This is a genomic window from Citrobacter sp. Cpo221 (assembly GCF_030332345.1).
Taxonomy (GTDB): domain Bacteria; phylum Pseudomonadota; class Gammaproteobacteria; order Enterobacterales; family Enterobacteriaceae; genus Citrobacter; species Citrobacter portucalensis.
Genome location: NZ_JAOWIA010000054.1, coordinates 1 through 54,251, shown reverse-complemented (window position 1 = coordinate 54,251; position 54,251 = coordinate 1). Strand labels below are relative to the sequence as shown.

The 54,251-nt window shown below is 54.1% G+C and carries 58 protein-coding genes and 1 pseudogene; 9 read left to right on the top strand and 50 right to left on the bottom strand.

Going from position 1 to position 54,251, the window contains the following annotated elements; all coding sequences use genetic code 11:
* Together OGY72_RS13975 and OGY72_RS13970 are read right to left on the bottom strand one after the other, a co-directional pair.
* Positions 1–223 (bottom strand): hypothetical protein (locus OGY72_RS13975; protein ID WP_286547793.1); only part of this gene is annotated, 223 nt, incomplete at its 3' end.
* A 22-nt stretch (positions 224–245) separates the two neighbouring features.
* Positions 246–719: a putative periplasmic lipoprotein gene (locus OGY72_RS13970; RefSeq protein ID WP_191027949.1), complete on the bottom strand. Its 474-nt coding sequence runs from the start codon at positions 717–719 to the stop codon at positions 246–248.
* A 397-nt stretch (positions 720–1,116) separates the two neighbouring features.
* On the opposite strand from OGY72_RS13970, the gene OGY72_RS13965 reads away from it, so the two are divergent.
* Together OGY72_RS13965 and OGY72_RS13960 are read left to right on the top strand one after the other, a co-directional pair.
* Positions 1,117–1,275 carry a hypothetical protein gene (locus tag OGY72_RS13965; RefSeq protein ID WP_159137290.1) on the top strand — a complete coding sequence of 53 codons (159 nt, stop codon included), beginning with the start codon at positions 1,117–1,119 and terminating at the stop codon, positions 1,273–1,275.
* Positions 1,276–1,295: 20 nt separating this feature from the next.
* Positions 1,296–1,535 (top strand): hypothetical protein, encoded by a 240-nt coding sequence (locus OGY72_RS13960; RefSeq protein WP_223870243.1) that lies wholly within the window; start codon positions 1,296–1,298, stop codon positions 1,533–1,535.
* 42 nt (positions 1,536–1,577) lie between these two features.
* Here OGY72_RS13960 and OGY72_RS13955 read toward each other — a convergent pair whose 3' ends face one another.
* The 4 genes from OGY72_RS13955 to OGY72_RS13940 all read right to left on the bottom strand — a co-directional run bounded on the left by OGY72_RS13955 (position 1,578) and on the right by OGY72_RS13940 (position 7,044).
* Entirely contained in the window at positions 1,578–3,755 is a 2,178-nt protein-coding gene (locus OGY72_RS13955; RefSeq protein ID WP_086504903.1) for a peptidase domain-containing ABC transporter, read from the bottom strand.
* Positions 3,755–5,008, bottom strand: a complete 1,254-nt coding sequence (locus OGY72_RS13950) for an HlyD family secretion protein (RefSeq protein WP_001567323.1) — start codon at positions 5,006–5,008, stop codon at positions 3,755–3,757. The genes OGY72_RS13955 and OGY72_RS13950 overlap by 1 nt, the downstream gene beginning before the upstream one ends.
* 2 nt (positions 5,009–5,010) lie before the next feature.
* The gene (locus OGY72_RS13945) at positions 5,011–5,661 is read right to left on the bottom strand and encodes a CPBP family intramembrane glutamic endopeptidase (protein WP_001567322.1); all 651 of its coding nucleotides are present in this window, start codon (positions 5,659–5,661) and stop codon (positions 5,011–5,013) included.
* Positions 5,662–6,384: 723 nt separating this feature from the next.
* Positions 6,385–7,044, bottom strand: coding sequence for a recombinase family protein (locus tag OGY72_RS13940; protein WP_286547973.1), 660 nt, complete (start codon positions 7,042–7,044; stop codon positions 6,385–6,387).
* Positions 7,045–7,211: 167 nt separating this feature from the next.
* On the opposite strand from OGY72_RS13940, the gene OGY72_RS13935 reads away from it, so the two are divergent.
* Together OGY72_RS13935 and OGY72_RS13930 are read left to right on the top strand one after the other, a co-directional pair.
* Positions 7,212–10,199, top strand: a complete 2,988-nt coding sequence (locus tag OGY72_RS13935; RefSeq protein ID WP_016236529.1) for a Tn3 family transposase — start codon at positions 7,212–7,214, stop codon at positions 10,197–10,199.
* A gap of 343 nt (positions 10,200–10,542) precedes the next feature.
* Entirely contained in the window at positions 10,543–11,310 is a 768-nt protein-coding gene (locus tag OGY72_RS13930; protein WP_159137291.1) for a TraX family protein, read from the top strand.
* A 22-nt stretch (positions 11,311–11,332) separates the two neighbouring features.
* On the opposite strand, the gene OGY72_RS13925 is transcribed toward OGY72_RS13930, so the two are convergent.
* The 9 genes from OGY72_RS13925 to OGY72_RS13890 all read right to left on the bottom strand — a co-directional run bounded on the left by OGY72_RS13925 (position 11,333) and on the right by OGY72_RS13890 (position 24,212).
* Complete coding sequence (locus OGY72_RS13925) at positions 11,333–11,524, bottom strand: DUF2767 family protein (protein ID WP_159137292.1); 192 nt, start codon at positions 11,522–11,524, stop codon at positions 11,333–11,335.
* 232 nt (positions 11,525–11,756) lie between these two features.
* Complete coding sequence (locus tag OGY72_RS24950; RefSeq protein ID WP_502872877.1) at positions 11,757–11,891, bottom strand: replication-associated protein RepA4; 135 nt, start codon at positions 11,889–11,891, stop codon at positions 11,757–11,759.
* Between the two features lie 507 nt (positions 11,892–12,398).
* Positions 12,399–13,307: a plasmid replication initiator RepA gene (gene repA / locus OGY72_RS13920; RefSeq protein WP_191226011.1), complete on the bottom strand. Its 909-nt coding sequence runs from the start codon at positions 13,305–13,307 to the stop codon at positions 12,399–12,401.
* A 626-nt stretch (positions 13,308–13,933) separates the two neighbouring features.
* Positions 13,934–14,482 (bottom strand): DUF2726 domain-containing protein, encoded by a 549-nt coding sequence (locus tag OGY72_RS13915; protein ID WP_170975984.1) that lies wholly within the window; start codon positions 14,480–14,482, stop codon positions 13,934–13,936.
* Between the two features lie 32 nt (positions 14,483–14,514).
* Positions 14,515–14,838, bottom strand: coding sequence for a hypothetical protein (locus OGY72_RS13910; RefSeq protein ID WP_137366872.1), 324 nt, complete (start codon positions 14,836–14,838; stop codon positions 14,515–14,517).
* 88 nt (positions 14,839–14,926) lie between these two features.
* Positions 14,927–15,730, bottom strand: coding sequence for a DsbA family protein (locus tag OGY72_RS13905; RefSeq protein WP_286547968.1), 804 nt, complete (start codon positions 15,728–15,730; stop codon positions 14,927–14,929).
* Between the two features lie 36 nt (positions 15,731–15,766).
* On the bottom strand, positions 15,767–21,262 hold the full coding sequence (gene traI, locus OGY72_RS13900) for a conjugative transfer relaxase/helicase TraI (RefSeq protein WP_279276037.1): 5,496 nt from the start codon (positions 21,260–21,262) through the stop codon (positions 15,767–15,769).
* Positions 21,259–23,784, bottom strand: a complete 2,526-nt coding sequence (gene traD, locus OGY72_RS13895) for a type IV conjugative transfer system coupling protein TraD (RefSeq protein WP_008324886.1) — start codon at positions 23,782–23,784, stop codon at positions 21,259–21,261. Before traD ends, traI begins: the two co-directional genes overlap by 4 nt.
* 119 nt (positions 23,785–23,903) lie before the next feature.
* The gene (locus tag OGY72_RS13890) at positions 23,904–24,212 is read right to left on the bottom strand and encodes a hypothetical protein (RefSeq protein ID WP_008324887.1); all 309 of its coding nucleotides are present in this window, start codon (positions 24,210–24,212) and stop codon (positions 23,904–23,906) included.
* Between the two features lie 528 nt (positions 24,213–24,740).
* On the opposite strand from OGY72_RS13890, the gene OGY72_RS13885 reads away from it, so the two are divergent.
* Positions 24,741–24,989, top strand: coding sequence for a type II toxin-antitoxin system CcdA family antitoxin (locus OGY72_RS13885; RefSeq protein ID WP_191608550.1), 249 nt, complete (start codon positions 24,741–24,743; stop codon positions 24,987–24,989).
* The gene (locus tag OGY72_RS13880) at positions 24,986–25,297 is read left to right on the top strand and encodes a CcdB family protein (protein ID WP_159137298.1); all 312 of its coding nucleotides are present in this window, start codon (positions 24,986–24,988) and stop codon (positions 25,295–25,297) included. Before OGY72_RS13885 ends, OGY72_RS13880 begins: the two co-directional genes overlap by 4 nt.
* Before the next feature lie 6 nt (positions 25,298–25,303).
* Here the strand turns inward: OGY72_RS13880 and traT are convergent, their stop codons facing one another.
* The 27 genes from traT to OGY72_RS13745 form a co-directional block, all read right to left on the bottom strand.
* On the bottom strand, positions 25,304–26,035 hold the full coding sequence (gene traT / locus OGY72_RS13875) for a conjugal transfer complement resistance protein TraT (RefSeq protein ID WP_008324891.1): 732 nt from the start codon (positions 26,033–26,035) through the stop codon (positions 25,304–25,306).
* Between the two features lie 146 nt (positions 26,036–26,181).
* A complete protein-coding gene (locus OGY72_RS13870) occupies positions 26,182–26,892 on the bottom strand; it encodes a hypothetical protein (protein WP_117343958.1) in 711 nt (236 codons plus the stop codon).
* 8 nt (positions 26,893–26,900) lie between these two features.
* Positions 26,901–30,134: a conjugal transfer mating-pair stabilization protein TraG gene (traG, locus tag OGY72_RS13865; RefSeq protein WP_191219939.1), complete on the bottom strand. Its 3,234-nt coding sequence runs from the start codon at positions 30,132–30,134 to the stop codon at positions 26,901–26,903.
* Positions 30,134–31,498 carry a conjugal transfer pilus assembly protein TraH gene (traH, locus tag OGY72_RS13860; RefSeq protein WP_117343957.1) on the bottom strand — a complete coding sequence of 455 codons (1,365 nt, stop codon included), beginning with the start codon at positions 31,496–31,498 and terminating at the stop codon, positions 30,134–30,136. Before traH ends, traG begins: the two co-directional genes overlap by 1 nt.
* A 186-nt stretch (positions 31,499–31,684) precedes the next feature.
* Complete coding sequence (trbB, locus tag OGY72_RS13855) at positions 31,685–32,284, bottom strand: F-type conjugal transfer protein TrbB (RefSeq protein WP_008324897.1); 600 nt, start codon at positions 32,282–32,284, stop codon at positions 31,685–31,687.
* Entirely contained in the window at positions 32,274–32,501 is a 228-nt protein-coding gene (locus tag OGY72_RS13850) for a hypothetical protein (protein WP_008324899.1), read from the bottom strand. The genes trbB and OGY72_RS13850 overlap by 11 nt, the downstream gene beginning before the upstream one ends.
* Positions 32,498–32,704, bottom strand: coding sequence for a hypothetical protein (locus tag OGY72_RS13845; protein ID WP_286547958.1), 207 nt, complete (start codon positions 32,702–32,704; stop codon positions 32,498–32,500). Before OGY72_RS13845 ends, OGY72_RS13850 begins: the two co-directional genes overlap by 4 nt.
* Positions 32,701–32,946: a hypothetical protein gene (locus OGY72_RS13840; protein ID WP_286547956.1), complete on the bottom strand. Its 246-nt coding sequence runs from the start codon at positions 32,944–32,946 to the stop codon at positions 32,701–32,703. Before OGY72_RS13840 ends, OGY72_RS13845 begins: the two co-directional genes overlap by 4 nt.
* Before the next feature lie 10 nt (positions 32,947–32,956).
* On the bottom strand, positions 32,957–33,739 hold the full coding sequence (traF, locus tag OGY72_RS13835) for a type-F conjugative transfer system pilin assembly protein TraF (protein ID WP_008325103.1): 783 nt from the start codon (positions 33,737–33,739) through the stop codon (positions 32,957–32,959).
* Positions 33,736–35,616, bottom strand: coding sequence for a type-F conjugative transfer system mating-pair stabilization protein TraN (traN, locus tag OGY72_RS13830; protein ID WP_008325102.1), 1,881 nt, complete (start codon positions 35,614–35,616; stop codon positions 33,736–33,738). Before traN ends, traF begins: the two co-directional genes overlap by 4 nt.
* Entirely contained in the window at positions 35,613–36,233 is a 621-nt protein-coding gene (trbC, locus tag OGY72_RS13825; RefSeq protein ID WP_159137304.1) for a type-F conjugative transfer system pilin assembly protein TrbC, read from the bottom strand. The genes traN and trbC overlap by 4 nt, the downstream gene beginning before the upstream one ends.
* Before the next feature lie 10 nt (positions 36,234–36,243).
* Positions 36,244–37,242, bottom strand: coding sequence for a conjugal transfer pilus assembly protein TraU (gene traU / locus OGY72_RS13820; protein ID WP_008325100.1), 999 nt, complete (start codon positions 37,240–37,242; stop codon positions 36,244–36,246).
* A complete protein-coding gene (locus OGY72_RS13815; protein ID WP_286547952.1) occupies positions 37,239–37,562 on the bottom strand; it encodes a hypothetical protein in 324 nt (107 codons plus the stop codon). Before OGY72_RS13815 ends, traU begins: the two co-directional genes overlap by 4 nt.
* Positions 37,563–37,617: 55 nt before the next feature.
* Positions 37,618–37,839 carry a hypothetical protein gene (locus OGY72_RS13810; protein ID WP_234610376.1) on the bottom strand — a complete coding sequence of 74 codons (222 nt, stop codon included), beginning with the start codon at positions 37,837–37,839 and terminating at the stop codon, positions 37,618–37,620.
* 107 nt (positions 37,840–37,946) lie between these two features.
* Positions 37,947–38,492: a hypothetical protein gene (locus tag OGY72_RS13805; RefSeq protein ID WP_234610377.1), complete on the bottom strand. Its 546-nt coding sequence runs from the start codon at positions 38,490–38,492 to the stop codon at positions 37,947–37,949.
* Between the two features lie 74 nt (positions 38,493–38,566).
* Positions 38,567–38,887: a hypothetical protein gene (locus tag OGY72_RS13800; protein ID WP_008325090.1), complete on the bottom strand. Its 321-nt coding sequence runs from the start codon at positions 38,885–38,887 to the stop codon at positions 38,567–38,569.
* Positions 38,884–39,519: a type-F conjugative transfer system protein TraW gene (gene traW, locus OGY72_RS13795; protein WP_104652357.1), complete on the bottom strand. Its 636-nt coding sequence runs from the start codon at positions 39,517–39,519 to the stop codon at positions 38,884–38,886. Before traW ends, OGY72_RS13800 begins: the two co-directional genes overlap by 4 nt.
* The gene (gene trbI / locus OGY72_RS13790; protein ID WP_008325088.1) at positions 39,516–39,932 is read right to left on the bottom strand and encodes a type-F conjugative transfer system protein TrbI; all 417 of its coding nucleotides are present in this window, start codon (positions 39,930–39,932) and stop codon (positions 39,516–39,518) included. The genes traW and trbI overlap by 4 nt, the downstream gene beginning before the upstream one ends.
* Positions 39,929–42,532: a type IV secretion system protein TraC gene (gene traC / locus OGY72_RS13785; protein WP_191608554.1), complete on the bottom strand. Its 2,604-nt coding sequence runs from the start codon at positions 42,530–42,532 to the stop codon at positions 39,929–39,931. The genes trbI and traC overlap by 4 nt, the downstream gene beginning before the upstream one ends.
* On the bottom strand, positions 42,529–43,086 hold the full coding sequence (gene traV / locus OGY72_RS13780; protein WP_008325086.1) for a type IV conjugative transfer system lipoprotein TraV: 558 nt from the start codon (positions 43,084–43,086) through the stop codon (positions 42,529–42,531). Before traV ends, traC begins: the two co-directional genes overlap by 4 nt.
* A 60-nt stretch (positions 43,087–43,146) precedes the next feature.
* The gene (locus OGY72_RS13775) at positions 43,147–43,551 is read right to left on the bottom strand and encodes a hypothetical protein (protein WP_191608555.1); all 405 of its coding nucleotides are present in this window, start codon (positions 43,549–43,551) and stop codon (positions 43,147–43,149) included.
* Positions 43,548–44,030 carry a hypothetical protein gene (locus tag OGY72_RS13770; RefSeq protein ID WP_117343947.1) on the bottom strand — a complete coding sequence of 161 codons (483 nt, stop codon included), beginning with the start codon at positions 44,028–44,030 and terminating at the stop codon, positions 43,548–43,550. The genes OGY72_RS13775 and OGY72_RS13770 overlap by 4 nt, the downstream gene beginning before the upstream one ends.
* Before the next feature lie 8 nt (positions 44,031–44,038).
* On the bottom strand, positions 44,039–45,436 hold the full coding sequence (gene traB, locus OGY72_RS13765) for an F-type conjugal transfer pilus assembly protein TraB (RefSeq protein WP_191608557.1): 1,398 nt from the start codon (positions 45,434–45,436) through the stop codon (positions 44,039–44,041).
* The gene (gene traK / locus OGY72_RS13760; protein ID WP_117343945.1) at positions 45,433–46,173 is read right to left on the bottom strand and encodes a type-F conjugative transfer system secretin TraK; all 741 of its coding nucleotides are present in this window, start codon (positions 46,171–46,173) and stop codon (positions 45,433–45,435) included. The genes traB and traK overlap by 4 nt, the downstream gene beginning before the upstream one ends.
* Positions 46,174–46,184: 11 nt before the next feature.
* Complete coding sequence (locus tag OGY72_RS13755; protein WP_117343944.1) at positions 46,185–46,769, bottom strand: TraE/TraK family type IV conjugative transfer system protein; 585 nt, start codon at positions 46,767–46,769, stop codon at positions 46,185–46,187.
* 5 nt (positions 46,770–46,774) lie between these two features.
* Entirely contained in the window at positions 46,775–47,077 is a 303-nt protein-coding gene (traL, locus tag OGY72_RS13750; RefSeq protein ID WP_008324958.1) for a type IV conjugative transfer system protein TraL, read from the bottom strand.
* A 2-nt stretch (positions 47,078–47,079) separates the two neighbouring features.
* On the bottom strand, positions 47,080–47,433 hold the full coding sequence (locus OGY72_RS13745; protein WP_104652443.1) for a type IV conjugative transfer system pilin TraA: 354 nt from the start codon (positions 47,431–47,433) through the stop codon (positions 47,080–47,082).
* Between the two features lie 196 nt (positions 47,434–47,629).
* On the opposite strand from OGY72_RS13745, the gene OGY72_RS13740 reads away from it, so the two are divergent.
* Complete coding sequence (locus OGY72_RS13740) at positions 47,630–48,271, top strand: Arc family DNA-binding protein (RefSeq protein ID WP_191608558.1); 642 nt, start codon at positions 47,630–47,632, stop codon at positions 48,269–48,271.
* A 32-nt stretch (positions 48,272–48,303) separates the two neighbouring features.
* Here OGY72_RS13740 and OGY72_RS13735 read toward each other — a convergent pair whose 3' ends face one another.
* Positions 48,304–48,696 carry a relaxosome protein TraM gene (locus OGY72_RS13735; RefSeq protein ID WP_286547933.1) on the bottom strand — a complete coding sequence of 131 codons (393 nt, stop codon included), beginning with the start codon at positions 48,694–48,696 and terminating at the stop codon, positions 48,304–48,306.
* 665 nt (positions 48,697–49,361) lie between these two features.
* Here OGY72_RS13735 and OGY72_RS13730 point away from each other — a divergent pair.
* A complete protein-coding gene (locus OGY72_RS13730) occupies positions 49,362–49,901 on the top strand; it encodes a lytic transglycosylase domain-containing protein (RefSeq protein WP_104652324.1) in 540 nt (179 codons plus the stop codon).
* Between the two features lie 27 nt (positions 49,902–49,928).
* Here OGY72_RS13730 and OGY72_RS13725 read toward each other — a convergent pair whose 3' ends face one another.
* Together OGY72_RS13725 and OGY72_RS13720 are read right to left on the bottom strand one after the other, a co-directional pair.
* The gene (locus OGY72_RS13725) at positions 49,929–50,750 is read right to left on the bottom strand and encodes a DUF932 domain-containing protein (protein WP_413592988.1); all 822 of its coding nucleotides are present in this window, start codon (positions 50,748–50,750) and stop codon (positions 49,929–49,931) included.
* Between the two features lie 11 nt (positions 50,751–50,761).
* The gene (locus tag OGY72_RS13720; protein WP_159137418.1) at positions 50,762–51,055 is read right to left on the bottom strand and encodes a hypothetical protein; all 294 of its coding nucleotides are present in this window, start codon (positions 51,053–51,055) and stop codon (positions 50,762–50,764) included.
* Between the two features lie 595 nt (positions 51,056–51,650).
* On the opposite strand from OGY72_RS13720, the gene OGY72_RS13715 reads away from it, so the two are divergent.
* Entirely contained in the window at positions 51,651–51,815 is a 165-nt protein-coding gene (locus tag OGY72_RS13715) for a hypothetical protein (protein ID WP_172452836.1), read from the top strand.
* Between the two features lie 7 nt (positions 51,816–51,822).
* Here OGY72_RS13715 and OGY72_RS13710 read toward each other — a convergent pair whose 3' ends face one another.
* The 5 genes and pseudogenes from OGY72_RS13710 to OGY72_RS13690 form a co-directional block, all read right to left on the bottom strand.
* On the bottom strand, positions 51,823–52,161 hold the full coding sequence (locus OGY72_RS13710) for a hypothetical protein (protein ID WP_104652327.1): 339 nt from the start codon (positions 52,159–52,161) through the stop codon (positions 51,823–51,825).
* Between the two features lie 42 nt (positions 52,162–52,203).
* The gene (locus OGY72_RS13705) at positions 52,204–52,998 is read right to left on the bottom strand and encodes an N-6 DNA methylase (protein ID WP_104652328.1); all 795 of its coding nucleotides are present in this window, start codon (positions 52,996–52,998) and stop codon (positions 52,204–52,206) included.
* A gap of 39 nt (positions 52,999–53,037) precedes the next feature.
* Positions 53,038–53,184 carry a succinate dehydrogenase flavoprotein subunit gene (locus OGY72_RS13700; protein WP_104652329.1) on the bottom strand — a complete coding sequence of 49 codons (147 nt, stop codon included), beginning with the start codon at positions 53,182–53,184 and terminating at the stop codon, positions 53,038–53,040.
* An 87-nt stretch (positions 53,185–53,271) separates the two neighbouring features.
* Positions 53,272–53,733 (bottom strand): hypothetical protein, encoded by a 462-nt coding sequence (locus OGY72_RS13695; protein WP_191027955.1) that lies wholly within the window; start codon positions 53,731–53,733, stop codon positions 53,272–53,274.
* 83 nt (positions 53,734–53,816) lie between these two features.
* Positions 53,817–54,251 (bottom strand): annotated as a pseudogene (locus OGY72_RS13690) (hypothetical protein); the annotation flags it as partial.

The window sequence follows — 54,251 nt, the reverse complement described above, 5'->3', positions numbered from 1 at the left end:
TAAAATCGGTCGCTTTTTCAATAATCGCGACCAGGAAGGAAAACCGGCATAGTCCTGACTCAGCCATCATTGCCAGCTGTTGGATTCGCGTTTTCTTTCGTTCATCGCTGCCATAAAAAACAGATTCCCGCTCCTTCAGTACTCCAATGGTACAAATATCCATCTGCACTACCGGACGTAAGTCCAACGGTGGAACAAGAACATTTCCTTGGGTCTGGGTCATCATTAAATCCATTTTTGGAAAGTTACTGAAATTGGTCTGTCAACAGCAGGGAATACTGAATACCGCGTGGTAATTCGATAACAACGGGTTTCCCGTATGTCAGCTCCACGGTTCTTTTTGGTACATTGAAGGTCTTAATGGAATCACCGACCAGCTGGGCGTTGTTATATCGTTGGTGATCGTAATAATCAATCTGACCACTGATTTCGACTGTTCGGCTGTCGGCGTCCGGGGTTACGTTGATGTACATTTTCGCCGCAGCAAATTTCCGGTCCAGGTCATCTCTATATGCTTTGCCTGGCAACGGTTGCATTGGGTAAAGATTTAGATGACTTATGTTTTTCTGAGGGAGAAGACGGTCAGCCTCTAGGCTGATTGTCGTCGGGCCGGATACCAGAGATTGCATCTGCGTATTAAGATATAGCTTTTTAGCTTGCTGAGAGCTGCACCCCATCATCAACATACACGTTGCCGCAACCCCAATAATTTTTTTCATTACGTTTTCCTTTTAAAAGGGGAAGTAAATTTCTCCTGTACATCAATGTCTATCGGCATCGATATCGGGATGTTTAGGTGTTATGCCCGTAAGGCATGGAGGCGACAATTATTGTTGACCATATCTCGGTGGGTCAGGGGCGCCGTCGCCCGACATAGCCGGCTCCTGTACCGGCACACCAACCAGGTCCGCGCCGAAATGAAACGTCCTTCGGTGTTACCGGACACCGCGATCAGCGAGTCTGTCGAAAAAGTCATCGTGACCGTCTACAGTCCGCAGGACTACGCGGCTGAAGCCTAGAGAGTTCAAAGACGGTGTCCGCTCACCGAAGTCCAGGTTCGCTTTTCCAGGGCTGGAAAAGCGTCTGTTCATCCCGGATCAGCCTTATCGGAAAGTGATGATCTCCAACAGTGGTGAATGGGATATGGGATTCGTGTTCCAGGAGGGGGTCTGCGAGCTGCACCTGTACTCCAATGGCATCCCGGAAGATGAAAACTCGGTTCCGCTCAAAAAGGTGGTTTCAGAACTGATCTGCAGCATCGAGAGCTACCTGTAACCCTTCCGCTGCTGACCGCTATGCCACAAAGCTTCCAGGAACGTTTCCTAGCGCTGGCGAAAGCCGTGGCCGGGACTCCTGATGCCCTTCGCTCGGATCGGTATGAAGAAGATACCGGCCAGTTGCTGACTGAGATGCTGGCCGGATTCGGGTTCACGCCGGATCAGGCTTCTCGCCTCACCCGCCTTATCCACTGGCCGCTGTTGAGTCAGGAAGAATATGCCCTCAGTAACGGTAGCGGGGAGTTGCCAGGGGCATAATATGGGGTCAGTTTGGATATCGAAAATTATTGTACGTTAAGGTTAATTTTTGTTCAGCCCATCATCAATGGTGCGCTTGTGCCTCAGCTCCGTAAAGCAGCCGTCTGCCAGATACAGAACCCGGTCTGCAGAGGCTATGGTTTCCGGGCGATGGGCTATCAGCAGGACAGGAAGCCCCAGCTGACGTAGTGTCTGGCTTATCTGAATTTCACTTTCAACATCAAGATGGCTGGTCGCTTCATCCAGTAATAAAAATCCCGGTTTCTTGTACAAAGCCCTGGCCAGCAGAATGCGTTGTTTTTGCCCTCCGGAAAGCCCTCCACCGGTTTCACCAATCAGCGTCTGATACCCCATCGGCATAGACATGATATCGCTGTCGATAAGTGCCAGTCTGGCGCACTGGATCATTCGTTCATGATTGCGGTCTCCACTGAAAAAAATGATGTTATCTGCAATGGAGCCCCTGAAAAGATGGTCATCCTGCAGTACGGTACCGATTCGCTGACGTACCTGAAAATAATCCGGGTGGGTATGCGGTATGCCAAATGCCCTGATTGTTCCCTCATCCGGGATGTGGATCCCCAGGATAAGCTTCACCAGTGTCGATTTCCCGCATCCGGATTGACCGGTAATGGCCATCACCTCGCCAGGATGGAGTGTCAGCGACACCCCGCGGAGTATCGGTTTATTCCCTCCCTTGTGGCTGAAGGTTATATGCTCAAGGGATAAAGGAACACGGGCACCGTCGGCCACATCCCCCCGGAATACGGACGGGAAGACAGAAGTATCATTGTCTTCCTGAGCGGGTTGTTGCTGATAGTCTTCTGTCGGGGTCAGCACAATGTCAGCCAGGCGTTCGTTGTAGATATCAAGCATACGCCAGGAAAAATACTTATCGGTCAGGCTGCTGATACTGGATGAAAAACGCATCTGGTAGGACAAATAAGCAACCAGCATGCCGACGGTGAAGGTACCGTTCAGTACTTCCCCGGCACCTTTCCACAAAATAATCGCTGATACCACGCTGCCGGTCAGGGTGTGTGCAATGTCATAGCACATCAGCTGACGGCTCTGTCGCAGCTGCGTATTCCTGCGAACAATGTTGAGGTTCAGCCAGGCGGCCTCACGGTGCGCTGTCACGCCGTTAATTCTCAGGCTCAGAATACCGTTGAGGGTTTCAAGAAAATGCCCGGACTCCCTGGCACCTGCGTCCCAGGCATCTTCTGCCGACTGTCGAAGGGACGGATACCACAACGCCCTCAGCACACCGTAGATAATGGCTGCCAGTACGGCTATCAGCGTCATTTCCGGACTGTACAGCAGCATCATACAGAGCGCAGTTATCACGAGCAACACGTCCAGAATACCTTCCAGTACCTGCGTGGTCAGCGCCTCCTGGATGGTATCCACGGCCTCAAAACGGGCATTGATACTTCCCTTACTGCGCGCATCAAACCAGCCCAGCGGGAGACGCACCAGATGATGGAAAACCCGGGCTGTCCACTGCATGTTAAAATTGACGGACAGAGTTATACTGGCCCACTGGCGTGCCAGCGACAGCAGCATCTGGGTCATTGACAGCAGCAGCAGGGCAATGATTATAACGGTCAGGAGACTTCGATCGGCGGCAACCAGCACTTCATCAATTACCAGCTGGTTGAGAAGTGGACTACTCAGCGTCAGGATTTCCAGCGCCAGGGCAAAAATGATGATGCGCGACATCGCGGCCAGCAGCCCGGGTGTCCTGCCTGTCAGTTGGCGCAGGCGAATTTTTTTTCTTTCATCCCGGGCGGTAAAATCACTGGCCGGCGTCAACTCCAGCGCGACACCGGTGAAATGTTTTCCTGCATCCTGCAGGGAGAGCGTTATCTTCCCTTTGTCCGGGTCGTGGATAACCAGCCTGCTCCCGCGAACTTTATAAAGCACGACGAAATGGTTCATGTTCCAGTGGAGAATGCACGGGAGAGAAAGGGATTTCAGGTCTTCCGGCTCCAGCCGGACGGCCCGGGAGGACAACCGGATACCGGCTGCACACTCTATCAGCCTCTGCAGGGTCATCCCCTGTGTGCTGATACTGAAACGTTCGCGCAGGGTGGGTAAATCTGTCTGCAGACCATGCCAGCAGGCCATCATGACCAGACATGCCAGACCACATTCCGCAGACTCTGTCTGCCGGATGAGGGGGAGCTGTTTTCTCCCGGTCCATTTAAGGGTATCCATTACAGTTTTCCTTTCAGGCTCCAGAGTGGCTCGGTCAGCCACTCCCACAAATGGCGGGTATCCAGGCTGACATCCCCCTCAAGGGTCATGCCGGGGCGCAGGGGTTCCTGTTTTCCATAAGCCAGAATGAAGGTATTCTCAGGTTCGACGATGACGCGGTAGTGCCCTTCATTCTCTTTCCAGGTCACAGGGGATACGGAGAGTAAATCCGAAGGGGTCAGCGTTGTACGGCTTATCTCTCGGATAGTCCCGTACTGAACGCCAAACTTCTGATAGGGGAATGCGGCGAACCGAAGTGCAACACGCTGCCCCGGCTGAATAAAACCGGCATTCTGACTGGTGGCATAGAGTTCTATCTGCAGACGAGCATTGTCGGGAACCAGAGTCATGACCGGTTCAGATGCCCTGACAGACTGTCCCTGTCTGATCAGCACGGCAGCAACGGTTCCGGATACCGGTGACGTCAGCGTAAAGTTCTCCTGTCCGGCCAGTTCGTCCTGCTGTTGCCTGATCCCCTGCAACTGCCTGTCCAGCTCAGCTTTACGGCTTTCCCCCTGAACGATGAGATGGTTAAGATCTTCTTCAGCAGCCTCCATTGCAGTGTGTAGTTGCAGAAGCCCCTGACGCTGATCCTCAACGTTTTGCAGTGACGTAGAAACGTCAATTTGCTTCTGCTGGTATTCGATATCTGATACGTAATGCGTTCCAGCCAGTTTTTTATAGCGCTCCATGACGGACACGGCCAGCGTGGCCTGATGCCCGGCAAGCGACAGGCGCAGCTCTGCACTTTTAATCTGTGGTTTCAGGGAGGCAATTCGCTGTAGTATGGCCTGCTGCTGCTGACTGTTGTCACGCAATTCCAGAGTCTGCTGGGAAGACAGCATGGCATACTGAGTCTTCAGGGACATGCTCATGGCTGCCAGTGTACCTGTGCCCTGCCCGTTGTAATGCTCGCCGCTGATATGGTAAACAGGCTCACCGGCAGCTACGTGCTGACCTTCTGAAACAGTCTGTCGGGTGACGTATCCGGCATATTGCGGTGTGATTTTCACCAGTCCTGATGAAGGCATCACTATACCTGTAAGATGAGCCTTGCGGGTATAACTACCATAATAAACGAATAATGAGACGCTCAGAAATATAAGTAATGTAGCAACGGCGCATACTGACATGCCAAATGACGCGGGTAAGACAATATCTCCGTACTCTGTATCACTGTTATGTTCTAATGCTTCCTCCCTGAATATACTCATGGTTATAAAATATTTTGAATATTTAATAATATAACAAAGGTATTCATGCCTGAATGTATTAACATAGGATAAAAAAGGGATCTGCTTTTAATTCTGACCCCTAATAACAGCATAGATACAACAAAAAGGACTGATTGATCCAGAACATTATAATACTGAAAGTGCATCAGAGAGAAAAACAAAGATGTTATCACACAGGGAATGATAATGTTTTCCTTGAAAATTGAACGCAGAAATCCAAAGGCACAGGCTCTGTATACGATCTCCTCATAGTAGGGTACGACCAGTGTCATCACTAAAACTGTTATCCAGTTTATCTGTGATGGTTCGTAATGATATAAATAGTCTCTGTAGCAGTAAACAGCTAACTGTATCAGAATAATTATAAGGAATGACAGGGCTGAAAATTTAACTGTAGCTGAGTCTGTTCTTATTTTTATTCTACACTCAGGAAATTCCTTTAGGTAAAATAAGTAAACAAGAGTTGAAATTAGAATCTCTGTAATGAACACAATGAAAAATGCAATATCCAGTCCAACATAACGCAGTGTAAAGGTTGGCGATAATGTTACAATAGTTGATATAATAACCACTGCAAGAAAAATAATAGCGCTGTATTTACTATATCTAAACTGGCTCGAACGTTCATCCATTACAAAACATCACTTTATGAAGGTTATTATTTTTGCTAAAACTATATCTGTAAATTTAGCAGTGGAAAACAAGGTGATCAATGTAATTACTATTTTTGAAAATTCCTCAGGCAACGAAAACCATGACAAATCAATAATGGAGGAACCACTTAATAGCGCAAAACCCAGTAATAAACTTAATATAAAAGACAATAATTTAATAAACACTGCAGTATCCTCCGTTGATACTTACTTATCGACTACAGGTACCACCGACGTTACTTCCTGAACAATTACTGGAACCAGCTCTGTTTCCGCCTCCGTTACCATTTCCTCCACCGGAGAGACACTGGCCGATAACTGCCCCACCAATAGTTCCTCTGGTCATTCCTACAGGACCACCTTTAATGGCACCACCAACCATTCCACTAAAGACAGCATTAGCACATTTAACTGTGCTCGGGTCACTGTAAATGTGTGTCGGTGCATTTCGTCCCAGTGAGTTACGGGCTCCGGTGTTACGACTACGACTTCCGCCTCCTTCATAATTACTGTTTGCGTTGCCACCACTGACTAATGCAATTTCATCAAAACTCAATTCTCTGATATTTGACATAAAAATCCCTCTTATAAATTTTAACATAAAGTGCTGTTTCACTATTACATGACCAAAATGTATGCACAAAGTGAATTTATGTAAATAAATGTAAATTTATTATCATGTGTTATTGAATGGAACTTGCATTATTTATTACTTATTGATTTAAAATCTAACTTATCTCGATGATATGCCTGGATTCGGCAAACCTGTGAAGTGCTGTAGCCTGTTGCTTCTGCCGTTTCACGGATGCTCAGTTTCTTGACCTCCCGGTAGTACAGAACTTTCTGATGTCGTTCCTGATCAGCCTGTTTGCCTCGATATTTCCCCAGTATATGGGCCCGTTCAATTCCCTGTTTTTGCCGCTGGCGGCGGCTCAGCCAGTCCTTATGCGACATCGCAGCCATCAGGTCGATAAGCATATTATTGATAGCTGTTATCACTGCGCAGGTGATTGGGTCAGTCTGTGAAGGGGCTTTATCAGACAGCGCCTGCCATGACGTGGGGACATCCAGGCTGACAATCCGCAGCTCATGTTGTTCTATCTGCTTTTTCAGCGTCATCCAGTCGCTGTTACTCAGACGGGTCAGGCGGTCTATCTGCTCGACCAGCAAAATATCACTGTGGTGACTGTCCATCAGTAAGCGTCCCAGTTCCGGGCGGTCAAGTTTTGTTCCGCTGATGTTCTCCCGGTAGTAACTGGCTATTTTATAGCCTCGTTCCTGAACGAACTGCTCCAGCATCTCTTTTGCCCGATCGGCGAACTGATCTTCCGTCGATGCCCTTAAATAAGCTCTGATGAACATTTTTTCACCGTGTTATCGCATTTAGGTTATTGCATTTAATCTATCGCATATAGGTTATTTCATTCATGATGTGCCGTCACGTTTTAGTTATAGCGTCAGGGTGTACCCTTATGCGATAAGCATTTTTGTTAAAAATACCGCACAGAATAATTTATGAAGGAAACTATATGGCAAGGAGGCAGATTCTTTCTCTGTCGGAAAGAGAATCATTACTGGCATTACCGGACGATGAGTTAACGCTGACACGAATGGCCTATTTCAGTGAACATGATCTGGCGCTTATCAGTGCTCACCGTAAACCCGCCAGCCGTTTTGGTTTTGCTGTCCTTCTTTGCTATCTGAAAAATGTCGGCTTTGCACCGGATAAAAAAATCCCACCCTCTGATATGCTGCTGAAGCATATCGCCAGCAGGCTAAAACTTACCGGGGATCTCTGGCCTGCTTACCTTTCCGGCAGGGAAACCACGCGACGCGAACATTTAACCGAACTGTACCGCTACCTTGGCGTAAAATCGTTCACCGGCAAAATACAGCAGGACTGTATTACACACCTGCTGCCGATGGCGACGCGCACCGATAAAGGTATTCTTCTGGCCGAAGAACTGCTGGTCTGGCTCCGGAAGAACAACGTGATAATCCCCGCGATTGATGTCGTGGAGCGTACCTGTGCGGAGGCCATGGCTGGCGGCGATGAAATCGTATTTCAGACCCTGAATGCCCCGTTAACTCCGGCTCACAGGGATGCCCTGGATCGTTTACTTGAGTCCTCAGATAATAAGTCTTCCAGACTGACATGGCTTCTGCAACCGCCGGGTAAAATCAATGGTAAGAACGTGCTGCAACACCTTGATCGGCTCAGTAGCATTGAATTGCTGGCATTACCTGAAGGTATAGATCGTACCATTCACCAGAACCGGTTGCTGAAACTGGCGCGGGAAGGCCGAAAGATGAGCAGCCGGGATTTGACCCGATTTTCAGCAGCCCGGCGTCATGCGATCCTGGTGTGCGTGCTGGAAGAAGCCAGAGCCACACTGACAGATGAAGTGATTGAGCTGCATGAACGCATGCTGAACAGCCTGTTCAGCAAAGCCAAAAGAACACAGGCTGAGCGCCTTCAGCAGACCGGAAAGCTGATCCAGTCAAAACTGAGGCAGTACATAGATATCGGCCAGGCACTGTTTGAAGCTCGTGATTCCGGTGGCGATCCATGGCTCGCAATAGAAAACATACTGCCATGGCCTGAATTTGTCGCCAGTCTGGAAGAAACGCGCCATCTCGCCAGAAAAAATAATTTTGATCCGCTGCATATTATTACTGAGAAATACAGCACATTACGGAAATATGCCCCGCGCATGTTGTCTGCTTTACAGTTAGTCGCCACCCCGGCAGCGCAACCTCTGGCTGATGCGCTGGTTGTGATCCAGGATATGTACCGGAAGCAGTCACGTAAAGTTCCGGCGACAGCGCCGCTTGAGTTTGTCCCTGAAAGCTGGCGCAAGGTGGTGATTACACCTGCGGGTATTGACCGGCAGTACTATGAATTTTGTGCGCTCAGCGAGCTTAAGGGGGCATTGCGCTCCGGAGACATCTGGGTTAAAGGCTCACGCCGCTACAAAAACTTTGATGATTACCTCATTCCCGAAAAGGACTTTGACAAACTCACACCGGCGCTGCCCCTGCCCGTATCAGCTGATAATCATGAGTACATTACCAGCCGTATGACTCTGCTTCAGTCCAGACTTGAAGAGGTCAATGCCATGGCAGCCCTTGGTGAACTGCCCGATGTGGAAATATCTGACAGGGGAGTAAAAGTCTCTCCGCTGGATAACTGCGTCCCGGTGCAGGTTTCACCGCTGGCAGAGCTGGTTTACAGCATGCTACCGCGCCCTAAAATCACGGAAATTCTCGATGAGGTAAACAGCTGGACGACGTTTACCCGACATTTTTCGCATATAAAAAACGACATTACCCGTCCCGATACCCGCCTGCTCCTCACCACCATCCTTGCGGATGGCATCAATCTTGGTCTGACCAAAATGGCGGAAGCCTGTCCCGGAAGCACCAAATCATCACTGGAAGATATCCAGGCATGGTACATCCGCGACGAAACCTATTCAGCCGCCCTCGCAGAGCTGGTAAACGCGCAGGGGAAAAGACCACTGGCGGCATTCTGGGGAGACGGGACAACGTCATCATCAGACGGACAAAATTTCAGAACAGGCAGCTCTGGCCGCTACGCAGGGCAGGTTAACCCGAAATACGGGCAGGAGCCTGGACGTCAGTTTTACACCCATATTTCGGATCAATACAGCCCGTTTTACACCTGCATAATCAGTCGGGTCAGGGATTCAACCCATGTTCTCGATGGCCTGCTATACCACGAAAGCGACCTGGAAATCAGAGAGCATTACACCGATACCGCAGGTTTCACCGATCATGTCTTTGCCCTGATGCATCTGCTGGGGTTTGCGTTCTGTCCGCGAATCAGGGATCTCCACGACAAAAAGCTGTTTATCAAAGGGAAAGCGGACCAGTACCCGGCGCTTCAGTCACTGATATCAACGACCAGCCTGAATCTGAAAGAGATCGAAATTCACTGGCGTGAAGTACTGCGTCTGGCGACCTCGATAAAGCAGGGAACCGTGACAGCATCTCTGATGCTGAAAAAACTAGCGAGCTACCCCAAGCAAAACGGACTTGCCAAAGCACTGAGAGAAATTGGGCGCATTGAGCGAACGCTATTTATGCTTGACTGGTTCCGCGATCCTGCATTGCGTCGGCGAGTACAGGCGGGGCTGAATAAAGGTGAGGCACGTAACGCACTGGCGCGGGCGGTATTTATGCACCGGCTGGGAGAAATCAGGGACAGAAAGCCTGAAAATCAGAGCTATCGCGCCAGTGGACTGACGCTTCTGACGGCTGCGATCTCGCTGTGGAATACTGTGTATATGGAAAGGGCGATCGATGCCCTGAAGCGTAAAGGACTAAAGATCAACGAACAACTGCTGTCGCATTTGTCGCCGTTAGGCTGGGAGCACATCAATCTGACAGGTGATTATATCTGGAAAAGCAACCGGATACCGGCTTCCGGTAAGTTTCGTCGGTTGAGACCAGCTAAAGTCGGAAGGTCAAAAAACAGCCTTAACGTACAATAATTTTCGATATCCAAACTGACCCCAATATTGATACGGTAACCGATCACTGACATTCCTTGTAAAATACTGAATAATATAAATTTACGCTAAATGTATTCCTTCCTGTGCCGATAATTAAAGGGTCAGGAGGGAAGGGTTATGAACGATTTTCATATTTTAAGTCTTTGTGTTCAGAATAAGGATGTGGCAGGCGCCATGCGTGTGCTGCGGGATAAATCAGAGTTTGCGGCACGCATAATTCTGGAAAAATTAAAGGTTCGCGTGACGTCACAGACAGGCAGGGCTTTCTGGCATCATGTTCAGGACTGGCTGCTGATGGCGTGCCGTCAGGAGAATACACCGAATGAGTCACACGGTTCCCAGCCTTCTTCGACCCCTTCAGACACTAGGGCAGATCAGTCCTGCTGCCCTGGATATGGTCAAAGTGCTGGCACTGATCGCCATGCTGGCCGACCACATCAACACCCTGTTCCTGACGCCCGGCAACCTGCTTTTGTATGCGGCTGGCCGGATGGCCTTCCCCCTGTTCACGCTTATCTGGGCGATGAACGTGCAGCGCACACCGGAACGGCTCCAGGTGAGGGCAAACCGTCTGTGGAGATGGGCCGTCATAACCCAGCCTGTATTCAGCCTGGCTTTTGCGCATCACCATCCGTGGTGGGCACTGAACATTCTTTTCGTGTTCGCAGGTGTCACGCAACTGCTTGCCCTACAGTACAGGTACGGAAAAAAAGGGCTGATGGCTGGCGTACTGCTGCTGGTCGTCCTGGTCTGGCCGCTGAGCCCGGCCAGTTATGGCCTGGCGGGTATGGTTCTGGCCACCGGCATGGTCATAGCAACGGGCGGGCAGACGTCTGCCGTGCAGCGCACGGGGGTTATCGTGTCCGGGCTGTCACTGTGCTGTCTGAACGGGGTATCACACCTGCTGAGTCTGCCGGCAGACACGCTGCTGTTCGCCACCCTCCCCACACTGGTTTTCCCCATTATGGCCATTTACCTGAGCATTCAGTTGTGCCCGGAGGGCTGCCCGCGCTTTATGCCCCGGCATTTTTTCTACATCGCCTATGCCGGCCATCTGCTGGTTCTGCTCATCCTGATGCAACTCTGGTGAGAGAGCCACCGTTTACGGGGCGTCAGCGTGGCCCCGGAATTCTGCGTCCCTGCTCCAGCAAATCAATGGCCAGTTGCAGATAAAGCACCTGGTCCGGCGCCCATTTGCCGGTTTCGGCAATCTCATTTCGCAGCACAGTGACGATATTTCCACTGGTGGAATCGTGTCCTGTCTCCACAAGTGAAAAAACGATGCTGCCCACGACCTGGCACATTTCTTCATGCTGGCGCAGGAACGCTTCTGTGAATAGTCCATCCTGTTTTCTCCACTGCGAATCTGTTCAAAATTACGGCGCATGCTCTTTATGCCGCGTAGCGGCATGGAGACGCCAGCAGAAGTCACACTGAGAGCAGTCGGTGGGAGGCGTCGTGACCGGCGCAGCCGTTACGGATTGATAGTTTCTGCCTTGCCCACCCCATTCCCTGCAAAGCCAAATCCACTAAAAGCTACTCCGGTTGATGATTTGCGCCGTCGGAGTGGTCACGACAAGGCATGGCCGAAGTCGGGGCGTATCTCCGCGTTAGCGGGCCGTTAGGGCCGCTTACGGGCGTGTACGGAAAACTGTCAGCAGCACCACCCACAGCGACACTGAATTCTAGTTACAACATCCCTTACAAAGCGGGGGTGTTCCGGCCCTTTGGGCCGGGGCGGCGTCGGTTTGGCAGGGGTAAGGGGTGTGCACTGGGGTGGCTTTTTGCGCCACCGGGGCCCGGCGCTTGGCGACGGGAGGTACTTTTGTCTTTTTTCTGAGCGCGCGGCCGGGGGCCGCTGCATGCGAAGGCATTACCGGTTTTCCCCGTTATCCACAGAAGTCATGCAGTGAACAGGAGGTCTCTTTTATGAATATAAGTAAAGGGTGAAACCCTGAATATTTTGCAGGTATGTGGATGTCAGTTGCAGGTAACTGCTTTTCCCTGTTTGCGGGTATTTGTGGATAAACGGGACGGTATGACATCCCCGCCGGGATATCGTGCAGGCTGTCGCAGAAAAAGGGAGGCATTCACGGGGCAGGTGTTCATAAAACAGGCAGGGATAATGTCGGGACGTGAGAAGGCCTCCGCCGTCAGGCGGATAAACCAGAAAAGGGGTCAGTGCGGCGGGGAAGCGCCCGGAATGGCCAGGTCGACCAGTTCCAGCTGGTACAGCTGTGACCAGACCATTTTCTCAAACTGGCGGGGCGTCAGGTGCTGCGTCCGGCCCTTCAGACTGCGCCAGAGCTGCTCTGACACCTGGCGCTTGCGTTCATCAAAAGGCAGGTCAGACAGTTTCTGACGCATTTTACCTTCGATGGCCCGGGTCCGGCGGCTGAGAAGGGTCTGATGCCGGCAGCGTTCGTACCAGCGGCGACGGGCGGCTTTCAGGGACAGGGTTTCGCCGGGCTTCAGCTGGCCATCGTCGATGGCCTGAAGACGCATCTCCTGCTCCGCGCGCAGCCTGTCCATGTTCACCCCGGTCAGCTGCCAGCCTGCGTCAGTGATAATGACGTGTTTCGGAAAACGGCAGCCGTTCACGCAGTCCCATTCCGCCGGCGGGCATTCGACCACCCCAAAGCGCTCCAGTTCGTGGATCAGGCGCGAAACGCGTGACGTTGTCACAGCCTGCTCCGCAATGATGTGGTCATCCGCATCCCGCGGGCTGAGCGCGGCCGCCAGGGCGGAGACATTGATGGTCACCACACTGGTGGCCAGATCGACTTTGTTGATGAACAGGATGAACAGCGCATCCAGCAGCTGCCGGCGCTCCGGACGGAATGCCCGCCGGCGGCCGGCAGTATTACGCAGGAACACAAAGACGGGATCGGCAGAAACCCGGCGGCGCACCACCCACTGACCGGTGGTTTTATCCCGGCTCATCAGGTTACGCAGAGCACGACCGTGCTCCCGGCTTAAGGGTTTGTAGTGCGACGGCCGGATATAGACCGGGGCCGGGCATTTACAGGCCGTGGAATGAAGGCCACGGGCACGCCTGTCGGCGCGGGGGATCAGTATTTCATTCACGCCGGCCTGTTCTTATGGCGGCCGGGTGTTGTTTTCTATGGTGCATGCGTTATAATCCTTCACAGGCCACGCGCCTGCTTTTGGACCCCCTGATATCTGATGATTCCGCCAAGTTTCGTACAGATTTCGGGGGGTTTGTGCATTCAGGCTCCGGGAACTCCCCGTCACCTGCTCCTGAGCGTCTTTCCGGACACGCTCCCGTCCATGTTCCTGCTTCCGGAAGTCCGCATTTCTTCCGAAAAACGTTCTGCCACCTGCCAGCCTCACCACAAAGCCGCCCACATAAACTGGGGTCAGGTCACAAAACTAAACTGAATCAACAGACTGCCCCACCACAAGACACCTGAAGACGCTGACATTCTACCTTCTCACACCTGAATTTGCCATACGAAATGATCCCGGATCATGGTGGGATACCGCAGGATCGACAGCAAAGAAAAGGGACAGACGGGAAAGAGAAAACATCGCAGCGCCCGCCGCAGGGTCAGACCTCTGGTCTGACTGAGGAAGCGCCAGGGCGCAAAGGCCGGCCCGGGCAGGAACGCACCGGGGCCACCTGACAGCAATTTCTGGCGGGAAAAGGCTGTCAGTCCCATTACCGGTACGTGACCGGGGCGGTCACTGACTCAGCTGCGCGGGCAGCCGCCGGTACTCTGTAAGGCAAGAAATTCAGCGGTCATTGTCTGCAGCGCCTGACTGTCACGGTTTCTCAGCAGCGGAATACCGGCCTGGCGCATGACCTCATTCAGCAGGATATCGCGCCGGCGACGGCTTTTTTTCAGGTGCGAGGCATCATCCAGCTCCAGCGCGGCCACAATCCGGAATGACAGCCGGTCCACGATGACCACATCACAGTGCCACCTGGACACCAGGCTGAACAGTTTCCACCACGCCCGGCTGCGCGCCCTGACGCGGGGGGCTATCTGCACAATATCGGCCACCCGCACCTGCGGACACAGATACCAGCGATTCATGTCCACGGTGCGGAACAGTCCCTGCATAAAATTCACTTCCCGGTCCGTCATCAGGTGTGCCTGACGCGCCAGGAATACGCCGCCGGCGATGAGATGCTCTGTTTCTCCCGGCCGGATGCCCGCCTCCCTCAGTGTTCTGATGAACGGAGACTGAGGGCTGTTCGCTTTTATCACGCGGAAAAATAGCGCCAGCATGACCATCAGCGGGAGGATAAACCACAGAATGGTTGTATTCACGGGTGCTCTCCTTCGCCGGCGGATGTGGTGTTCCCGGGCACGGTCCGCAGCTCCGGGTGGTCAGCAGGGACGCTCAGGGAGAACCCGGCGGAGAACAGCCAGCCGTCCAGCGTGACCCGGTTTTCAGGTTCGTCAGGCGCACACAGCGTAATGCTTTGCGCTGTAACGTCTGTGATTTCAAAGTTTTCCTCCGAAAGAATGCGGATAAGGTCATCACGTGAACGGATAATGCCCTGCCCCACCAGGTTTCTTAGCGCTCTTTTTAAAATTGCGCAGGCTTCTTCGTTTTCTTTCTGACTGTCTCGGTTGTCTTCTGACATGCTCTTTCCTTATCTGACCGGACCGTTGTGCCCCCGGGCGACACGGTCCCTGGCCTGTGTCATGCGGCCGGCTGGCCGCGCCTGATGATTACGGTTTCGGATTACCCGCGGCGGTATTAATTGCCCTCTGCAGGGTATCTGCGCGGGTAAGTCCGGGGATGACGGTCACCCTGCCGGCACGGGCCCCGGCAGAAGGAAGTACCACCAGGGCAGGCGTCCCGCTGAAGCCCAGTTGCTGCGCCAGCGTCTGAATTCCGTCCAGCGTGCCCTGTACATCAGCCGCCTGCCCGGCGTCGAAATTCACGGCGGTTGCCGCCGCACGGATATCGTCATCCGTCAGCCGGCCCTCGTTATGGCCGGTGGCATACAGTGTGTTGTGATAGTGAAGCCAGGCATCAGCCCCTTTCTGCAACCATATCTGCAGCCCGGTTTTCGCTGCACGCCCGGATTCCGGCCAGCGCGTCTCAAATATCGGGAGTGGCTTGAACACAAAACGCACGTCCGGGTTGGCCGCCATGACTTTCTGGAGCACCGGAGCCAGTCGGGCACAGTAGATACACTGGTAATCGAAGAATTCGACGACCGTCACCTGCGCATCAGCGGGACCATACGACGGGGTGCCTTTATCATCCAGCAGTGCCCCCTGATGCTCAGCGACAGCCGCCGTCATGGCCTGCATCTGCCTTTCCTGCTGCTGTTCCTGCAGTTTCTGGCTGACGTTAACCAGTACCTCCGGATGGGCGACGAGGTAGTCTGCGGCCACTTCGCCAATTCTGGCCTCCTGCGCCGGTGTGAACACCGGCTGAGGGGTTGCTGCGCGTGCTGTCGGACCAGAAATGATGAATGTTGTAACTATTAGTGAGGCTAAAACTGTTCTGCTTGTGCTTTTCATTTGCATATGCCTGATTTCATTGTGGTAGAGGCTGGATTAACGTTCTTTCTGGATGGTACGGCTGAGGGTCTGTTCTTCGTGTTCCGGCATCCGGCCACGTTCCTGCGTGTCTGTCTGCCGTGCTATATCCCGCTCATTACGGGCAAGTTCAGTCACCTGACGGGAGACACCGGAAACCTCAGCAACGCGTCCCGCATCGTGCTCCTTATCGGTACGTCGTATTCTTGCGAAATCACTGTCAGAGTTTCCCTCTCCGCCCGCAATCCTTCTGAGTGTATTCTGGTCCGGTTCAGGCTCACCCTGTTGCCCCTGCATATCGTTAAAAGAGGCTCTGACATTCAATTCCTCTTCGGCGGGGAAAACAATCCTGCCAGGTATCTGTTCCGCTGTTTCGCTGCCTGCTTTTGCTGCGCTGATGGCCAGATTTTCTTCTGCGTGACGACGCTCTGCTTCCTGTTCTTTTACCGTACTGATGTCCACCGGGGGGCTCTCTTCATTCCGTAAATTGTCCGTCCCGGGCAGGGCAATTTCGCTGTCTCTCTGGCTGATGATTTGCACTCTGCTTTCTTCGACCTCCCGACGCTCGCCACCACTGATTTTGAGCAACTGAGCCGCCACGGATTCATCCCCGGTCTGCCACACCACACCGTCCTGCGGATGAGTACGGACAGCGTCGAGCGCGGCGGCCAGTTCACCGACCACACGGGTGTGACCCGACCGGCTTCGCTGCAGCAGCGCCCCGCGCCCCCGCTCACTCATCACCATCCGGGTGTCACCCTGCGTCAGTCTCCCCTCCGGGCTGGCAACCAGTGAGACCAGTGCCAGACCGGCACCTTTACCGTTGTTGTCGTAAACAGGCAGGGCCAGTGCGGGCTCCGGGAAGCGTCGCGTCGCCGGGATAATTTTCGCCGTCAGCGACGTCTCCTGCATTCCCTGATGCCGCAGCCAGGCCCGCCCGATGGCGGTCTTACTGACGGGCTGCCCCATTGACCAGATGGCTTTCGCCTGTTTACGCTGCGTCTCCGGGGCCAGCGCATCATGGGCCGTTTTGATATCACGTTCCGGGGTTTTCACCGCCCGGACCCAGTCCGCTTTCCCGTCGGTATAAATCTGCACATGCTCCTTCACTCGCGATGCGGAAATATAGAAGGCCCGACGAGTGGCCAGCATCTTACGCCCGGCGTCCGTACCCTCAAGTGAAATAACGTAATCCGTGCTCGCCCCCTGTGCGCCGTAGCCCGTCACCGCCCAGCCATAGTCGATATGCTGCTGAGCACGGACCGCCTTCGGGTTAATGATGATGCGGCCTTTTTCTGACGTCAGGCGGATATCCCCTGATTCGCTGACAGACTCCACGGTATAACGCTGGTTACCGGTCTGTCCCTGCTCGCGGTCCGTGAGCGTAAATTTCAGCAGGTCACCGGCCCGGACTTCCCTCTCCTCGCGCTGAAACAACTGTACATCGCCGGTGATAAGCTCCTTCGGTGAATACAGCCCGATATTGCCCTCTTCATCACGGACGGTGACCGTGCTGCCGTGCCGATCTACAGCCAGCACATCCTGATAGCGGTCGCCACGTTTCACCACCATTCCCGCCTGCCAGGCCTGCGTCTGGTTGAATTCATGGCGGGTGTGGGTGATTTTCTCCAGCACCGGCACCCTGACCGCCAGCCCCCCCAGCTCGCCCCGCGCGGTCAGCGTGTCATGAATGCCGGCATTCACCGCCCGGCGGTCAGCGTTCAGCTGCGTGATGATAAGGGTCCGCGCCCGCGCATCCACGGTCCGGCCTGTCCAGTCCGCCACAATATCGCCCACCGGCGTGGCCGTTTCCTGAAATGCACTGGCCGGGACCGGCACGCCAGCCTCACGTGCCACACGGTCAGCGGGCTGCGCTTCTATACGATTCAGGGCCGCATCGATACGGTTATCGATAATGTCATGCACCGCCCCCCGCAGGTGAACATCCTTCTGACGCACGATTTGCTTCATGATGGCCACATCCATCGGGCTGCGCTCCTGCATCAGCTTAAACGGTGCCCCGGAATCGACTGACTCAAACTGGTCAATATCCCCCATCGAGACTGCGCGGCCCTCCCCGGCAGCAATGGCCTGAAACAGGGCGGCCGTGTCCTGGTTACCCACCATCGAGGACTCATCGATGAGAAACACCTGGCCCCGGTAGTCAGGTTTTTCACCGCCTGCAGTGGCCTGTTCATACTCCACAATAAAGGATTTAATGGTCTGCGCCCGGACGCCAACGTCGCTCATCTCTTTCACCGCCTGATGTGTCGGGGCAAGTCCCGTCAGCTGCGGTCGTACATCTGACGGCAGCGTATCGAGTGCCGCGACCACCGCCTTCATCTGCGTAGTTTTCCCCACCCCGGCATAACCCTGAATCCCGATAAACTGGTCCGTGGTACCGAGCACCAGGGTGGTGGACTGTTTCTGCCCCTCTGTCAGCCCGTTCAGCACCACATCGGGAACCTGATCCAGTAGCGGAAGCTGGGTGTTTTTACCCTCCTCCACCGTGCGCAGAATGGCTTTTTCCATCTCCCACGTTGAGCGGGCAATCAACAGTGGCTCCCCCCGGACCGACACACGCAGCAGTTCCCCGGCCTTTACCATTGCGGCAATTTCATGCTCTGTCTGCTCAATGTCAGGATGGTATTTCCCTGCAGCCTCCGTGAGCGCCAGTTCGCTGAACGCCACGCTGCGCTGGTCATTCACCGCACGCCAGACGGCCAGGCTGGCATCGGTCCGCACGCCGTCGTGCAGGCTTCCGACCGCCTCACTCACATCCTCTTTTCCACTGAGGCTGCGCACCAGTTGCACGGGGGAGACGTTAGTCTTCATTCGCTGCAGGCGGGCTTCAGCCCGGTCCTGCACTTCGGCGGTAAACACCTCCGCGCGATGCCCGCTCTGTGCCAGTGAGTTCATGGTCTGCGATGAAATATCCCGGCTGTTGAGCGCTGCCAGGACCACGCCCCGGTCGTTATCACGCCCCCCCGGGGCGCTGACGTAGGCATGCGTGACATACAGGGGCCGGTCTTTCGGGAGAGTCAGTGTGTCGGTACCGCGCGTGACCTGGATACCCTTCTCACTGATGCCAGTGACCCCGAGGCGGTCTTTTGCCTTAAGCCCATGCTCCCGGTCGCCGGCAACGGCTATCAGCCGCTCCCCACTGGCGACGTTCAGCGTCTCACGGTTAAAGAGACGCCAGTCGGCGGTGACATCGCTGATTTTCATCCGGGTCAGGACGCCGTCACCGTCAATCAGGGACAGTATGCGCGTGTCCTCATGGACACGGTCGATAACAAATGAATGGCGTTCTTTCGCGTCGCTGCGGTTCTCGAGCACCATGCCCGGACGGTACGAGCCCGGCATACGCCGGGTCTTACTGTCGAGCCACACCGGGGAACGGGCCTCAATGCTGATGCCGTTGCGCTCCAGCTGCCCGGCATTCTGCAGCGCATCCCGTATCAGGCCGGTGAGGTGGGCCTGTTCACGTTTACCAACCACCACGGCGGTGACGTTTTCATCCCCGCCGCTCAGGTCCGCGAATCGGGTGGCCAGCGCCTCATAGCGGTCACGTTTGTTGGCAATACTCACCACGTCAGCCTCCAGCCCCGGTGCCGGTTCGGTGCGGCGGGAGCGCGTCACGCCGGCAGACTCCAGCACCGACATGGCGTTGCCATTCGCCTGACGACCGGCGCTGTCGAGAAAGACCAGCTGCGCATCCTGCGCCCGGGCCTCGCCCAGCAGAACCAGCGTTTCCTTCAGCCCCAGACGTTCAGCCCCTTCAATAATCAGCGTGCTCTGCGGTTTCAGCTGGAATTCACCGCTCAGCACATGCTGCCGGCTGATGATCCGCTCCCGGAGGTCATCGGATTTGGCCAGCGAAATGGCGCGTTCGGCAGAACTGGCCAGCACCCGGACGTCGCGACCGCTGGCCGTGGAGATACCGGTCAGCTGTGTGGTCAGATCCCGGATACCGGCCACGCCGGACGGGGCATTCATCAGGACCAGCGGGTCAGTCTCCACGACCGCCAGCGCCGGCGGCGCATACTGCTGTGGTCGGGTAAAGCTGACCACCTGCGTGGATTTCAGGTGGTCCTGGCTCAGCGCCTGAATGGAGAGTTCGTCCAGCAGGTGGATGCGGGAAGTGAACACGCCTTTCTCGCTGTCCAGCGGCACAAGCATACCGTCCTTCAGGGACGCGTCGATGGCCTGGCGAATGACATTCATGTCCGGCAACTGTTCACTCAGTTCGGCGGTCGTCAGCATCAACTCCCCGAAGGTGAAGCGGGTCCGGCTGTCGCTCAGCTGCGAGATGGCCATTTTCACGGCGTCCTTCACTTCCGGCGCCAGTTCCGGCACCTGTCTGGACGGCATGGCTTTTGACCGCTGAACGGACGGGACGTCCGGTGCCGCCTGTACCGGGCTACTGTGAGTCTGCTGCGCATCAGGCTGCCGGGACCGGGAGCCTGCAGATCCCTGGCTGTGTTCAGCAGGAACACCGGTTTTCTCTTCCCCTTTGGCAGAATGTTCAGGTAGTTCAGGTGCCCCGCTTCCCAGTACCTCCGGCGCTGACGGCTCCGGCTCCCGGCGTCCGTCCCGCATCGTATCCTCGCGCGGTACCACGCTTTCCTGATAGGCCTTTAAATCGTAGCCTTTATCCTTCATCTGACCGAGCCACCGTTCCATCAGGCGCAGGCGGGACGGATCAACCTTCGCCCGGCGGGTGTCTTTTGCCGCTACATCGCGGCTGCGCAATGTGGCTTCTGCGCCGATAGCCCCCTGAATCTCCCGGCCGCGCGATGAAAACTCTTCCCGGACCGCTTCCGGCACGCCCTTTATCTCCCACATGCCATGCTTGCCCACTTCCTCCACCTCATGGCCCAGCGCCTCCACGCGCTCACGCAGTGCGCTGCGGTAGATTTTGCCGAGCGTGACCTGCATTTTCATCACCGTTTCGATAAAACCGGCATTGTGGATGTAGTCGGTGGCCAGCGCTTTCCACTTCCCGTCCTGCTCTGTCATATTGGCCACCAGAAGGTGAGTGTGCAGCTGGGGATCAAGGTTTCGCGAGGTGTCGTGGGTGAAGGCCGCGGCCACCATTTTACCGGTGTGCACGATGGAGGTGACGCCGTCTTTCGTATCCCGGGCCGAAATCAGTTTCTCCACATACCCTGCCGCAATACGGACAGCATGGTTATGGGCTTCCAGCATTGCCTTATCCCCTCCGATAAGTGCCAGGATGGAGACACTTTTGGGGGCAGAGAAGGTCAGGTCATGACCGGGACGATGAACATGGTTGCCATTAATCTCTTTACCGAGACGTGACCCGTCCGGCAGACGGCCTTCCAGCACTGCCGTCAGGTCAGCGCCCCGGACCTGTCCGTCCAGACCCAGCGCATCCGCGCCTTCGCCCATCCAGAGGCTCTGCAGGTTGCCGAGAAAATAATAGTTATCGGAATTGCTGTAATAGCCGGCAGCATCCGCTGCCGACGCAATGGGGGCCACTGACATCATAGTTCAGGCTCTCTGTCGTAGTAATGGTGATCGTTCTCGTCGTACCCCGGGTCGTCTGCATCGCGATGACGGAGAATGTTTTCTTCGTCCCGGGCCAGCAGGCGGTTCGTCCGGTGTTCCTCATCCGGCCTGTCCGGTGACACCGGTTTTCCGGCCGTCGTCACGGTCAGTTCCCCGTCTGGCCGGACGGTCACCTGCATATCCAGGTTCATGGACTCACCGCCTGCCCCCCCGTCTTCCTGCGGACCTGCACCTGTAACAGCAGGGCGCTGGCGGGCCCTGTGCAACATACTCAGGCCGGATGTGGTTGGCGGTTCGGGCTCAGGATGGCGATGGCGGAGTGCACGCAGTGCTGCCGGTAATGCAACATGCTGTCCGTCAGGTGCCGGAACAGAGGGTTCCGGTGAAACCGTTGCCACAGTGGTGGATGCAGGTAAAGTGCCCGGGGCTGGTACAGGAATATCTGCATGATTCTTTTCTGCTGAGTAAGAGGGCTTCACTGCACTTTTGCTAACAACTGGCGGGGTGATGACCGGTGACGTCTGGCGATCTGACTCCGGAGCCTGGACAGGTTCAGGCAGTATGGTCTTTTTCACCTCCACGACCACGGGCTGCGGAGCCGTCCCCGCTGTGGCAGTGGCAGCTGCTGCGCCAGAGCCTGCGCCTTCCAGCACCTCGTCCCCGGTCGGGAAGGTCAGCCCTGCAGCAGAGGCTGCACGCTCATTTTCCTGAATCACCTTCTCGAGTTCCGGGCTCAGCACATCGCGGATATTCCGCGCCATCAGGCCGGGGTGATGCTTCTTCACCTTCCGGTATTTCAGCTTCAGGCGGACAACCGGGTATTCACCGGGCAGACGAACATAAAAGCTCAGGTTCGGCAGACGCATGACCTGGTCATAATCGACAATCGGATCGTTAACCTCGTCCTTGCCCAGCGACACCCCGTCACGAACCTGGTCCAGACCGTAACTGTTTTGTTCGCGGATTTTTCGTTTACGCTGATGCCCCAGTTCATCCTCAACCACTTTGGCCATCTCCGCACTCGGGGAACGGCCATACATGCGGGTGTTCATCAGGTCAAAGATACTTCTGGCCAGTTCCCGACCATAAACGTGGATCATCTGCGCCGTGTTCTGCATGCCCAGCACAAAACAGCCGCCGAATTTACGGGCTTCGGCAATCGTTTCAGCCAGCTCGGGGATACGCTGCAGACTGGGAATTTCGTCACAGATAAACCACACCCGCCGGTCACTGTTCTCCCCCATACTTTGCAGATACAGGGTGGACAGCGATAACCAGAGGGATATCAGGGGACGGACGCTTTTACGGTGCCGGGCCTGCGTCGAAATAAACAGCCAGCTGTTGTCATAGCGCTCCTGGGTCATCCATTCCCGGATGGTAAACGGAGGCTTCGTCCCGTCATCCAGTCCCTGCAGGTAGCGCAGTGCTTTGGCGTAGTTGGTCACCACGGAGCGGATCGAGATGGCCGTTTTCTCAATTTTCTCTTCGACCAGGTTAGCCGACGGGGTGTTGGCCAGATAATCACGCAGACTTTTCATGCTGAGTGACAGCAACGTTTTGAGGAACTTCTCAATGCTGCGGTCCGGGTCGGCAGACATTCGTATGGCGAGGTCAGCAAAAATAGTGCGCGAACTGGACACCCAGAAGGGGTCAGACTCCCCTTCCACGGGGATCAGACTCGCTGACAGGTTGTCATAATCCACCGCGTCCACACATTCCCCCCACATATGCCAGTTAGCACAACGTTCATCGTGGGCATTGAGAATGAAATCGGTGTCGGGGTTATAGTGTGTCTCGGTAAACGTACAGCCTGAGTCATAGATAATGGCGCGGTCACCGCGTTTCCGGATGAAGTCCAGCAGCCAGCGGATCAGTGTCGATTTACCCACACCGATGGTGCCGTGAATCAGGAAGTTCATCACCTCGGCCATTCTGACCATATGCAGTTCGCCCACGCGCAAGTCGGACAGTTCGCCGTTCTTACGCAGCAGCCTGTTCACCTCGGCAGGTTTTTCTGTCAGCTGCATACCCGAAATGTACTGGTCTTCGCTCTCCCTGCGCCCGATGCCGGCAATGTACCAGGCGATGGCCACGAACACGCTCAGGCTGAACGTACCACTGGCCAGCACTGCCCACTGCAGTTCACTGAACACCTGATCGCCCATTGCCTTCATATACGCATCGCCGTAAATCTGTGGCAGCGTCATTTTCAGAACCATGTGCGTCTGTGTGGGGGCATACCAGTAATGGACGTCATAGATTTTCGGTGTGCCCGTTGCCGGCATGAGGTCGATAAAACTGCTGTTAATACTGGCAAACCACCACAATGAGCCGTTATCAAAGGTATCCTGGGGTATACGCCAGAAGAAGATGGCCGAGGCCAGTACCGCAAACAGAATGAAGATCCAGAATCCTATCCAGTTGTTAACCTGAAAGAACATGCGCCACCGGTAGGCAGTCATCTGCCCACCCTGAGTGAGATTTTTACCAGCGAAGCTCATAGATTTTTGTCCGACAGTCATCGCATCACCAGTGAGGTGATGACGTGGTCTGTGATAAAAAGGGGGGAAACAGGCTGTCGCCGTCGCAGCGACAGAGAACCGGAGAAAAAATATCCGGGTTATTCGATCAGGCTCAGTTCATACTCCGCCTGCAGACATCCTGCCCGCCAGTCTTTTTCATTGACCAGCATTGCCAGAAAACGGACCGATGCGGCCACATCAACATAACCCACGGTATGGCGTTCACAGGCTTCCATGCCCCGGAAAGTGAACACATAGCCTGCCCAGTAGGCTACGGTCGCCATGCGGTGATATTCGGGGAGTGAACCAAAGACGCTCAGAAACGCCTTTGCTCTGACCAGCTCGCTTTCCAGCTGAATGAGCGACCAGAGTTCCTCTGAACAGCCTTCATTCACACAGGGTTTCATTGTGTTATTCCTCATCTGTCAGGCAGATAACCGGGTTCTCAGAGATTTAAGGGCACCGGAAGTAAGACAACGCAGCGCGTATAAGACTGCATCCCCGGCTTTAAGAAGAAATCCGCAGAACCAGGTGCAGAATAAACCACCAGTAAGGCAGAGCAGGAAAGTAGTCAGTGGGAGGAGAACATCCCATTGAGGAAACCCACTGTATTTCAACGCATTCAGGTATGAGAAGAACATTGAGTGTGACAACTGATACTTAATAATGTCAGGGGCGTACATTTCCAGGAGCAGGATTGTCGAGACAATTGTGATTAAGACGTAAGACAGAACGGACAAGGCAGTGTGGGAGTTGTATGAGTTCATGATGATTGACCTTTGGTTGTTAATAATTCAGCGCTCGCCGCAAACATGACTGCACCTGTGCAGTCATGTGAGGAAGCGAAGTATCACAGGGATAACCACGGGCACTTACGCTCAGGCGCATAAATGCGCTATATTTATGCGCATACATGATGCGCAAAGGATTTAACAATGAAAACGACTATGCGGTCGCGCAAAAGAAGCACCAACATTTCGCTGGATGCCGCCCTGGTGGACGAAGCGAAGATGCTTAACATCAATCTTTCCGCTGCCCTTAACTCTGCGCTTGAACACGTGGTCCGTGCTGAACGTCAGGCCAGATGGCGACAGGAGAATAAAGCGGCTATTGATGCCATGAATCAGTTCACCGCTGAACATAGTATTCCCCGCAGCAGTGCAGGACTGAGCGTGTTTAAATGAATCAGGGAACAGTATTCAGAAAGCTGGATAATCCGGAATACCCGTATTTCCTCATCGCTCAGTCCGATCAACTTATCGATCTCAACACCCGGGTCATTATTCCTTTTGTCCGGTGGCGTCAGTCATTACCCGGGATGAGCAAAATTAATCCCGTTGTTAACATCGATGGTGAGCGATACATTCTGATGACACAGCTGATTCAGACGGTTTATCTTCATGAGCTGGATGAGGAGGATATTCACAGTTACCGCCCTGAGATGAGAGACCTCATCGTCAGCGCGGTAGATTTCCTGACAACGGGAAGTTGAAAGGGGTTACATAATGCCGGCGATGGATTTGGCCAGCTGCGCTTCCAGAACGGGTTTTGCCTCTTCAAATTTGAGGTTAACCTTGTTGGCGTTGGATACCACGCGGGTCTGATATTTTGCCCTGTTTCCCTCTTCTGTACTGGTCTGCACCTTAACACCGGAGGTTCCCTGCTTCAGGGCAGCAATATTATCCGTCGTAACTTTGGCTTTGCTGCGTTCGGAGATTTGCAGATCAGTCACCATTGTATAGTTAACATCTTCCACCATCGCATCCGCGGCCATACCAATCAGGCCGGTGGCCAGTCCGACACCCAGGGTCGCACCTGCTGAGCTGGAATTGTAGGCAGTGATGCCGGCTCCCAAAGCAGCGCCCATTGCCGCACCTTCATAACCGGTTTTCAGGAATCCCTGGGCTTCACGCAGGTCCATCTTTTCAGCTTTCAGCACATTCGCCTGAATCCAGAAATAAGCACCATCAGGTGAACTGGTGACACGATACCCTTTTGCTGCCAGTTCACTGGTAATTTGAGACTGAAGGCCGGACATGTCTTTGTCAGAGGTATTGCGGATCTGGAGGTAAACCGTTTTCTCAGATGAAGGTTCCAGCCAGATGGTTTCGCTCATCTGCGTTTTAACTTCGAGATTACGCTTTTTCACCGCTGTGGACATGGCGCCACAACCAGACAGTGCCAGGGTGGAGGCAATTAAAGTTACAACGGCATATTGTTTTAATTTCATGTATTTTCCTTTGCATAAAAAAATGTCCTGCTAACGGCGGAGCGCTAACAGGACTGTTATCGGCAGATTAGATGAATATTTTAGGTTTTAAATAATTGGAGTTCGTAACTAAATGTGGAAAAGGGAGTCAATCGCTCCCATTACTCTTAGTAACCACGACTAGGGTCATACGTATTTGAAGGTTCGTTGAAGTTTGTTCCCCATGAGTTCCCATGTATATCCAAACCTGAGATACCTCCGGTCATTGGCATTCCGGAAGAAGGGTTTATAACAGTATCTTGTTTAAAATCAGCGTTGCTTAAATCACTATTAATAGGCTGAACTAATGAATCCGAATCATGACCTAAAAATTGACCCGATGAGATCTCAACCAATGTGAGTTCCTTGCCAAGGATACCAGTTTTATACCCTGACGAACCTGAGTCTTTGAGTTTATAAGTTCCATTATCACGAACTTCGTAGGTGTTGCCTGCATTTTTAATCAGCCCCCAGTTCTTCCTACCAACTGTAAGGATAGCAACTGAGAGCCCCATGACTACAGATATCGACAGATATAAATAAGCTGATTTTTCCCAGAAGAAGTAGAGGCATGACAATTGTAGGAAAATTGAGAATAATGCGCGTCTAACTACTGAGGCTAGTGCTCCCTTATATACACCTTTATCATCAATTTTTTTAAGAAGATAGTACAGTGGTAAGGATATTAATACACCCAATGCATACATACCTGCCAATGCGGCCCAATCTTCGCTGTAATAACCATTATGATATGGAATCACATCATGAATGACTGGTAATACCGCATATATACTGAACACTGGGATGTAAGAGATTCTACACAGATTTGCTCTTAACATTTATCCTCCTAATCGGCCTTTTTCCTCAATTCCAGCAACTGCTCTTCTAGCTTTCTTTTTTCAGCACTATCTATAACTGGCATCTGCTGGTCAATCTCAGCTTCTTTCCGTTGAATTTTAAAATTACTAGATGTACTTAAATGCTCTCCTTTCAGGATATCACTGGATGCCTGAACAGTGGATTGTTTTTTATCAATTTCGCCCGCAGATTTATTCATATTTTGTTCAATTTCAGATCGTTGTCCCGCAACCTGCCGCTGTAGTTCATTCTGCGGGCCAAAACCCTGGCCGGACAGACTGTGTAATCTCATCTCATTCTCTCTGTAAACGTTCTGCATATCATTTCCGGTAACATTCTCCCCTCTGATAACAGTGCCCCCCCGCGAAGGAATGTCACCTGACGAGCCATTTTCACTGGCATGACCCTGAGCCTGATACGGGGCTTCTGTTACATCTGACCCCAAACCAGAATACGGGGCTGAAGTACCAGAAAAGCCGCGATTATTGCCCTCTTCCCGGTCATAATGTTGTTCAGGTTGCCCGGTATAATTCCGGGGTGAAATTCGCGAGCCAGACTGTTCATACTCCTGACTGCTCTGAATTTCTGACGGATACACCCGATCGCGCTGCACATCATAGCCGCCCCCCGGGCTTTCATGACCCTGTCCTGCGGTCTGCGTGTTAGCCGGAGAGTACTGTCCGCCTGCAGTCACCTGGCCTCCGGAATCACCGTTACTCATCGATGGCGTGTGAACGATATGGGCTCCACTGAAGGCAGGATGCTCTGCCCCGCTTTGAAGGTCAGACCGCCCCTGATGGTAATCCCCCATAATTTCAGGTTTGAGACGTTCATTAACGAACTCCATCGCTGCTTCGCGCGCACTTGGGGCACTGGTCAGAATGCCCTGAGCCTTATCACCGTACTTATTCGCAGCCCAGTCCACAAACTCCTGGGTGTAGTTAGTATCGAGACTGGCACTCTGGTTTTGCGCCAGCGTCGCCATCCGGCTGAATTCGTTGCTGTTGGTGGAGCTGGTTGTGTACTGATGATACTGGCTTTGCGCATCATTCAGCGTGGCAGCAAACTGCTGAACATTACTGGTCGCCGCATTCTGCGCATGGCTTGAACCGTCCGTCACACGGCTACTGGTAACCATGTCCATCCCCTGCCTGAAATCGTTAACAGTCTGGCTGTTCTGGTCATGCCGCATATCCTGAGAATGCGACCCCGAGTCCTGAATACCGCGAGAACTCCCTGTTGAATGACGGGTATCAGCGGACAGATTCCCTTCGGCACCCCACTTGGCGACACCAAGATTCACTCCGCCACCAAGAGTTGTTTTTACACCTGCAGACAGGGAACCCTGGTTACTGATATCCATCAGCTTGTTATAGGCCTCCTGAGTGGAAATGTTATTTGCTTTCGCGTAGCTTTCCGCTGCCGACATCATCATGCTGGCACCACGCGTGGCGTTAGCCACCTGGCTGTTCTCACTGCCCTGCGTCAGACTGTCGCTGGTACCGGTCTGGTTTGACACCTGCGAAAGCTGTGACCAGCCACTGGTGACACTGTGGTTATAGCCATCCAGCGCGGTCTGCGCCTGAACCTGCGACTGCCGCGCGGACTCCTGGAACCCGCTGCTGGCCAGCTGGCTGAGCCGCATATTCACCGGCAGGTTTGACATCGCCCCTGAACCATCTATCACCGTGTGACCACCGGCAGTCATCGTCTGCGAGGAACCATTATCAGCCTGCCAGGTCTGCTGGCCCTGACGTTGCACCAGGTTGGTATCCATCTTGTTCTGGTTAACATTGTCCATCGACATGTTGTTAAACGACCAGTTCCCGTCTGCCGTGGTTGATGACACGCCGGCTGCCGTGAACGCCGCCGAGCTGAGCATTCCGCCCGCCACCTGGGAACCTATGACTGCGGCCCCCCGGGTCAGGTAATACGACAGTACCGGTATTGAGAGCGACAGATAACCGGCCAGATTCGCCACATCCGAATGCTGGAGTGCCACAATATCCCGGTTGGCCAGGACCAGAAGTGTCCCGCCGGTCTTTGACTGCAGCCAGTAGTTCGAGGCGTAGTTGAGGATCGCAAACATGATGGGCCACATCTGGAAATAGATGAACCCACCCACATAGATCTTCAGTGTGGTCAGGCCGAAGAGACTGTGGCTGGTTGCTGCCAGCGCTATCATCAGCGGGAACAGACACACCAGGATCAGCATCAACAGTGACTGCGCAAACGGCAGCGTCCTTGTGGCCAGTTCCGTCCCGGATGCCCAACTGAGACGCTGTTTGGTCGCCGCGTTTTCTGTTGCAAGATTCAGCAGGTTGGCTGTATCCGAGGACCGTGCCGCAAATCCTTTTATCCCCTGGCGCACTGCCGTGTTGGTGATGTTGTTCTTCATGATTTGCGCCGCACTCATCCCCCCGGCATAGAAGTAACCATAACTGTCTCCCATGGCATTCGCGAGCAGGGTCGCCCCGTTGACCTTGTTGCCAAATATCTTCTGTGTCAGCCAGGTGAAGGTGGCGCTCCCCAGGTTCGCTTCAATATTGGCCAGGGTTTTGATTTCCGCTGCCGCCTGCTGGCAGGTCAGAAACTGCCGTGAAGAGGACGTCATTTTAAAAATACCGCGTAACGGACTCGGGTTGCTGGTGATGAGCGTCAGAGGGTCAGTGGAATTCAGCAATTCGTTGATCGAATATTTGCCGTTAAGCAGAATGTCTCCTATCACACAGTTTTCCACATAATCCGGCAGCATCTGTGCCAGTTCAGGATTCTGCGTGGTGAAATCACTGGTTTCGGCCACAATCTGCGAGCCAAACAGCATCCCCGTCCGGCTGTAAGTCACCGAGTCAGGTCTGGCCATCAGGGAGTCGTACAGCGAACTCATCCTGTAGCCGATACTGGTCGACAGCGAGGCAATCCCGGCAAGCCCGACCGGCACATTATCGGTTTTCCAGACCGCGCCCGGGTCAGAGATATCGATAACCTGCACAGAGCGTTTGGGTACCAGCAACACCGTGCTGATAATCATAAAGACAGCCAGCCAGTGCACAAACACCATCGGGTTGTGCTGTTTGATAAACAGGACAAGGGCGGCCAGCACCCCGAAGGTGCTGGCCATGCGCAGAAGTGTACTGAAGGTACTGGAGCCAATGAGGGTGACAATCGCATCCAGCGCTGTTTTCCACATCCCCCCGCCATAGATGGTGTAAATCTCAAGCATCAGCGCACCCCCCAATGGTAATTGCTCTGGTATGAGCCCGAAACGATCGTGGAAACCTGCTGTTGCAGGTACTGCATGTTGCGGTCAATACCATCCAGCGCATTCTGGTCTGCGGCGGACTGCAGTTTCATATCAGCCAGCAGCCCCTGAGCATGAATGACGTTGTCACGCAGCTTCGCGGCGGCTTCCTCCGGGAAGTTCTTTCCGGCCAGTGACATGCTGGCCTGTTTAACCAGCTCCTGCAGATACTGGATCATCAGGTCCTGCGCGATAAAATCGGACACCTGCAACAGATAGGTGGCACTCATTCCCATACTCTGGGCATTGGTCAGGTATTTCAGCACCGGTACCGACGTGGTGTTCACAAACCCTTTTTCCTGGTCGGTCAGCGGTCGGTCATCAACCAGCTTGTTCTGCATGGACAGCATCAGGTTCTTGACCAGTGTGACAAGGGCATGTGACTCGGAGATACTGAGATTAGCCACCACCGGCCCCAGGCACTGTGAGGCTTCATCGCATCCATACACCTTTGCCGTCCCGCCGCGCATCAGCACTTTGATCAGGTCGCGGTTATCAACCAGCGGAGTCAGGATAGTGACGTCGCCGTCCTTGTTAAATATGATGGAGCCGACCGTGCTCATGACCAGCTCTTTCAGAGCCCTGTCACCGCCCAGTAACCCATTTTTACTGAGTGAATCCCAAATGAGATTTTTGTTTTTCAGTACCTGGTCTTTCTCAGCATCACTGGCTTTGCTGGTTACATTGTCGCCCTGTTTCCCGACGGTACACCCCTGACGCGACGCAGCCCAGTCAGCAAATAAGTGGTTTTCTCCGGCGATGTCCTGACAGATTTTTTGCTGGGATACCTGCGTCACCGGCCACAGCCCGCCGATGATGCCCTGTGCCGCCTGACACGAACTCATGTTCATCGAGTTCACATCGCTGGCCAGTTTCTGCAGGAAGTCTTTGGCCTGCTTCAGCTCGGGCACCATTGTCTGCAGTGCCAGATCGAAGGCATATCCGAGGGCGTTACTCATAATCTGTTTGGCAAAGCGCTGGATTTCCTCGCCACTGATCATACTGAAAGCCCCAAGATAGGAATCAATCCCGCCACATCCGGCGTTCAGAGACGGGAGCTGCATCGAGATAAGCTGGACATTTTTCACCGGGTTACGCAGGTAGACTGACCCACCTGAAAAGTAACCGGCCGCCTGTCCCTGCCAGGCCTGTGCCTGGGAGACGTTACCGCTGTAGCCGAGACTGCCAAAAAATCCGTTCAGGTCGCCATTGACGTCGGCCTGTGCCGGGGACACGGACAGACCGTTAAAAAAAATACCGGCAGCGACCGCCAGTGGCTTAATCATTAGCATTCTCCTTTGGTTCAGGCGTCTGTAGCTTCAGCTCCGTTGCTAAAAACGTCTCTGCCAGCCTGCCGACGGGGAAGCCAGAACATGTTGCGGACACAGGCAACGTCAAGCTGGATGAAAGCCAGACGCGCCCGGTACGCGATAACGCATACGAATGTGAGGTCATTTTGTAGTCCGGTTGGTTTACTGAGGGGTAGCCTGGCTGCTTGCCGGCATGGGTGGCAGCATTTTCGGGTCAACATTGTCCAAGTCAGCCTGAATGAGACTGGCCATACGGCTTTCAAGGGCGGGAATATCCATCATCCCCTGGGTCAGCGGGTAGGCTTTGAGCGTATTGACGTTCACCATGAACGCCGTTGGTGTGGCAATCGGCAGCCCGTTGCCAAAGAACGTGATAATTTCATCCGCTATGGGAGACGCCGGATCGGTTTTTCGTGGGATCAGCGGTGTGGGAAACGATGTATCACCGCCTCCATCGAGCGTATACGGATAGATTTTTATCTGATGCTGATCGGCCCAGCCTTTAACCAGTGGGTCAAATTTTGCGCTGTACTGGCAGTGAGCCTGCATAAACAACACCACCGCATAGTCCTTCATATTTGCCTGACGACCATCGGGTAACGCCATCAGGCTTTGTGGTGATACGGCGGATTGCGGTCTGGCAGATACCCCGGCCGGAACGTTCGTTTTTGCGGCATCCAGCGCGGCCAGCTCATCACGGACACCTGCGCCGGCCAGCAGAGGAAACATAAGAAGCAGACTAACAGCGAATTTACCGGCCATGCGTCACCTCCCGGGCTCGTCTGGCGAGCCATTTCAGCCGGCATTCGTGCACGGCGGTGATGGCCAGCAAAACAGCCGCTACTGCCCACATCAGATACCCGGCCCACAGCAGCAGGCCCTGGGTGAACGTCACGGACACCGAAATTAACTCACTGAGGCACTTCGCCACCATGCCCCACCAGAAAAGAGGAACCAGCCTTACAACACATGATTTCATGATTTCATTTTCCTGAAAACGTTATGGGGAATGGAAACACCAGGGAACCCGTTGAATAGCAGCCAGATGACCAGCCCCAGCAGGGCGGACGTCAGATACAGGGAACGAATGGCGCTGTTCGTCTCTTTCTGCCAGCCCATTGCATCCACATGGACAGTCTCCCGGGTGCAGATGACCGGAGGGGCGGGTTTTATCTGCCTCACAGTTTCCGCCCCGGTTTCTTCGGGGGTAACGGCACGACCTGACACACGGACATATTCACTTTTCCTTCCGGAGTATCCGCAACCAGCGTTCTCGCCTCTGAAAGAAAACGACCGGCAATCGACTCGTTGAAGGACAGCATGATGAACAGGACAAACAGCATCAGGGAAGGGGCCGTCACCAGGGAAAAGAAAACGGCACGGCGCAGTGCCCGGGAGGCACGCGCAAAGGCAAATTTATTCACAGGAGTATCCTTAAGACTGGGGTTTAAAACCGGTGGACACATTCAGGAATCGCTTGGAAAGTTCATCCTGTGTCATGAAGCCGTAAGACAGGGCGCGGAAGGTCTTACCCTTCGGGTCAACCAGAAACAGTGCCGGGAAATGCGTGATATTCATGGTGCGGGACTGTCCCGAATCAGACCGGCTTTGTGGCAACGACGCGGCGACCTGGCCGTCCACCGAAACGGGGATCAGCGATATGCCGTTGGTTTTGGCAAAGTCAGCCACCACGCCGGCCATCTGGATATCAATCGGGTCACTGCCACGATAGAAGTAGAAAAGGCCGTAACGCTGCGCTATCTGTTCCACCGCATTCTGCCGGGCCTGCTGGTCACGGGTCTGCACGAACGGGGCCATACTGTTGTAGTGTGGATATTCCAGGTTGTAATCCAGGTCCGGGTGGCTGAGTTGCGCCGCCGCAAATGACTGACTGAACATCGACCCCCTGTCCGTCCAGAATTTCTGCCAGCGCAGGAACGTCGCCGTATTCTCCCGCGTGGGGTACAGGATGGCGCGGTTCAGCGCCTCCATCGTGTACCCCCGGAGGACCTTAGCCTGCTCCTGCGCCGACAGTTTACTGAGGTCGGGAACCGCCTGCGGGGGCGGTGGTGATGTCTTTTGTGGTTTCTCAGGCGGCGTTTTCGGCTCGTTGTACCAGAACCAGCCGGTAAACGGGTCAGCCGGGATCACAATGTCCTCAGCCGTGGCGGACAGACTGATGACCAGTAACGCCAGCGCATAAAAACACGGCTTCATTTCTGGCCTCCCTGACTCTTCTGCTGATTGACCTGCGCGGCAATGCGGTCCTTGATGAGCTTCACCTGCGTCCCGGTATCCGGGATTTTCTGGTTGTTCATCAGGTCTTCGTAAAAGTCAGCAAAATTGATCAGGTCGAAGTTGATAGCCTGTAGTTCGCTGACCGAAATCCCCCGGCAGTCCGGGTTTTTACCACTGCCAAAGCCGACATGCAGCTGATCCCGGCGCCCCTGCTCCTGGATAATGCGCGCCAGCTTGCCCTGGAAAACGCAGTACACCTTACTTTTCTGGAGGCAGACGCCCATCACCGCCCGATCACATCGCTCTCCCACACTGACGGTGATTTTTTTCGCTTTCGCCTTCGCCAGTGCCATCTCATCACTGTTGCAGGCCGCCAGTCCCGAGTCTTGCCCCCAGCCTGAATCCTTGCAGCAGTTTGAGAAGCCTGCGACCGCTTTCCGGCAGCTCGTGACCTGACCGGTGAAAGCGCGAACATCCATACCATCCTGGGTGTTTTTCACGTCATCCGCCGCTGATGCCAGCCCGGCCAGTTTTGACACCGCCGTATCAAACCCGCTATCCCCGGCCCCGCCGGTATCACTGCAGTCCCCCGTTTTGCAGAAGTACTCACCCCCGCAAATCACGCCACCAGACGTGAACGTTCGCTGACACTGCCATGTTTCTTTCTGATGAATACAATAACCGGATTCAATCTCCGTACAGGTGTGCCCTGTTCTCGTACAATTTTTGTCATTCATCAGACTGCCACAATTGCCAGCCGAATCAGTCGATACAATGTAGTTATCAGTATATTTCCAGCAGTCGCTGTGCATGGTGTAGTTCTGCCCGTCAATGGAAACCGTTTTATCCCCTCCCGGTTCAGTACAGACAGAACCACTCATTGAAATCGCGGTAGTTTTATTAAAATCACACGCCTCATTCCAGACCAATTCTGGCTGTGCTTTCTCAGCCTCCAGCGTTACTCTTATCTCAAGTAATCCGGAGTTCAGTGCGGCGCACGTCGAACCGAACATATTGCAAGCATCCGGCATCTGGTTGACAGAATTTCCAAAATATTGTCGGGTCGAAAATGAAACAATCTGGCCTTTTTTAATATCCATTCTGGGAAACGTTACTGGCATAGGTATATTCTTAGCAGGGCGGACAACCAGGCCATTAACGCGCACGTCATCGTTAGTTGTTACTCCCTCTGTTCCTAAAGGATATCGAACCTCAATTTTCCCCTTCGTTACAATCATGTCGTCCGGCGCAACGAAATCGAACTGATACCAGTAACCAGCGGTGAGGCTTCGTTTTATTGACTGCTTTGCATCCAGAACCCAGTCTGCTGCTTTTGTTTTGCCTGATTTGCTGAGCTGGATTGATGCGGTTCTGGAGCAGGTTGAAGAAGAGTTAACGTCACGTTCGCAGGTGAAATTTTCAAACGTCGTTTTTGAAACCGTCGATTCCTGGCACTGCTGCGGGTTTCCTGTCCCGTTGATCATATTGCCCGCATTCGACTCCGCACTTTTACCTGCCGTAATAAAAGGGGCTTCAGGGTCAATCACCGGTAGCGGGTTTTTGATCCCGGAGTCGATAATCGCCTGACCGGCCTGGCTGTCCTGCAGGGCGTTCTGCCCTTTTTCTGCCAGCCCGCCGTCACCGCCTTTCACGCCGCCGTAGTAACCACTTTCCGGCGGGTTTGAGGTATAACCAGGAATATCGCCCGTGACCGCGTCCGGATTTTTCAGGCTACTGGTCCCCTGTCCCTTATTCCCTTTCCCAAATTCCGCTCCGGTATTAAAGGCATCACTGGTTGCATCTGCCAGCACCAGTGAGGGCAACAGGATTAGCGCCCCGACAAGACGAGCTTTCATTCTCCCTCCTTCAACAGTTGTCTGGCTGTTGCTGCACAGTCCCCGTTTTCAGCCACTCTTTCCAGAGCCTGTTTCAGCGGAAGGCTGCCGCGAATCACATCAAAATGGCCCGGGCAGGTCACCACCAGAGCCGGTATGGTCGTAATGTGGAATTCGGAATACAGTGTCGGGTCAATCTGAACACCAATGTTTTTATCCTCTTTGGACAGTTCAAACATCGCGCTGGCGGTCTGTCGCAGGTCGTTATTTACCAGTCCACGGAGCGTAGCGGGAATACCGTAACGGTTTGCGTCCCGTAGCATCGGTAACAGACCTTCCCGGGGAAGCCCCAGGCTGACAAAGTAGATGGCTGGGAACATTTTTTTTTCGCCCCCAGGGCTTTCTCCCTGCTGTCGGGCCACATCCCCCTGCATCCGGTTTATCAGCGCCTGTTGTTCCGGCGGCAGAGACAGGGTCTGGCCCTGAAGATTCTGTTTAAACGCGTCCATCGCCTGCTGCTGTTGTTTCATCCACGTCATATCCCGTGGGGACACACCTGCCTGCTCACTGGCTGAGACCAGCGACGTACAGGCCATCAGGGCACTGGCAAGCAGTACCCGGTACAGAGTCTTGTTCATGGGAGGAACCTCATGTATAGACGCAGTTGCGTTTGCGCCAGAGCAGATAACCGAAATTTTTCTTTGAATGGGGCGCGTTGTGCGGTGTCCCCCAGGTCTGGGTACTGGCACCAAACGCGTGGCAACTGTTGGTTTCGGGATACATGTTCACCATCTGGTAACGCCAGCGTTCTTTCGGCACGATGGGTGAGGGATACTGATAACACACGGCATAATCAGCCCCCACCGTATTCATCACCAGACCTTCCCGGTGCAGCTTGAAGGCCATTCTCTCACTGACCAGCAGTGAGGATTCCAGCGGCGAAAACTCCCCGCTGGTATACCCCGTAAAGGGATACATACTTCCCTGACTGCCGGCACACCAGAACAGGGGAGATAACGGTACGCCAGCGGTACTGGCCACCGCATCGGCCGCACAGGCCGCCTGCGCAATCAGGTTGCCAAACAGTGCGGCCTCCGGGTTAATCATCATGGACAGCGTACTGTCATTCCAGAGCGGGTCGACTTCAGACATGTAGGCAATATCCATGTCGCCCCCCTGAAAACAACCGGTGCTGGTCATGATGCTCAGCCACGAAATCAGCGGGTATTTATACCAGTGAACATGGTAGAACGCGCCGGCAGCGGGTCGATCGCTCTGACCGGCGGTGCCGGTTCCCGTCCGCCCGAGGTCTATCTTAAATCCCCCCATGTTGACCATCACCCCGGGCTCGCGGGTCACATCCGTCATGGCCGTGGGCTCCCAGTACCCAATAGCCAGTCCTATCCGGTACAGCACGCCGTATGAACACATCTGAATGGGAATGGAGGGGTTGCTGGTATCCGGCTGCGGTCCGGACGCCAGTTTGATACTCCCGACCGACATCGGAAACAGGCACTTCCAGCAGACGTCCGAAATAGGGTTTACCCATCGTCCCTCCCCGGCATTACTGCTGGCTGCAGATACCTGCCCCGGCGTCCAGACCGTCAGCGCCAGAATCAGCGCGGCAAACCAGACACCGCGTTTCATGGTGCCTCCCGCAGCCAGACACAGACGGGGCCGTCTTCCGTGTCGTGAATGGAGCCGGTAAACCAGCCCTCGCCGGCAGGCATGGAGGGCTGCCACTCACTGATATCGCAGGCGCCATGCTTCCAGGCCTCCGTGACATGGGGAGGGGCGTCGTTCTCCAGCCAGCGAAGTGCGCAGACCAGATTGTTCCGGTGCAGCCAGTTATTGAAGTCAGCCCGGGAGGCTTCATCGCCAGCAGGCTTAAAATAGCGAGGGTGAGTCCACAAGCCGTTACGGTCACGGGTCACCGCCACCGGTCCGACCGCTGTTGAATGGGTCATGGGGTATCTCCGGATATGCCCGGGCCACCGGGATGATGGCGGGCGTGGGGAAAAATCAGTGGTTCCGGGCGTTGCTGGCCGCTTTCATGATGATGGCCAGCCGTTGTTCCCGGGTCATTTCATACAGGGCAAGAATGCCCCCGCGCATTACGGCAGAAGGTTTGTAGAGCGGGTTCTCATTGAGGATCTCATCCAGTTGTCTGGCTGAGCCCTCATCGTGACGTAATGACGAGATGGTGACATTCCGGCCCTTTTCACCTTCAGGGTCTTTTTTCATGGCATTACCTTGTCAGGGTTTTAAGAGATACCGGGAGGGGAGCCCGGCTGAGGCGAAGCGCCACGCAGTGAGCACCGGAGAGCCTGAGTGCCTGGGCGGTTGAAACATCAGAACGAGGCAGGCCGGATAACCAGGAACGCGTAACCACAGCGGTGCTCATCAAAATTGCTGCCCTCTGACGCGCCCGCCGCAATCGCGTCTGTCGCCTCAGTCAGAAACCAGGCCAGTGTGTCGCAGGAGGTGCGGGGTGTCCCCTGGAGGATCACATAAATATGGCGGGCCAGACTCCCCTGCGACAACCGCCCCGCCATTTCCAGCCAGGGCGGAAGTGACGGACCGTCCTTATCAGGAAAAAAAGCCTGCTGGTCAGTGCACAGGCGGGCGTGAACACGCCAGTGCACGGAATACTGAGGGACGGCCACCCCGGTGTAACCATAATCCCCGTGATAGTGGCATCCGTCGGTGCTCACAGGCAGTCCGTTTGTCCGCAACGCGCCGGCCGCGCGCGCCAGGCAATACACCAGATCGCGCGTTAACATGCCCGGCTGTGCATCCACACTGACGGTTACCTGCGTAAAGGGGGACGGCTGTTCATCTTCCTCCTGCGGGGGCGGTGCCCCGCTGTCTTCGCATTGACCGGAATACCTGTGCATCCTTTTTCCCGGTGCGCCCGACGCCAGACAGTGCAGCCCGACCAGCAGGGCCCATAAAAGGCAGCCGAACGACGTTAAATCCATGCTTCCGTCTCCTGCATATGCCTGACTATCAGACCGACCAGATAGTCCGGGAAGCGTTCGTCACGCGCCTGCGGTTCGACCAGCGCCATCTGATTTTCCCTGAGCCAGTTAAACCAGGCCTGGGTAACCAGCACAGGGTTCCAGGATTCAATCTCGGGATACAGCATTTTGAGCCGGTCCGCCGTTCCCTGACGGGTAACATGACGGGCGGGTTTCCCCGGCGATTCTGGAGTGGGATGGCTTTTTCTTTCCCGTCCCGGTACCGCATGACGCATTTCCGGGAACAGATCACCTAACGTTGTGGCTGTCATTTCTTTGCTCCTTTTACGGGGATCTCCTCAACGTTCAGCATGCGACCGTCGCGGGATATCCGTGCGGGGATGTGTGAGAAGCCAAACTTGCGGGTCAGGATACCTGCCTGGTCGAAGTAGATACGTTCATCAAGCGCATCACTGGTTTCCTTTATATTGCCGTTCACCAGGATAACTTTGCTGTTCGTCTGTCCGGCGATTTCCTTTCGGGTCCACTCCACCTGTGCCTGGTCATCACCATCGATGAAATAGAGCACCTGGGCGAAGGGCACCTTATCAAGCGGGTTGATCGTGTCACCTTTACGGGCAATCACTTTCCCCTGCATATCCGTAATGGTTTCTTTCACGGTAAATGTCGGGTCCCAGGGGAAGCTGCGGTATTTCACGGCCCGGCTCAGCCCCTCAACCGGGGCCGGGCGAACGGCATTTTTTTTCACCCGCGCCGTAGCTTCTTCCCGCAACCGGTCGAGTTCCCCGCTTTGCTCCATCCCCTTCAGTCGGGTCTGAATAAAGTCCAGCATGTCCTGCTCTGCGGGTTCAAAGACGTTCCCCCAGGTACCGAGATCTCTGGCACCACTGCCGGCTGACAGTGCCAGCAACAGTAATGCCATCAGTGGCTGACGTTTCTTCACTGCCCCTCCTGCGTGCGCCGGGCAATGTCGCGGCGAATATCGGGTGTGATATCCGGCAACGGACTGACCACCGCAGGTTTCACCAGAATGATGGCGTTGTGCGAGGTTTGCCACGCCGCCAGGCTGTCAGACATTGCCGTGTTGAAACGGGCCGTCAGCACTTTCGCTTTTCCTTCATCGAGCTGCAGCTGTGCCGACTGCTGCATAAAGAGGTCGATGGTGCCTTTCATGTCGAAGACCACCACGTCCGGGGACGTGGATTTCATATATACCCACGTTATTCCGGTCATGACCAACTGTGAAATCAGCACACAGGCGGCTATTTTCACGCTCCGGGCTTTCAGCCAGTCCCGCGGCTTTATACCTGCGCGGACAGTGGCGGCCTCATACGGTTGTTCATTCTGTTCACTCATGCGGCTTTTACCCATTCTTCAAGTTCACGAAGTTCGTCACCGAACTTCTTCTCGGCCAGCAGATATGCGGCTTCATCTGCCGTGGCACCGGCTTTCTGTGCGTTCTGCATATAAGCGAAGTCCTCCCCACGGGAACTGAACATGGCGCGGGTAACAGGATCGACAAACAGGCGATGAAACGAGCTGTACTCCCCGGCGCTGATAAGCAGCGAGCTGTAACCGGTCTGCAGTGCAGGCTGGAAACCCCGGATAACTTCTTTTTCCATGTCCGAGAACTGGTCCGGATTGTCGGAGAGGTACTGTTTGAAGGCTTTCGCATCCTGCAGGAGGGTGATTTTGGTCGAACTGTTGTTCCAGGCCGCTTCCGCTTCTTTACTGGCGCTGAAGTCCCTGATGCCCTGCGTGATGGTGATGAACGCCCCACGGTGACGGCGCACAGTACGGTAGCCGGTTTCAATAAAGCGGGCTGCATGTGGATTGGAGCCACCGAGCAGTCGCCAGGCCTCGTCGATGATGCAGACTTTTTTGAGGTCACGCGGGCTGTGATACATCTTTTCCTGAATCGCCAGGATGAGCGAAAACAGAATGGACGAGAGCAGTTTCGGTTTGTTCTCCAGACTCAGCAGCTCCAGAACGGCAAAACGTGTGTCACCATCCAGCGTCGGGTTGTCCGCATTGAAGTATTCGCCATCCGGTCCCCAGGTGCAGTAGGTTTCCAGCAGCATGGCCAGTTCAGCCAGACGCGCCGTGATGGTCGGTTTTTCGGCAAAGCGCTGATTAACATCAGCGCTGGTCAGGAAACTGAAAACGTCATCAATACGCGCCTGACAGCCTTTTTTCTCCCACGCATCCATCACCGCTTTCTGCAGAATCGCTTCACACACAACATCCAGCGGCTCGGTCGGACTCGCCAGTACCGTCAGCAGACGCACAATACCTTCAGCGGAGTGCCTGATGTCTTTCACGTTAGCAAACGGGTTAAAGCGAAGCTTCGAACCGTCGAGATAAACCCCGCCAGCCTGGTGACAGTAGTTCTTGTAACTGTCACCCATATCGATGACCCAGGCAAAACCGCCTGCATTCAGGACATCACGGAGAACACCCTGCGTCAGGAATGACTTACCGGCCCCCGAGGTTCCCGTGACAGCGATGTTAAAGTTGGTGCTGCCGTTTTCTTCCCCGAACATATCAAAGAAAGCCACCTGGTTGCGGTAGGTCGGCAACGGCATGCCCACATGCGACAACTGGCGCTCAGCCACCACAGGCATCAGGCTCACGGCGTTCCAGGATTTCCCCCGCAGGGTGGCCCCCGTCATTTTGAGATCTTCCCACATCCCTTCCTGCATCACGAACGGGAAGCCGGCCAGCCAGTTACGCATCTGCTGGTACTGCACCGTAACCATCTCCAGCTCGTTCTTACGGAAGACGTTAATGGCGGCCAGCTCACACTTCTGCGCCTCCGTATTATTGTCGGGCGTGAACAGCGTCAGGTTAAAGTAGGTCCGGCAGAGGGCGATTTCGTTGGTCGACAGTTGTTCACGGGCTCTACGCCATTCGTCTGCCGCTTTTTTGGTCCCGGGGAAAAGCGCCCCGTAGGCTGAGCTGGCCTTTTTGGACAGGTCCGTATCCTTGCGAAAGGCCTCACTCTGGCTTCTGGTCTGCTCCTCCAGTTCAGTGGTCCAGGTGATCATAAACGGGCACGGAATACCGAGATCAGGAAAGCGGAGATTCTGCAGGTTATCGGCTCCCTGCCAGAGTGCGAACCGGCGGGGATTTTTGCTCAGTTGCATATTCACAATCCGGCAGGCTGAAGCCGGAAGTCGTGTCCCGTCTGTTTCGATTTTTTCCGGTAATTCGATACGGATATGTGACGGGTGAACACTCAGGTCAATGGCAGGATCGACCACCTGACGGTTGAGCAGCTCATCTTCGTTATAATCACCCGGCGACATCATGACCTGCTCATGACGGTAGTTCATCAGCTCACGCATGACCGACAGGAAGGCATTCACATCGGTGTTAACGGAATCTATCCGCGCCGCCCCCAGGGAAACGCGAATGGTGTTGCGTATCTGAACCAGGTCATCCATCACCTGCTGGGAGAACCGTTTCACCGCTTTACCGTAGACGATAAAGATACGGTAGTTTCGCAGATAGAGCGGGTACTCACGCTCATTGGCCAGTCCGTGGAGTGCCGAACGCTCCCAGAACGCACGGGTAATTTTATTCAGATGATCGGCCATCTGACCTTTCCACATATCGGTACTGACACCCCGCGCAATACGCTCGCCCACACATTTACTGGCAGTCAGAACAACGGTGACCGGTGTTTTACGCGGGAGTTTTTTACGCAACATGTCATCCAGCGCGGCCATCACCTGCTCATTGGCGCCAGGCAACGGCGCCAGTTCCAGAACAAATCCTGCAGTACCGGTATTGATGAAAAGCTCATTTTTTTCATCGTAATAGCGATAAGGCAGACTGGCCACCAGGGAGGGATAATCCCAGGTCTGTTCAAGGTTGGCACGCGCGGTCGCGGCACCGTCCTTACGCCGCCCGCTCTCAATCAGCCCCATCAGGCTGTCCAGGACACTGCTCATTCCCCGCCCTCCCCGATAACACGGAAGCTTTCGTCCCAGTGGGATTTGTTTTTCACAAACTCAACCACAGAAGGCTGATGGAAGTTGTCGTCCGTATCCACCCACGGTGCAATCCACAGACGCTGGGTCGCATCCGGGATACGCTGGACCTGTACGCGTCCGGCCGTATTAACAGGGGTGACCGGAACAACGGGACGCGGACTCACGCGAGGTATCACGCCCGCCAGCATGGTGCCTGCCGGTGCCGTGGCCAGCGGACGTGGCGCGATGAGCGGAGTAGCCGGGGTTCCGGTTGCTGCGACTGATACAGGACGTGACGCATTCACGACAGGTGCCACGTTACGCAGTGCCGGCAGGGTTTCACCCGCAGGCTTTTTTGCGGTTTTACCGGCGTTAAGTTCGTCCAGGCTTTTGCCCTGAGCGGCGAGTTTGTTGGCCTCGCCGGTCGTCAGGCACTGGTCAGTTGCAGTTTTATTGCAGTCGAAATCAGAATTCATGCCGGCACAGCCGGTCAGCGCGCTGCACAGCAGTGCAGCGCCCATCAGTTTTTTCATGGGATAACTCCGGTTAATTTATGGCAGAACCAGTAAGGAATGGGGGCGGATAAGGTTGATTTAATTTTTCTGGTGCAGGACTAATATAAAAACAGCCTGGGCCACTGCGCTTAAAATAGTGCCAGCCAGAAAGAGGTCGACATTCATACGCGCCATGCTCATATCAATAAACGCCCAAATCAAAGAAAGGCAAAGCAGTATCAGCCAGGGCGCTATAACCCCCAGGGATGTGAAAATAATCCCTTCGATTCGTTCCCCGAAAGTAACGGCTGCTGTACAGAAAAGAAGGAACAGCGCAACAAGCAGACCAACACGCCAGCTACTCCACTCATACGTCACCACCCCTTTACGTATCAGTACCGCCCAGACAGTCAGTTCAGTGCTGTAGACCATAAAAGGAATGAACACATGGCGAAGGTCAGAAGCACATTTCATGATGCAGGAGGATTCGGAATTTAACGTCACTGGTTCCTCTCCTTGCCGGGGTTGCTGTCGGGATGGTTATGAAGGAACTGAAAGCGACCCGTTACGGATGATTTACCAGACAGCCTTTCCACCTGAGTTGCTTTTTCCTTTTCATACCAGCGTTCCACAGCTTCACGTGTAAGTACCCGGTTCTCCACAACCGAGGCCTGTAACTCCCGCCATGCCACAGGGTTAAGCGGTTTATACCGGGCCAGTTTCCTGTCCAGAGCATCAGGCCATGTCCGGGGTTTACTGTCGAAAAGCCGCTTGAATAAGCACAGAAATAAGATTATTCCCCCAAAGCTGGCTGTACACTGAAGCCACCAGGTGATGTCCAGATACATCCATACCCCGCCGTTCGCGAAAGCGAATATCAATGAAAAGGTGTAAACCCACTGTTGATGTGGGGGATAATGGTTAGCCTGCCACATATGCAGGTCCACCCGAATATCGTTCAGCAGTCTTCGGTTTGTATCCATCTTCCACCTCAGTTTATTGTGTCACCGAGCCGCAGCTGGCTGGCCTGGCGCAGAACGTCATCCGGGTTGATGTTGCCCACCGATGTGGTGCTGTGCGTGGCGGTCTGGTTGACAGGCTGCGGAGTCACAGAACCCTGTGCGGCGTTACCGGCTTTCTGCAGCTCTTCTTTCGCCTTCGCGTCCTCAGCATCTTCCAGCGTTTCAAGACGGAAGCCTTTCTGGAACACCACAGTGACGCGGTTCCCGGCCCCGATATCAATAATCGGATGATACTGTTCAGCACGTTTTATCCAGTACTGGCTCAGGGTGTCAGCGGCTTTACTCGCACCGCCACCCAGCCCCTGTTTAAACACATCACCGGCACCGATATCGGCAGTGGCCCCGAGGCCGACCGACGGCGTGGCGGCCGATTTAATCCCCTCACCAAAACCGGAGAGCAACCCGGCGGCACCGGCATAACCGACAATCATACCGTTACGCATAACCGGCTTCCCTCTGATGCCCCCTTTGCCCTGGTAGCTGACGTGTCCGTCAAACTCCATATCGATATGTTTGCCGTTCTTCAGCACGCAACTGATAGACCGGGTCCGGACCTCACCGCGCTCACTGGAAATATCCCCCCAGATTTCCCCCACAACGAAACAGCCATCAGCACTGTATTCCTTGTTATTGGGCATCTGGATATTTCCCAGCAACCGGATAGTCACGGGGCGGGTATTCTGCTGACCGGTGACGCTGGCGTTGGCGTCAGCCCCTTCAATCATAATGGCGTCAGAGAACGACCCCGAAGGTATCCACGGCAGTTTCGTGGTTTTCTTTTTAAGGTTCTCGTAGGTAAATTTTGAGGTGGTAAGACCTCCGGTCATACGTTGTCCGGAGCCCCCCGGATAGAACGCTGCGCCCTGTCCCATATTGACTGCACCACTGGCGGGGGGCGCTCCTGTCGGGGTCACGGAGTATTCTGCGGGGCGGGACTGGCCGGCGGCAACGGGACCCGGGAGCGGTGTTCCGTTCTGGTCTGCAGGTGGTGTCTGCGGGTTACTGCCGGCAGGTCGCTGGTTAAGTTGCTCAGTCAGGCGCTGAATTTCAGCGTCCTTCCGGGCCATTTTCTCGTTCGTGTCGAGTTTGTTCTGTTCAAACTGTTGTGACAGTGTGGCGAAATTCTGCTCCAGCGCTGACGTTTTGGCCTGCTGTTGTGCCAGGGCGGCATCGTTCACCTGTTCATTAAACGTGGCAGTCACCACACCGGTCATATTCGGCACAGCAGCTGGCGGAGGCGCTTTTTGCTGTTCCTGATAATGCCCGTACCAGGCAACGCCACCGGCCATCGCGGCCCCGGAGGCAATTACTGCCGCCAGGATGGCAATCTGTTTGCGGCGGGTTTTCAGGTTTTCATTCAGACTCATGAACGTGGTTCTCCGTCATCTGAAAACACAATCCAGGCATATCCTTCTCCGCCCGCATAAAGCTGATGCTGTGAGAGCATGACGGCGCGGACCCCTTTCTGCCAGAAATCACGCTCTCGCAGACTCTGTGTGATATTGCCGGGATTGCTCATCCGAAAACGCACAATGCGCAGATGGTTGCCCACGAACTGACGTTCCGGCGTCAGGCGAACGGTTGCGCCCGGGTGGTATGCCGTCATGCGGCTGACCGGGTATTCCTGATAGTCATCAGGCACCTGGCCGTTAACGATGGCACGGGACAGAGAGACCAGCGTTTTTTCGTAGCTCTGTCCCTCTTCCCAGGCTTTTGCATCGTCATTCCTGCGCAGTGGCGGTGACATCGGGGTAAAGCGCAGTGTTTTTCCGTTTCCGGGCTGAGGCCGGACGTTCAGGCTCAGGGAAGACCCGTGGTCGGTCTGGATAAAGACAGTGAAGTTCTGGCCGACAAGGGGCGACAGAATAAGGGCGCCGTCATCGGTCTGGCTCTGGTCATAGGCACCGGATGGGCCGCTGATGCTGGTGATAAGTTCTCCGTTAACAACAACTTTGGTCGGGTTGGTGTTGCTGAGCGTGACATTAAAGGCGGCGTCGTTCTCAAACGGAATGGCTGCGGGAGCGGAAGCGGCCAGAAGGCCGCTGGTAAAAAGTCCCGTTGCCAGTAACACAGCAGCAGCTGCCGGTGAAATTGCGTTTTTCATGGGCAGTCCTGTCAGTTAGTGGTGGTGACCGGCTGGAGTTCTTCGAACTGGTGAAGTGTGACCAGCCCGTCGATGTAACGGATTTTCAGTCGGTATGTTTTTTCCAGGTCTTTAAGCGGAATGGTGATGGCGCCGTTTGTTGTGGAGGATTTCAGCGTACCGCTGAATTCGACCACACCAGGCGCATCCATGACGCGGATTTCTTTCGTATCAAAGCGGGTGGTTATCCCCCCTTTTTTGATGCGTTCAGCTTCAATATCCAGCGCTTTTTTCAGTTCATCCCGTTCGGCGGAGGGGACGAAACCGAGCAGCATTTTCTGGTTATTGTCGACGTTCTCCGGGCTGACATTCAGTCGCCAGTATATAAAGGCAGAGGCGAACATGGTCATACCGGTGGCATCTGCGCCGGAAGCATCTGAGGTGAAGGGTTGATTAAAAGACATGGGCGTGGTGACAGTTTTCTGTGTGGTGGCAAAATGCCACGCCAGAGAGCCGGTCAGCACATTTCCCACCCCACTCAGCAGAAGCAATGAGGCCAGCGCAATAAACGCATAACTGAGTTGTTTATCGCGTTCACCTTTAATTTTAAGCTTCATGGTAATTACGCTCTCCAGTGCCGGAAACTTGAATCAGGTATCTGCCTGAAGGTCACCCTGAATAAAAAAGAGGGAAGATGCCAGTAGCAGAAATTCAGCAGCCAGAATGACCCCTGACCTTTTTTCAGATATCTGATGGTTGCCCACAGCAGGCCCGCGATAACAGAAAGCTCCAGTGACATATTGTTCAGCACACCCAGGATAATTAAAGGTGCGACAATTAACAGTTCATCGAGAGGGAGACCGAAATAGCGTTCCTGCTGATTGAGTGTTTCCGGGAAGTAGTATTTATCCTCTTCCCCGTTCATGGTCAGCTCGCAATACTGAAAGCGACGCGGGTGAAAATGATACACATAACAATACCGACAAAGACCATCGGCGAGCGTACTTTGATGTAAATAAACAGGCCCATGATAATTTCGGCAATATAAAACCATTTTACAATGGAAGAGCCAGAACCGAAGGTTGAGTTAACGGTTGTGTTTTGTGATGCAAGTAAATCAGTTCCGCTGGCCAGAGCCGGGTGTGCGACCATAAGTGAAATTAAAATCAACCCTCCGTTTTTAATAAATTTTTTTAACTGTCGGTTTTCGCGAGCTTTACGAAATAAAGACGCTACCGCCCATCCCTTCATGACATTAAGGGCATTACCGTTTGTGGACATGCTTGTTTCTCCGGATGTAAACAAAATGAGTGTACGTAAGTGCTTGTTTACGCACGCGATATTGTCCCATGACTCTAAAAAAAAAAAACTGTGACACATGTCACATTATTTAAAATATTTAGGATTTTTCTGAATATATAAGTGAGTAGGCTTGGTCATTCAGGTTGTTGGAGTGTTGAATGCGAGATCTATAGCAATGAAAGTAAAAGAGAAAATGTGGGGTGGCCGGGGAAGGCCGCGTAAGTTCCGCCCGGGTGAGGCTGTTGAGTGGCGACTGCGGGCGCCGGATAATTTACTGATGGAGCTGAGAGTATGTGCCAGAGCAGGAAAGAGAAGTGTTAATGACGAAATTATTGCACGCCTGTTATTGTCTCTGAATTATCAGCCGGATATTCCTGTTATTAAAACGGCGGAAGGTGAGAGACTGATTTCTCTGGCGGTGAAGTTTGAAGACTGGCTGCATAACCTGCTTGATGTGGATACACGTTGCGGGGAGGTAAATAAAAGGGATAGTCCCCCTGCGGAGCATCTTTGGGTGTGGCGTGAGGGTGAGCGAATATTACTTCCGGGTAAGACAACAGGATATAGTATGCGTATTCCGGGGAATCTTGCCGAAGAGATTCGCACAATGGCCAGGGTTCACAGGCGCAGTCTGAATGATGAAATGCTGACGAGGTTGATGAGTACACTGAAATATTTTACAGGGCGGGTACTTGAACAGAATGAGGATGCTCAAGCCCTGAAAGTGCTGTGCATGGAATTTGAGAGTTACTTAAAAGAAAAAATTAATGAGGCAGAAAAAAGCGCGCTTCCGTGGGATGAGGATGGCGCGCAGTGATCGACGGAGGCCGGGTCGTCCGGTCTCTCGTGCTATTTATCATCGATAATGAAGTGCTGTTTCTCTGCTGCGTCTTCAGCAACATTAATGGCGCTGATGTTATTGTTTATCAGGTCATCAAGTGAAACTCCCGCCTGTTGCCCCTTGAAGTTAACATAGATTTCAGAGACCAGTGCAGTCAGAATCATAATACCTTCCCGGGAGCCTGATACTTTCTTTATCAGGTCGCGGCGGAATCCATCAAGGTCGAAGGTTGACCCCTCTTCTTTGGATTTATAAACCATAAGACCAAGCCGGACAAGTTCATTGACTATTGAAGAATAGTTCATTTCAGAGGTGGTTGCGCCCTTCTGAAGTTCAATATCCAGTATATCCTGTATTTCCCTGTCGATTTTATCTTTGAAGTATATGTTCTTGCGCGGCATAATATTTCCCTGATTTTTTCATGCAGTGCCGGATACGGCACTGTCGACCATTTTTCATGTGAGTTAATTCACCCTCAACCTGAAGAATGCGTTCATATAAAGCCTGTTCTGACTTAAATGTGTGTGTTAATCCGGCACTGTGATGTGTGTGCATCCGGCACCATCAGGTGTGTGGATTAGGCACTGTGATGTGTGTGCATCAGGCACCATCAGGTGTGTGGATTAGGCACTGCATATCACTAACCTACTCTATTATCAGGATACACACAATCCCCACACTTTACAGTGCCTAATCAGGCACTGCAAGGTGTGGCAATCAGGCACTGCAAGGTGTGGTAATCAGGCACTGCAAGGTGTGGTAATCCACACACCTTTTTCCCACATATTCCAACTTTCCGCATAATGGCATAAGTTATTTCACTGAATTCAAAGAGAAAAACTGCAAGATGAAATCTTGCGTGGGGTGTGGTGTTTTTAGAGGTTAGTAAAGAGCGGCTCTGATATACCTGCTCCGGTTTGGTTATCTTTATTCATGGCGGTTGGTAAACACGTGATTTTGAGCGCTTCCGCGCGTTTGTAGGGAATTATCTTGATTCCAGTGATCTGCCGGGGTATTTTTTAGAGCACCTTCCAAAGCGGCTTATATTTCGCTAAATGGCATAAAAATGAAAATATCGTTGATTCCCTCAGTTCTGCTGGTTATGTCATTGTCTGCGGGCGCAGCTCCGCAGATGTGCTTTGACCAGGCCGGAAAGGATTATCAGATTGACCCGCTGCTGCTGATGTCAATTTCGATTAAAGAAAGCAGACTGAAACCAGACGCGATCAATGGATCGAATAGCAACGGCACAGAGGATGTCTGCGGTATGCAGGTGAACAGCTCCCATTACGGGAAACTTAAAAACTTTAATATCAGCCGGGAACGGCTTTTAAATGATCCATGTATTTGCGTGTATACAGGTGCGTGGGTTCTGGCGCACAACTTCCAGTCTTACGGAAGAAACTGGGACAGCGTGGGAATGTATAATACGGGACCGAACAAAAGGATGATCGAGCGCCGTCGTGCGTATGCGCGGGACATCAGGAATATATACCGGGTGTTACTGGCCAGAAAAGATATCATGGCTCAGCGTTCTGCAGGTTCGGGAGAGATGGTAAGCGGTTCAGTGGTACAGACAGATTCGCCTTCGAAATTGACGCAATAAAAAGCCGCTCATCAGAGCGGCTTATTTTCAGGCCTTCAGCTTTGCAAACTCTTCAGCCATTTTCCATAACGCCTGATTCAGTTTAATATCACCATCAATGCCGGTGACTTCCCGCGTTCTGGTTCGCCCACCTTTTGCTGTCTTACCGGAAATCCCGCCCTTTATCACGTTTTCCTGAATACGGTTAAACGTGGTCCATAAATCCGGGCTCTTATCTTCCCAGCGACGGGGCTGTAATAACTGGTCAGGCGTGACAGGGGAATGACCGCCGTCATATTTGTACTCCAGCGCAGCGGCGCTTAACAGACGCTGTTCCGGCTCCGACAGCTGGATACCTTTCATAAGGTCAATATTCCCCGCGACTGTGTCGAAGGTTTCCAGCACAGTATAAGCGCCCTCAATAACCTGCCCCACAATATCGCCTTTATGCGGGACTTTAATCTCGCCAAAATTTTTCCAGGCAACCAGACCATTTGTGCAAATCTGACGGAACATGCCCGGGATCATTTTGTAACTGCTGGAGCCGTCATGGCTGTTCAGCAGAATAATTTCGGGAACTTCTTTACCCGCGATTTGATCGTGGCGGCGCAGGCGTAATAAGTGTTTGGTGAACTCACGTTTTTCAACGTCGCGGGTTCGTGACTGCGTGGCATAATAAGGCTGGAATCCCTCTTCCCGCAGGCGATCCAGAATTTCAATGGTTGGGATATAGGTATAACGCTCCGAGCGTGATTCATGTTTCTCAGAAGAGAATGCACTCGGCACGATGCGCTGTAATTCGTCATTCATCAGCGGGCGGTTCTGGCGAATTGAGGTTGGTGCGCGGTAACGGTTTGCAAAGCTGATCATAATATTCTCCTTTAATTAGAATTGACTGAAGTTAAAACACGGAAGAAATTTTCCATTGGCAGTGCAATAGCGACCGGCCAGCTGTCCACAATCCAGATAGAAACATATTCATCGCTGTATTTATTCAGCATGATCATTTCAAGGCCGCATGCTGGCGGCGTGAAAACGGCTGGCTGCGGTTCGCCTTCGGTTGCTGCCAGTACCCAGCAAAACAGCTCGGTAAACTGGGCAACGGAAAGGGTTGAATCACATCTTCCGGAAGATTCTTGAGCGGCGGTTTTGACGTTGACGTTTCGTGTGTGCATCCTGGTTTTCTCCTGTGGTGATGGTTGTCCATCTCCCTGGTGAGTTCTCTCGCGGCAAAGGGCAAAGGAGCAACGGCGAAGGGCGGAAGGAAAGGGGCGGCGGCGGAAAGTTTTTGCGGAACTTCGCAAAAAGTTTTGGCGGAGTTCATTTCACCCCTTGGATGACGACCCGACGGTGCTACGACCAGCCCTGCGCGGGAGGACACACAGGGTGATGGCCTCACCGGGGGAACAGGATGCACGCACCCGACACGTCGGAACGGCGTGGCGGCATTAAAGCGACGGCATCAGCCGGCGCGGTGGAGGCGACGCGACCGGCACGGTCGCTGTGAGCCGGGGGGTTGACCTTCGCCATCAGACCCTAGCGAAGCACGAACCCCGAAGGGATTCGGCGGAGACCGGCCGGTGCGCAGCAGCGGCCCTGGCGGAGTGGGGCTCGACGACTGGACCGCGCAGCGGGTCAGGAGCCGAAGGGGGCCATTGCCCTGCCCTTTGTGATTTTGCAGTCAGTATTCAGCAACAGCACAGTACAGGCCAGCAGGACAAAGGATCCGGTGATGACGTAAAAACACCAGAAGCGAGTGGAGGGCAGCGGATGAGCAGCGCGGCCGCCGAAGGCGCATCTGCTGGTTTTGCCCCGCAGGGGCTTATCTTTTCGCCCGTTATCCACTGGCACGTTGCACTGAACGGCCTGAAAGCTGTGGATAAACAAAGGGGAAGCACGTCCCGTGCCTCCCCCGTTAATTTGCCTGTATTTTAATCAGTGCTTACCAGCTGATATCCCCGTCATCTTCGCCGCTTTCCTGTTCAAAGTGCATTTTTGCTATCCGCAGCGCTGCGTTGAAACGCGCCTCACCTGCTCCGCTCGTCCCGCACTGCTCACACAGGTGCAGCATGTCGCCCAGAAAATCCGTCAGCACCGTGTCCAGTGACTCGCCGTCATCATCGAGCCCGGTCAGGCGCGCAAACTGCCAGAGCGCCACCGCTGCCAGCGCGGCGCGATCGTCATTGCTGCGGATCGGCACCGGCCCCCCTGCCCTGTCGACCTGCGCCGCCATTACCTTCAGCACGGTGGCCGGAACCGTATTCAGCTCGTTATCGTTCATCCTCTTCTCCTCCGGGCAGGCCGCGCCTGCCCTCTCTTATGTTCAGGCGGCCGCTCTGGCCATAAACTTACGCATTGCATCGATGCGGCTACGGAACGCGAGCCGATCAGCCCAGTTGTTCAGGTAATACACGGGGGTATAGCGCACGCAATTCACCTGGAGAGTCAGCGTATTGCCGGTGATCACCTCTGCCGGAATGCCGAGGAGGCTCAGCTGGACAAAAGCAATATCCGCCACCATCGGATCGATATCGGTACAGCGAGAGTAAAGCTGTTCTGAAGGGTTCAGACCTGCCTCAAGCATGCACTGCGCCCAGGCAATAACCATTCCTGCCCCGCCGCAGGCGGGCTCGTCTAAAGTCACCCAGCCCTGACGCGCCACAACATCAGGCATATCCTGTGACAGCATTTTTGCCATCATCAGCTGGAGATCATACGGGGTGAAAAACTGCGCCATTTCAGCCGCGCCCAGCTCCAGCTCCATCAGCAGGGAGCCCAGAAAATCCTGAAATTTGCCCTCAAGCGCCGTGACCATCAGACAAAACAGCTGTTTAAAGTCGCTGAGATCGCCGGGTTTGTAGCGGTCGCAGATACGGCGGCTTTCTTCGACGTTCTCCGGCGTGCGGATACGGGCCATATCCAGCTCGCGGGCGGCCAGTGAGATGAAGTCCCGGAACACCTCCAGACGACGCATATCCGGCGCGGTATGACGGAACACGCTGATAAACTGCCTGCGTGCTTCCTCCGGACTGATCATGCGCGGCAGGCTGGCTGGCTCCGTTACCGGTACGGCGGCGGGTTCGGTCATAAACAGGGATTCAAAATCAAGTTGTGACATGGTTTTCCTTACCGGCCGCCCGTGGGCGGCCGTCTCCTGTTATGCCAGACCCAGACCGGCGTAAACCGTGGTCATAAACTCCTGCCACTGGCCGAAGCGCAGCGCGGGCATGTGGGCACGTTTACCGGCACGAATGGCATTTACAAACGCCTCCGCCTGTGCGACAGTTTGCGGGTCAAATTTCATGATCAAACTCCTTACGTTGGTTGTGATTGCCGGTTCACCGTTGCTGCGGCTACCCGGCGTTGAGAAAGCAGGGGCAACCCTGCTTTTTTAATGCGCGGAGATCAGGGGTTCATCCAGGCAAAAACGGTTAATCACCTCCCCGATCAGCCCCCTGTGCGTCAGGGTGTGCAGGTCACGGCATTCAAAGAAACGCTCCCCATAACGCACAAAAATCGCGGTCACGTCCCCGCCCGTGAACTCCATTGACTTGAACGATTCCCCGCCATAGCCACGGCACCAGTCCATCGGCGGCAGCGATTCCAGCTGATCGACGTAACGGGCCTGCGTGATTTTCGTCCACTCACGGCGATAGCCGATGTTCTGCATGATTTGCACCTGTGCAAAAGGCATCAGCTCGGCATCCGGGTACATGCTGCGCACGGTTTCCAGCGACCTGGCGCCGTACTCGGTCACCCATTCGCCGTCCTGCTGTTTTGCCCAGGCATACACGGTGTTATGGGACGGAACATAAAAGGCCATTGGGGCTGTGGTCGGGGTAGTAACGTTCATCTGTTTAACTCCTGAATATTGTCTGTTCTGCCATGTAACCCGGTACATGGCCCTTTATCCCGGCAGCGGTGCTGCCGGACTGATTAACTGTGGATCGAGCAGGGGTCGCCGCTGTCGTTCTGGCATTCGGGACAGGCCGCTGTCTCAGCAAAATCTGCCGCCGTACGCCAGCCCTCTTCCCATGCGCTGACCAGTTCAGGCACGTCGGTGATCATGTGCGGGGGTGCGGTCTCGCCTGCCCTGAAATCGTGGTAGCCCTCGAACTGTGCCTCGATCTGAGCGTCTCCCATCTCGCACTCTGCCTTTGCCTTATCGATGGCCAGCATCACCCGCGCCATACCCCACTTAATGCGTAACGCCAGTCCCGGCATCGGCGGCAAATTGTCCGGCAGGGTCACGGCTTTAACGGTGTTTTCCCCCATCTTCCTGGAAGATTCTTGAGCGGCGGTGTTGACGTTGACGTTTCGTGTGTGCATCCTGGTTTTCTCCTGTGGTGATGGTTGTCCATCTCCCTGGTG

Bases quoted from the DNA above. Each gene is read 5' to 3' on its own strand.
- OGY72_RS13850 (WP_008324899.1), bottom strand. From the start codon at position 32,501: ATGAAATCATGTGTTGTAAGGCTGGTTCCTCTTTTCTGGTGGGGCATG.
- trbB (WP_008324897.1), bottom strand. From the start codon at position 32,284: ATGGCCGGTAAATTCGCTGTTAGTCTGCTTCTTATGTTTCCTCTGCTG.
- OGY72_RS13915 (WP_170975984.1), bottom strand. From the start codon at position 14,482: ATGGTCATGCTGGCGCTATTTTTCCGCGTGATAAAAGCGAACAGCCCT.
- OGY72_RS13940 (WP_286547973.1), bottom strand. From the start codon at position 7,044: ATGTTCATCAGAGCTTATTTAAGGGCATCGACGGAAGATCAGTTCGCC.
- OGY72_RS13885 (WP_191608550.1), top strand. From the start codon at position 24,741: ATGAAAACGACTATGCGGTCGCGCAAAAGAAGCACCAACATTTCGCTG.
- OGY72_RS13745 (WP_104652443.1), bottom strand. From the start codon at position 47,433: ATGTCCACAAACGGTAATGCCCTTAATGTCATGAAGGGATGGGCGGTA.
- OGY72_RS13720 (WP_159137418.1), bottom strand. From the start codon at position 51,055: ATGCACACACGAAACGTCAACGTCAAAACCGCCGCTCAAGAATCTTCC.
- OGY72_RS13735 (WP_286547933.1), bottom strand. From the start codon at position 48,696: ATGCCGCGCAAGAACATATACTTCAAAGATAAAATCGACAGGGAAATA.
- OGY72_RS13925 (WP_159137292.1), bottom strand. From the start codon at position 11,524: ATGTGCCAGGTCGTGGGCAGCATCGTTTTTTCACTTGTGGAGACAGGA.
- OGY72_RS13770 (WP_117343947.1), bottom strand. From the start codon at position 44,030: ATGGATACAAACCGAAGACTGCTGAACGATATTCGGGTGGACCTGCAT.
- traI (WP_279276037.1), bottom strand. From the start codon at position 21,262: ATGATGTCAGTGGCCCCCATTGCGTCGGCAGCGGATGCTGCCGGCTAT.
- traL (WP_008324958.1), bottom strand. From the start codon at position 47,077: ATGAACGGGGAAGAGGATAAATACTACTTCCCGGAAACACTCAATCAG.
- OGY72_RS13810 (WP_234610376.1), bottom strand. From the start codon at position 37,839: ATGAAAAAAGACCCTGAAGGTGAAAAGGGCCGGAATGTCACCATCTCG.
- OGY72_RS13965 (WP_159137290.1), top strand. From the start codon at position 1,117: ATGATCTCCAACAGTGGTGAATGGGATATGGGATTCGTGTTCCAGGAG.
- OGY72_RS13960 (WP_223870243.1), top strand. From the start codon at position 1,296: ATGCCACAAAGCTTCCAGGAACGTTTCCTAGCGCTGGCGAAAGCCGTG.
- OGY72_RS13910 (WP_137366872.1), bottom strand. From the start codon at position 14,838: ATGTCAGAAGACAACCGAGACAGTCAGAAAGAAAACGAAGAAGCCTGC.
- traC (WP_191608554.1), bottom strand. From the start codon at position 42,532: ATGAGCAGTGTCCTGGACAGCCTGATGGGGCTGATTGAGAGCGGGCGG.
- traB (WP_191608557.1), bottom strand. From the start codon at position 45,436: ATGAGTCTGAATGAAAACCTGAAAACCCGCCGCAAACAGATTGCCATC.
- OGY72_RS13930 (WP_159137291.1), top strand. From the start codon at position 10,543: ATGAGTCACACGGTTCCCAGCCTTCTTCGACCCCTTCAGACACTAGGG.
- OGY72_RS13725 (WP_413592988.1), bottom strand. From the start codon at position 50,750: ATGATCAGCTTTGCAAACCGTTACCGCGCACCAACCTCAATTCGCCAG.
- OGY72_RS13800 (WP_008325090.1), bottom strand. From the start codon at position 38,887: ATGACAGCCACAACGTTAGGTGATCTGTTCCCGGAAATGCGTCATGCG.
- OGY72_RS13935 (WP_016236529.1), top strand. From the start codon at position 7,212: ATGGCAAGGAGGCAGATTCTTTCTCTGTCGGAAAGAGAATCATTACTG.
- traH (WP_117343957.1), bottom strand. From the start codon at position 31,498: ATGATTAAGCCACTGGCGGTCGCTGCCGGTATTTTTTTTAACGGTCTG.
- OGY72_RS13815 (WP_286547952.1), bottom strand. From the start codon at position 37,562: ATGACCCATTCAACAGCGGTCGGACCGGTGGCGGTGACCCGTGACCGT.
- traK (WP_117343945.1), bottom strand. From the start codon at position 46,173: ATGAAAAACGCAATTTCACCGGCAGCTGCTGCTGTGTTACTGGCAACG.
- traG (WP_191219939.1), bottom strand. From the start codon at position 30,134: ATGCTTGAGATTTACACCATCTATGGCGGGGGGATGTGGAAAACAGCG.
- traT (WP_008324891.1), bottom strand. From the start codon at position 26,035: ATGAAATTAAAACAATATGCCGTTGTAACTTTAATTGCCTCCACCCTG.
- OGY72_RS13970 (WP_191027949.1), bottom strand. From the start codon at position 719: ATGAAAAAAATTATTGGGGTTGCGGCAACGTGTATGTTGATGATGGGG.
- trbI (WP_008325088.1), bottom strand. From the start codon at position 39,932: ATGAGTGAACAGAATGAACAACCGTATGAGGCCGCCACTGTCCGCGCA.
- traF (WP_008325103.1), bottom strand. From the start codon at position 33,739: ATGAAGCCGTGTTTTTATGCGCTGGCGTTACTGGTCATCAGTCTGTCC.
- trbC (WP_159137304.1), bottom strand. From the start codon at position 36,233: ATGAACAAGACTCTGTACCGGGTACTGCTTGCCAGTGCCCTGATGGCC.
- OGY72_RS13715 (WP_172452836.1), top strand. From the start codon at position 51,651: ATGAGCAGCGCGGCCGCCGAAGGCGCATCTGCTGGTTTTGCCCCGCAG.
- OGY72_RS13880 (WP_159137298.1), top strand. From the start codon at position 24,986: ATGAATCAGGGAACAGTATTCAGAAAGCTGGATAATCCGGAATACCCG.
- traV (WP_008325086.1), bottom strand. From the start codon at position 43,086: ATGAAAAAACTGATGGGCGCTGCACTGCTGTGCAGCGCGCTGACCGGC.
- OGY72_RS13890 (WP_008324887.1), bottom strand. From the start codon at position 24,212: ATGAAACCCTGTGTGAATGAAGGCTGTTCAGAGGAACTCTGGTCGCTC.
- OGY72_RS13730 (WP_104652324.1), top strand. From the start codon at position 49,362: ATGAAAATATCGTTGATTCCCTCAGTTCTGCTGGTTATGTCATTGTCT.
- OGY72_RS13695 (WP_191027955.1), bottom strand. From the start codon at position 53,733: ATGAACGTTACTACCCCGACCACAGCCCCAATGGCCTTTTATGTTCCG.
- OGY72_RS13950 (WP_001567323.1), bottom strand. From the start codon at position 5,008: ATGAGTATATTCAGGGAGGAAGCATTAGAACATAACAGTGATACAGAG.
- OGY72_RS13805 (WP_234610377.1), bottom strand. From the start codon at position 38,492: ATGCACAGGTATTCCGGTCAATGCGAAGACAGCGGGGCACCGCCCCCG.
- OGY72_RS13905 (WP_286547968.1), bottom strand. From the start codon at position 15,730: ATGAAAAGCACAAGCAGAACAGTTTTAGCCTCACTAATAGTTACAACA.
- OGY72_RS13740 (WP_191608558.1), top strand. From the start codon at position 47,630: ATGAAAGTAAAAGAGAAAATGTGGGGTGGCCGGGGAAGGCCGCGTAAG.
- traU (WP_008325100.1), bottom strand. From the start codon at position 37,242: ATGAAACGCGGTGTCTGGTTTGCCGCGCTGATTCTGGCGCTGACGGTC.
- traD (WP_008324886.1), bottom strand. From the start codon at position 23,784: ATGAGCTTCGCTGGTAAAAATCTCACTCAGGGTGGGCAGATGACTGCC.
- OGY72_RS13700 (WP_104652329.1), bottom strand. From the start codon at position 53,184: ATGAAATTTGACCCGCAAACTGTCGCACAGGCGGAGGCGTTTGTAAAT.
- OGY72_RS13945 (WP_001567322.1), bottom strand. From the start codon at position 5,661: ATGGATGAACGTTCGAGCCAGTTTAGATATAGTAAATACAGCGCTATT.
- OGY72_RS13870 (WP_117343958.1), bottom strand. From the start codon at position 26,892: ATGTTAAGAGCAAATCTGTGTAGAATCTCTTACATCCCAGTGTTCAGT.
- OGY72_RS13710 (WP_104652327.1), bottom strand. From the start codon at position 52,161: ATGAACGATAACGAGCTGAATACGGTTCCGGCCACCGTGCTGAAGGTA.
- OGY72_RS13755 (WP_117343944.1), bottom strand. From the start codon at position 46,769: ATGAAGCTTAAAATTAAAGGTGAACGCGATAAACAACTCAGTTATGCG.
- OGY72_RS13705 (WP_104652328.1), bottom strand. From the start codon at position 52,998: ATGTCACAACTTGATTTTGAATCCCTGTTTATGACCGAACCCGCCGCC.
- OGY72_RS13955 (WP_086504903.1), bottom strand. From the start codon at position 3,755: ATGGATACCCTTAAATGGACCGGGAGAAAACAGCTCCCCCTCATCCGG.
- traN (WP_008325102.1), bottom strand. From the start codon at position 35,616: ATGAAAGCTCGTCTTGTCGGGGCGCTAATCCTGTTGCCCTCACTGGTG.